This is a genomic window from Comamonas aquatilis, from assembly GCF_965139575.1.
GTDB lineage: Bacteria > Pseudomonadota > Gammaproteobacteria > Burkholderiales > Burkholderiaceae_C > Comamonas > Comamonas aquatilis.
The window spans coordinates 57,672-115,342 of record NZ_CBCSIW010000001.1 but is presented as its reverse complement, the minus strand read 5'-3'; the positions used below and the strand labels follow the sequence as shown (position 1 = coordinate 115,342).

49 protein-coding genes and 1 riboswitch (2 of these 50 cut by a window edge) are annotated in these 57,671 nt (G+C 62.3%); of the genes, 15 read left to right on the top strand and 34 right to left on the bottom strand.

Going from position 1 to position 57,671, the window contains the following annotated elements:
- Both ACNAZA_RS00490 and ACNAZA_RS00485 read left to right on the top strand, forming a co-directional pair.
- Positions 1-54, top strand: partial view of a transporter substrate-binding domain-containing protein gene (locus ACNAZA_RS00490; protein WP_415794439.1) — the final stretch only. The gene continues 849 nt to the left of window position 1, outside the view; only the last 54 of its 903 coding nucleotides appear in the window; its start codon lies off the left edge, out of view; it ends in the stop codon at positions 52-54.
- Between the two features lie 176 nt (positions 55-230).
- Positions 231-1,196, top strand: a complete 966-nt coding sequence (locus tag ACNAZA_RS00485) for a Bug family tripartite tricarboxylate transporter substrate binding protein (protein WP_415794438.1) — start codon at positions 231-233, stop codon at positions 1,194-1,196.
- 89 nt (positions 1,197-1,285) lie between these two features.
- Here ACNAZA_RS00485 and ACNAZA_RS00480 read toward each other — a convergent pair whose 3' ends face one another.
- Complete coding sequence (locus tag ACNAZA_RS00480) at positions 1,286-2,206, bottom strand: LysR family transcriptional regulator (RefSeq protein ID WP_415794434.1); 921 nt, start codon at positions 2,204-2,206, stop codon at positions 1,286-1,288.
- Positions 2,207-2,375: 169 nt separating this feature from the next.
- Between ACNAZA_RS00480 and hglS the strand changes: the two genes are divergently transcribed.
- From hglS to ACNAZA_RS00455, 5 genes are all read left to right on the top strand, one after another.
- Positions 2,376-3,785 carry a 2-oxoadipate dioxygenase/decarboxylase HglS gene (gene hglS / locus ACNAZA_RS00475; RefSeq protein WP_415794431.1) on the top strand — a complete coding sequence of 470 codons (1,410 nt, stop codon included), beginning with the start codon at positions 2,376-2,378 and terminating at the stop codon, positions 3,783-3,785.
- Positions 3,782-5,032 (top strand): aminotransferase-like domain-containing protein, encoded by a 1,251-nt coding sequence (locus ACNAZA_RS00470; RefSeq protein WP_415794429.1) that lies wholly within the window; start codon positions 3,782-3,784, stop codon positions 5,030-5,032. The genes hglS and ACNAZA_RS00470 overlap by 4 nt, the downstream gene beginning before the upstream one ends.
- Positions 5,033-5,130: 98 nt before the next feature.
- On the top strand, positions 5,131-5,310 hold the full coding sequence (locus ACNAZA_RS00465) for a hypothetical protein (RefSeq protein ID WP_415794426.1): 180 nt from the start codon (positions 5,131-5,133) through the stop codon (positions 5,308-5,310).
- Between the two features lie 132 nt (positions 5,311-5,442).
- Positions 5,443-6,318: a hypothetical protein gene (locus tag ACNAZA_RS00460; RefSeq protein WP_415794425.1), complete on the top strand. Its 876-nt coding sequence runs from the start codon at positions 5,443-5,445 to the stop codon at positions 6,316-6,318.
- Positions 6,319-6,413: 95 nt separating this feature from the next.
- Positions 6,414-7,118, top strand: a complete 705-nt coding sequence (locus tag ACNAZA_RS00455) for a riboflavin synthase subunit alpha (protein ID WP_415794423.1) — start codon at positions 6,414-6,416, stop codon at positions 7,116-7,118.
- A gap of 144 nt (positions 7,119-7,262) precedes the next feature.
- Here the strand turns inward: ACNAZA_RS00455 and ACNAZA_RS00450 are convergent, their stop codons facing one another.
- The 4 genes from ACNAZA_RS00450 to ACNAZA_RS00435 form a co-directional block, all read right to left on the bottom strand.
- On the bottom strand, positions 7,263-9,746 hold the full coding sequence (locus tag ACNAZA_RS00450; RefSeq protein ID WP_415794421.1) for a heavy metal translocating P-type ATPase: 2,484 nt from the start codon (positions 9,744-9,746) through the stop codon (positions 7,263-7,265).
- A gap of 104 nt (positions 9,747-9,850) precedes the next feature.
- Positions 9,851-10,789, bottom strand: coding sequence for a 2-hydroxyacid dehydrogenase (locus ACNAZA_RS00445; protein WP_415794419.1), 939 nt, complete (start codon positions 10,787-10,789; stop codon positions 9,851-9,853).
- A 110-nt stretch (positions 10,790-10,899) separates the two neighbouring features.
- Positions 10,900-11,670 (bottom strand): class II aldolase/adducin family protein, encoded by a 771-nt coding sequence (locus tag ACNAZA_RS00440; RefSeq protein ID WP_415794418.1) that lies wholly within the window; start codon positions 11,668-11,670, stop codon positions 10,900-10,902.
- Positions 11,652-12,533 (bottom strand): TauD/TfdA dioxygenase family protein, encoded by an 882-nt coding sequence (locus ACNAZA_RS00435; protein ID WP_415794416.1) that lies wholly within the window; start codon positions 12,531-12,533, stop codon positions 11,652-11,654. Before ACNAZA_RS00435 ends, ACNAZA_RS00440 begins: the two co-directional genes overlap by 19 nt.
- 242 nt (positions 12,534-12,775) lie before the next feature.
- Here ACNAZA_RS00435 and ACNAZA_RS00430 point away from each other — a divergent pair, with 242 nt between their 5' ends.
- A complete protein-coding gene (locus ACNAZA_RS00430; protein ID WP_415794414.1) occupies positions 12,776-13,447 on the top strand; it encodes a TetR/AcrR family transcriptional regulator in 672 nt (223 codons plus the stop codon).
- An 18-nt stretch (positions 13,448-13,465) separates the two neighbouring features.
- On the opposite strand, the gene ACNAZA_RS00425 is transcribed toward ACNAZA_RS00430, so the two are convergent.
- Genes ACNAZA_RS00425 through ACNAZA_RS00400 form a run of 6 tightly spaced genes read right to left on the bottom strand, consistent with a single transcriptional unit; the run spans position 13,466 to position 19,952 of the window.
- Positions 13,466-15,193, bottom strand: a complete 1,728-nt coding sequence (locus ACNAZA_RS00425) for an ATP-binding protein (protein WP_415794412.1) — start codon at positions 15,191-15,193, stop codon at positions 13,466-13,468.
- Between the two features lie 10 nt (positions 15,194-15,203).
- Positions 15,204-16,823, bottom strand: a complete 1,620-nt coding sequence (locus ACNAZA_RS00420) for a 5-oxoprolinase subunit B/C family protein (protein WP_415794410.1) — start codon at positions 16,821-16,823, stop codon at positions 15,204-15,206.
- 5 nt (positions 16,824-16,828) lie between these two features.
- Positions 16,829-17,587, bottom strand: a complete 759-nt coding sequence (locus tag ACNAZA_RS00415; protein ID WP_415794408.1) for a LamB/YcsF family protein — start codon at positions 17,585-17,587, stop codon at positions 16,829-16,831.
- A gap of 19 nt (positions 17,588-17,606) precedes the next feature.
- Positions 17,607-18,272, bottom strand: a complete 666-nt coding sequence (gene pcp, locus ACNAZA_RS00410) for a pyroglutamyl-peptidase I (RefSeq protein ID WP_415794406.1) — start codon at positions 18,270-18,272, stop codon at positions 17,607-17,609.
- Positions 18,273-18,282: 10 nt separating this feature from the next.
- Positions 18,283-19,236: a DUF979 domain-containing protein gene (locus ACNAZA_RS00405; RefSeq protein WP_120966220.1), complete on the bottom strand. Its 954-nt coding sequence runs from the start codon at positions 19,234-19,236 to the stop codon at positions 18,283-18,285.
- On the bottom strand, positions 19,233-19,952 hold the full coding sequence (locus ACNAZA_RS00400) for a DUF969 domain-containing protein (protein ID WP_120966219.1): 720 nt from the start codon (positions 19,950-19,952) through the stop codon (positions 19,233-19,235). The genes ACNAZA_RS00405 and ACNAZA_RS00400 overlap by 4 nt, the downstream gene beginning before the upstream one ends.
- Positions 19,953-20,256: 304 nt before the next feature.
- Between ACNAZA_RS00400 and ACNAZA_RS00395 the strand changes: the two genes are divergently transcribed.
- Positions 20,257-20,934 carry a GntR family transcriptional regulator gene (locus tag ACNAZA_RS00395; protein ID WP_120966218.1) on the top strand — a complete coding sequence of 226 codons (678 nt, stop codon included), beginning with the start codon at positions 20,257-20,259 and terminating at the stop codon, positions 20,932-20,934.
- Positions 20,935-21,148: 214 nt separating this feature from the next.
- Here the strand turns inward: ACNAZA_RS00395 and glmS are convergent, their stop codons facing one another.
- Positions 21,149-23,065 (bottom strand): glutamine--fructose-6-phosphate transaminase (isomerizing), encoded by a 1,917-nt coding sequence (glmS, locus tag ACNAZA_RS00390; protein WP_415794405.1) that lies wholly within the window; start codon positions 23,063-23,065, stop codon positions 21,149-21,151.
- Between the two features lie 135 nt (positions 23,066-23,200).
- On the opposite strand from glmS, the gene ACNAZA_RS00385 reads away from it, so the two are divergent.
- Both ACNAZA_RS00385 and ACNAZA_RS00380 read left to right on the top strand, forming a co-directional pair.
- Positions 23,201-23,692: an Lrp/AsnC family transcriptional regulator gene (locus ACNAZA_RS00385; RefSeq protein ID WP_415794404.1), complete on the top strand. Its 492-nt coding sequence runs from the start codon at positions 23,201-23,203 to the stop codon at positions 23,690-23,692.
- 200 nt (positions 23,693-23,892) lie between these two features.
- Entirely contained in the window at positions 23,893-25,017 is a 1,125-nt protein-coding gene (locus ACNAZA_RS00380) for a sensor domain-containing diguanylate cyclase (RefSeq protein WP_415794402.1), read from the top strand.
- Here the strand turns inward: ACNAZA_RS00380 and ACNAZA_RS00375 are convergent.
- Positions 25,014-25,769 (bottom strand): sensor histidine kinase, encoded by a 756-nt coding sequence (locus tag ACNAZA_RS00375; protein ID WP_415794898.1) that lies wholly within the window; start codon positions 25,767-25,769, stop codon positions 25,014-25,016. The genes ACNAZA_RS00380 and ACNAZA_RS00375 overlap by 4 nt on opposite strands.
- Positions 25,770-25,858: 89 nt before the next feature.
- Entirely contained in the window at positions 25,859-27,289 is a 1,431-nt protein-coding gene (gene glmU / locus ACNAZA_RS00370; protein ID WP_415794400.1) for a bifunctional UDP-N-acetylglucosamine diphosphorylase/glucosamine-1-phosphate N-acetyltransferase GlmU, read from the bottom strand.
- Between the two features lie 106 nt (positions 27,290-27,395).
- On the opposite strand from glmU, the gene ACNAZA_RS00365 reads away from it, so the two are divergent.
- The gene (locus tag ACNAZA_RS00365; RefSeq protein WP_415794896.1) at positions 27,396-28,370 is read left to right on the top strand and encodes a LysR substrate-binding domain-containing protein; all 975 of its coding nucleotides are present in this window, start codon (positions 27,396-27,398) and stop codon (positions 28,368-28,370) included.
- A gap of 56 nt (positions 28,371-28,426) precedes the next feature.
- Here the strand turns inward: ACNAZA_RS00365 and tyrS are convergent, their stop codons facing one another.
- Entirely contained in the window at positions 28,427-29,659 is a 1,233-nt protein-coding gene (gene tyrS / locus ACNAZA_RS00360; protein ID WP_415794399.1) for a tyrosine--tRNA ligase, read from the bottom strand.
- Positions 29,660-29,855: 196 nt separating this feature from the next.
- Between tyrS and ACNAZA_RS00355 the strand changes: the two genes are divergently transcribed.
- Together ACNAZA_RS00355 and ACNAZA_RS00350 are read left to right on the top strand one after the other, a co-directional pair.
- Positions 29,856-31,214 carry a M23 family metallopeptidase gene (locus ACNAZA_RS00355; RefSeq protein ID WP_415794895.1) on the top strand — a complete coding sequence of 453 codons (1,359 nt, stop codon included), beginning with the start codon at positions 29,856-29,858 and terminating at the stop codon, positions 31,212-31,214.
- Positions 31,215-31,351: 137 nt separating this feature from the next.
- On the top strand, positions 31,352-32,491 hold the full coding sequence (locus ACNAZA_RS00350) for an anhydro-N-acetylmuramic acid kinase (protein WP_415794397.1): 1,140 nt from the start codon (positions 31,352-31,354) through the stop codon (positions 32,489-32,491).
- A 74-nt stretch (positions 32,492-32,565) separates the two neighbouring features.
- On the opposite strand, the gene ACNAZA_RS00345 is transcribed toward ACNAZA_RS00350, so the two are convergent.
- From ACNAZA_RS00345 to rplM, 7 genes are all read right to left on the bottom strand, one after another.
- The gene (locus ACNAZA_RS00345; protein WP_415794396.1) at positions 32,566-33,867 is read right to left on the bottom strand and encodes an NCS2 family permease; all 1,302 of its coding nucleotides are present in this window, start codon (positions 33,865-33,867) and stop codon (positions 32,566-32,568) included.
- A gap of 162 nt (positions 33,868-34,029) precedes the next feature.
- The gene (xdhB, locus tag ACNAZA_RS00340; protein ID WP_415794394.1) at positions 34,030-36,465 is read right to left on the bottom strand and encodes a xanthine dehydrogenase molybdopterin binding subunit; all 2,436 of its coding nucleotides are present in this window, start codon (positions 36,463-36,465) and stop codon (positions 34,030-34,032) included.
- 1 nt (position 36,466) lies between these two features.
- Positions 36,467-38,092, bottom strand: coding sequence for a xanthine dehydrogenase small subunit (gene xdhA / locus ACNAZA_RS00335; protein WP_415794393.1), 1,626 nt, complete (start codon positions 38,090-38,092; stop codon positions 36,467-36,469).
- A 362-nt stretch (positions 38,093-38,454) separates the two neighbouring features.
- A complete protein-coding gene (gene mdtD / locus ACNAZA_RS00330) occupies positions 38,455-39,876 on the bottom strand; it encodes a multidrug transporter subunit MdtD (RefSeq protein WP_415794391.1) in 1,422 nt (473 codons plus the stop codon).
- 115 nt (positions 39,877-39,991) lie between these two features.
- Positions 39,992-40,357, bottom strand: a complete 366-nt coding sequence (erpA, locus tag ACNAZA_RS00325) for an iron-sulfur cluster insertion protein ErpA (protein WP_415794389.1) — start codon at positions 40,355-40,357, stop codon at positions 39,992-39,994.
- A gap of 224 nt (positions 40,358-40,581) precedes the next feature.
- Positions 40,582-40,974, bottom strand: coding sequence for a 30S ribosomal protein S9 (rpsI, locus tag ACNAZA_RS00320; RefSeq protein WP_120966205.1), 393 nt, complete (start codon positions 40,972-40,974; stop codon positions 40,582-40,584).
- A gap of 11 nt (positions 40,975-40,985) precedes the next feature.
- Positions 40,986-41,414: a 50S ribosomal protein L13 gene (gene rplM, locus ACNAZA_RS00315; protein ID WP_120966204.1), complete on the bottom strand. Its 429-nt coding sequence runs from the start codon at positions 41,412-41,414 to the stop codon at positions 40,986-40,988.
- A 353-nt stretch (positions 41,415-41,767) separates the two neighbouring features.
- On the opposite strand from rplM, the gene ACNAZA_RS00310 reads away from it, so the two are divergent.
- Entirely contained in the window at positions 41,768-42,634 is an 867-nt protein-coding gene (locus ACNAZA_RS00310) for a 23S rRNA (adenine(2030)-N(6))-methyltransferase RlmJ (RefSeq protein ID WP_415794387.1), read from the top strand.
- 89 nt (positions 42,635-42,723) lie between these two features.
- On the opposite strand, the gene ACNAZA_RS00305 is transcribed toward ACNAZA_RS00310, so the two are convergent.
- From ACNAZA_RS00305 to ACNAZA_RS00250, 12 genes are all read right to left on the bottom strand, one after another.
- Positions 42,724-43,509: a septal ring lytic transglycosylase RlpA family protein gene (locus tag ACNAZA_RS00305; protein ID WP_415794385.1), complete on the bottom strand. Its 786-nt coding sequence runs from the start codon at positions 43,507-43,509 to the stop codon at positions 42,724-42,726.
- A gap of 73 nt (positions 43,510-43,582) precedes the next feature.
- The gene (gene metF / locus ACNAZA_RS00300) at positions 43,583-44,410 is read right to left on the bottom strand and encodes a methylenetetrahydrofolate reductase [NAD(P)H] (RefSeq protein WP_415794383.1); all 828 of its coding nucleotides are present in this window, start codon (positions 44,408-44,410) and stop codon (positions 43,583-43,585) included.
- A 68-nt stretch (positions 44,411-44,478) separates the two neighbouring features.
- The gene (locus ACNAZA_RS00295; protein WP_415794382.1) at positions 44,479-45,663 is read right to left on the bottom strand and encodes a TlyA family RNA methyltransferase; all 1,185 of its coding nucleotides are present in this window, start codon (positions 45,661-45,663) and stop codon (positions 44,479-44,481) included.
- A 212-nt stretch (positions 45,664-45,875) separates the two neighbouring features.
- Positions 45,876-47,306, bottom strand: coding sequence for an adenosylhomocysteinase (ahcY, locus tag ACNAZA_RS00290; protein WP_415794380.1), 1,431 nt, complete (start codon positions 47,304-47,306; stop codon positions 45,876-45,878).
- A 75-nt stretch (positions 47,307-47,381) separates the two neighbouring features.
- A riboswitch (S-adenosyl-L-homocysteine riboswitch) is annotated at positions 47,382-47,490 on the bottom strand.
- Between the two features lie 294 nt (positions 47,491-47,784).
- Positions 47,785-48,486 (bottom strand): two-component system response regulator KdpE, encoded by a 702-nt coding sequence (kdpE, locus tag ACNAZA_RS00285; protein ID WP_415794379.1) that lies wholly within the window; start codon positions 48,484-48,486, stop codon positions 47,785-47,787.
- A gap of 35 nt (positions 48,487-48,521) precedes the next feature.
- Positions 48,522-51,212, bottom strand: coding sequence for a DUF4118 domain-containing protein (locus ACNAZA_RS00280; protein ID WP_415794378.1), 2,691 nt, complete (start codon positions 51,210-51,212; stop codon positions 48,522-48,524).
- Positions 51,213-51,242: 30 nt separating this feature from the next.
- Positions 51,243-52,037 carry a TorF family putative porin gene (locus tag ACNAZA_RS00275; RefSeq protein ID WP_415794376.1) on the bottom strand — a complete coding sequence of 265 codons (795 nt, stop codon included), beginning with the start codon at positions 52,035-52,037 and terminating at the stop codon, positions 51,243-51,245.
- Positions 52,038-52,234: 197 nt separating this feature from the next.
- Positions 52,235-54,325: a potassium-transporting ATPase subunit KdpB gene (gene kdpB, locus ACNAZA_RS00270; protein WP_415794375.1), complete on the bottom strand. Its 2,091-nt coding sequence runs from the start codon at positions 54,323-54,325 to the stop codon at positions 52,235-52,237.
- 3 nt (positions 54,326-54,328) lie between these two features.
- The gene (gene kdpC / locus ACNAZA_RS00265; protein WP_415794374.1) at positions 54,329-55,045 is read right to left on the bottom strand and encodes a K(+)-transporting ATPase subunit C; all 717 of its coding nucleotides are present in this window, start codon (positions 55,043-55,045) and stop codon (positions 54,329-54,331) included.
- A 55-nt stretch (positions 55,046-55,100) separates the two neighbouring features.
- Positions 55,101-56,807 (bottom strand): potassium-transporting ATPase subunit KdpA, encoded by a 1,707-nt coding sequence (gene kdpA / locus ACNAZA_RS00260; protein WP_415794372.1) that lies wholly within the window; start codon positions 56,805-56,807, stop codon positions 55,101-55,103.
- 115 nt (positions 56,808-56,922) lie between these two features.
- A complete protein-coding gene (gene kdpF / locus ACNAZA_RS00255; protein ID WP_415794370.1) occupies positions 56,923-57,018 on the bottom strand; it encodes a K(+)-transporting ATPase subunit F in 96 nt (31 codons plus the stop codon).
- Between the two features lie 108 nt (positions 57,019-57,126).
- A protein-coding gene (locus ACNAZA_RS00250) for an MFS transporter (protein ID WP_415794369.1) crosses the window boundary here: on the bottom strand, positions 57,127-57,671 show its 3' end. It continues 730 nt past the right edge of the window; only the last 545 of its 1,275 coding nucleotides appear in the window; its start codon lies beyond the right edge, outside the window; the stop codon is at positions 57,127-57,129.

The following is a 57,671-nucleotide window of genomic DNA, read 5'->3' as shown; positions in this document are numbered from 1 at the left end:
AAGCAGCTGCTGCAAAACCCCAACGACAAGCCGCTGGAAGCCTACGCATCGTAAGCAGCCCGCAGATGAGCTACCAAAGCACATTGGTGCAAGCCCATCTGTCATCCCCAGACACAAGGGCATAAAAATTGCAGCGTTTGCCTTGAGCGCCCAAGATGCCGTTGCATGCATCGCATGCACCCAGGCATCAGCTCAGCAACACTGCAAGCACAGAGAGGAACTGCACCATCATGCAACGTCGTCATTTCATGCTCACAAGCGCCATAGCGCTGGGCCTGCCAGCCGTCCAGGCACAAAGCCCTTGGCCCCAGAAACCCGTTCGGGTCGTGATTCCGTATGCCGCCGGCGGTGTGACGGACAGTGTGGGCCGCAAGCTCGTGGACAAGATGGGGCAAGTCCTGGGACACAACTTTGTTGTCGAAAACAAAGGCGGAGCAGGCGGCACGCTTGGCATGGCAGAAATGGCCAAGGCTGCTCCCGATGGCTACACGCTGGCGCTCAGCGCCATCAGCCCGTTGACGCTGTCACCGCACCTGATGAAGCTGCCTTACGATCCGTTCAAAGACATTACGGCGGTCGTCCCCATGATGTACTCGCCCGTCTATGTCCTGGCCACCACCGCGTTCAAGGGCAGCAGCTGGCAAGACCTGATTGCGCAAGCCAAAGCCAATCCGGGCAGTGTTCGCATTGCCACCTCGGGGATAGGCTCGGTCGGCCACATCATGGTGGAGCAGATTCAGGCCAAGACCGGCGCGCAGTTCATCCATGTGCCCTACAAAGGCGTGGGGCAGACCGTCACCGATGCGGTAGGCGCGCATTTCGAAATCATGATGGGCAACCCGTTTTCGACCGTCAACAGCCTGATCGAACAAGGCAAGTTGCGCGTGCTGGCAACCACGGGCCCTCAACGTGCGCCCAATCAGCCCAAAGTGGCGACCCTGGCAGAACTGGGCGTGCCAGAGGCCAACCTCACCTCCCTGTTCGGCTTTATGGCTCCGGCGGGCACGCCAGCGAGCATTGTGGAAAAGCTTAATGCCCTGGTGCAGCAGCAGGTGCAAACCAAGGAAATTCAGGACCTGCTGAACGCCACGGACAACATCGCCTTGCGGCAAAGCGCTGCCACATTCACGGACTTGCTGCGCAAGGAAAGTGACAACAACGCGGCCATCATCAAAAAGGCCGGCATCCGGATCTGAGCGTCTGGCGTGCAAGCGTTGACGGCCCTCATCTCAATGCAAAACACGCTCTGAAGCCCATAGGAGCTGCGCAAGCAGCTCTTTTTTTTTTATGGCTTTGAGGCTCCGTCCTTGAAACCTTGGCTGGCCTCTTGCAGCCATCCGCGAAAAGCCAGCAGCGGCGGATAGCTGGAGCGGCTGTTGGGCCAGGCCAGGTAATAGCGCTCGGCACTTTCGACCTCGGGCAGCTGCGGCAAGGCCTGGACCAGGTCGCCGCTCTGCAGCTCGCGCTGGATCAGAAACTTGGGCAGCAAGGCCACACCCACCCCGGCAATCGCCGCCTGGGCCGCCGTGGCGAACTGATCGAACAACATGCCCTGCATATCGCTGACCTGGCAAGCCTGACTGCCGAACCAGCGCCGCCAGGCATCGGGGCGCGAGGCCAGGTGCAGCAGCGGCGCACGCAGCAAGTCCTGCGGCTGGGCAAACCGGTGGCGATCCACCACGTCCGGGCTGCAGGCCGGCACCACGGTCTCGCTCATCAAGAACTCCAGCTCCGCACCCGGCCAGTGAGGCAGGCCGAAATGGATGGCCGCATCCACGGCTTCCAGCTGAAAGTCGAACTGCGACAACCGCGTGGTCAGATTGATAGTGATGCCAGGATGGGCGCTGAAGAATTGCGGCAGCCTTGGCGCCAACCAGCGCGTGCCAAACGTGGGCAGGATGGCCAGATTCAGGCTGCCGCCCTGCGGATTGGTGCGAAAGCCCAGCGTGGCATTGGAGATGCGCACCAGGGCGGCGCGAATCTCCTGCGCATAGGCCTGGCCTGCGGCGCTGAGCCGCACGGTCTGGCGCTCGCGCACAAAAAGCGCCGTGCCCAGGCGTTCCTCCAGCGCACGGATCTGGCGGCTGACGGCGCTTTGCGTCAGATGCAACTCGGACGCCGCCGCAGTAAAGCTCTGCAGCCGCGCCGAAGCCTCGAAAGCGCACAACAGAGACATGGGAGGCAGAAAACGACGGGAAAGCTGCATGGTGGGGGCGAGGGAGAAAGAGAGCTGCTGGCGATCATTCCGTTTGGGTATGACCTACAGGCGGGATTATCGTTTGACCAAAATCAGGCAGCCGCCCAACATCTTGCATATCTCTGCGGCAAAACCCTTGGTTCAGCCGCCCCACGACCCCCAGCCCTTTAGTTCTGTCATGAGCGCCACGCATACCAACTCCAGCCGCTTTGTTTCCAGCAACGACATTCGCACGCGCTTCTCGCGCGCCATGTCCGAGATGTACCGCAAGGAAGTTCCGCAATACGGCACGCTGATCGAGCTGGTGGCCGATGTCAACGCTCTGACCCTGCATGCCGACGCTGAGCTGCGCCAGCGCATGGCCAGGAGCGGCGAGCTGGAGCGCCTGGATGTGGAGCGCCACGGCGCCATCCGCGTGGGCAGCGCACAGGAGCTGGCCACGCTGCGTCGATTGTTTGCCGTGATGGGCATGGAGCCCGTGGGCTATTACGACCTTTCGGTGGCCGGCGTGCCCGTGCATTCCACGGCCTTCCGCCCGGTGGATGAAGACGCACTGCGCGCCAATCCGTTTCGGGTCTTTACCTCGCTGCTGCGCCTGGAGCTGATCGCCGATGCGGCGCTGCGCGCCCAGGCCGCCGAAATCCTGGACCGCCGCCAGATCTTCACACCCCGCGCCCTGGCGCTGATAGAGCAGGCCGAGCGCAGCGGCGGTCTGGACAGCCAGGATGCCGACGCTTTTGTGCAGGAGGCGCTGGAGACTTTCCGCTGGCATAGCGATGCCACCGTGGACGCAACCACCTACGATGCACTGCAAAAATCGCACCGCCTGGTGGCCGATGTGGTCTGTTTCAAAGGCCCGCACATCAACCATCTGACGCCGCGCACGCTGGACATTGATACCGCCCAGGCCGGCATGCCGGAGCGCGGCATGGATGCCAAGGACGTGGTGGAAGGCCCGCCCCAGCGCGCCTGCCCTATCTTGCTGCGCCAGACCAGCTTCAAGGCACTCAAGGAAGCCATACGCTTTACCGATGACGCTGTCGATGCCTCCCGCGCCGGTGCCCACACCGCCCGCTTCGGCGAGATCGAGCAGCGCGGCGTGGCGCTGACGCGCCAGGGACGCGCCCTGTACGACGAACTGCTGGCCCAGGTGCGCAGCATGGACAACGCCGGCAGCGCCTCGGCCGACTATGCGAGCCGCCTGCAGCAGGTCTTCACGCAGTTTCCCGACACGCACGAAGCGCTGCGCCAGCAGGGCCTGGCCTTTTACCGCTACAGCCTGACCGAGCAAGGCCTGGCCCAGGCCGGCCAGACGGCCGACCATGAAGAGCTGGAAGCGCTGATCGCCAAGGGCCTGGTACAGGCCGAACCCATCACCTACGAAGACTTTCTGCCGGTGAGCGCTGCCGGCATCTTCCAGTCCAACCTGGGCGGCGAGGAGCAAAAACAATACCAGGCCCATGCGGCGCAGCAGGTCTTCGAAAACGCCCTGGGCGCCCGCGTCCATGACGAAATCGCCTTGTACGAACGCGCCCAGCAGCAGTCCATGGCGCAGGTGCGCGACAGCCTGAGCGGAGCCCTGGCATGAACCAAAACGTGAACCAGCACACATCGCTGGCCGCTTTTGCCGCACCGTTTGCCGAACCTGCCGGTTCGCCCATACGCGAGCTGTTTCCTTATCTGTCCCGCCCCGGCATGATCTCGCTGGCCGGCGGCTACCCCTCACCCAGCCTGTTTGATGCCGAAGGCCTGGCCCAGGCAGCCCAGCAGGCCATGACACAGGGTTCGGCCACGCTGCAATACAGCGCCACCGAAGGCCTGCCCGAGCTGCGTGAGGCTTTGGCACTGCAGGCGCAGGAGCGCGGCATGCAGGCCACGGCCGCCGACATTCTGGTGACCACGGGCTCGCAGCAAGCTTTCGACCTGCTGGTGCGTGTACTGGTGGAGCCCGGCGACACGGTGCTGGTCGAGGTTCCCGCCTACCCCGCCACGCTGCAGGCCCTGCGCCTGGCCCAGGCCCGCATCCTGCCCATTCCCATGGACGAGCACGGACTGCAGACCGAAGCCCTGGCCGAACTGCTGGCAGCATTGCCCGCAGCGCAACGCCCCAAGCTGCTGTACAGCGTGCCCAACTTCTCCAACCCGCGCGGCACGCTGCTGACGGGCGAGCGCCGCGCAGCCCTGGTGCAACTGGCCCTGCAATACGGCTTCTGGGTGGTAGAAGACGATCCCTATGGCGAGCTGCGCTTTGACGATGTCTCAGGCCTGCCAGAAACCATGCCCGCCACCGTACGCGGCACAGGCCAACGACTGGCAGAGGCCGGCCACAACCCGGTCGTCTATCTGTCCAGCCTGTCCAAGACTGTGGCGCCTGCGCTGCGCGTGGGCTGGATGCTGGCCGACGCCCCGCTGCTGCGCCGCTGCACCGTGGCCAAGCAGACGGCCGATCTGTGCACCTCTGCGCTGACGCAGATGGTGGCGGCCTGCTATCTGCAAAGCGGCCGCTACCCGGCCACGGTGCAACGCGCCCGCCAGGAATACCAGCGCCGCATGCAGGCCCTGGTCCAAGGCCTGAGCACGGGGCCGGACAGCGGCATACGCTGCTCGCGCCCTGCAGGCGGCATGTTTGTCTGGGCCGAGCTGGACCGAAGCATCCATCCGCAAAAGCTTTTCGATGCCGCCGTGGCCCAGGGCGTGATCTATGTGCCGGGCAAGGCCTTCTATCCGGCCGACCCCGATCTGCACACGCTGCGCATGTCGTTTGCCGCTCCCGAGGTGGCGCAGATTGAGCAGGCCGTGGAGCGGCTGCGCACCGCCGTGCAGCAAAGCCGGTAAAGCACACAATCGGCACCGGCGTCAGGGGCTCTGGCGCTGGCGGCTGCGCCCGGCAATGTCACGCGGCATAATTCGGACTCAAGAATCCCCTCCCCTCCATGGCCTGCATCACCCAGTCACCCGCTGCCCGCTTGCACCGCACCTCGCTTGCGACGGTACAGGCTGCGCGTGCCTGCGTGCTGCGCACCCAGCAAGCACTGCGCCATGGAGTTCCCACCGCCTTCGTGAGCCTGAGCGGTGTCACGGCCATGCTTTCCGCCGCCGTGCGGAAGGTCTAAGGCACACCAACCTCCCTCCGCACGGCCCCAAGCACTTGCAAACTGCAGGCGCAAGGGAAAGGCCTATCCACGTCTGCTCAGACAGCCTAGCCACGCGCCCGCTTTCCCGAACCCTATCTCGGAGGCTTGGCCATGGACATGGAACTCTCACAAACTTTTCTGCGCGGCAAAAACCCTTGCGCCATGGGTTACCGCTGGTTTGTTCGCAACAACCTGAGCGGCGGTGATTACCAGGCCGCCATGGACACGCAAGTGGCCGCCGGCCGTGTCGATGATGCACGCTGGCTGCTGGAGAATTTCGGCAGCACCAACACCGTGCTGGAAGTGGAGCACCTGGAGGCCGACAACTTTGTCTATGCCGGCACCTTGATCGTGCGCGGCGATGTGCGCGTCAGCGGCCAGTTGCTGGTGGGCCGCAGCCTGCAGGTGGGTGGCGGCATTCGTGCCGGCAAGCTGGAAGCGGGCGAAGACCTGCAGTGCGAAGGCGCCATTTTTTGCGATGAACTGCTGCAGGCAGGGGGCCATATCAAGGCCGCGTGGAGCGTGGAAGTCCAGGGCAAGATTCGTGCTGCCGATTTGCGTGCGGGCTGGGAGCTGCGCTGCGGCGACGATGTAACGCTCAAAGGCGGCCTGCACGTCGGTCAGGAGATTGAGGTGCAAGGCCGTCTGACCTGCACCAAAGGCCTGCGTGCCGGTGGCCGCGTGGCCGTGCAGGGCCTGCTGGAAGCGGGTGACGGCATTGCATCGAATGACAGCATCGACTGCGGCAACCACATACAGGCGGGCTGGGGTATCAAGGCCCTGGGCGATATCCGCGCAGCCTGCAGCATTCGCGCTGGCGAGACGCTGCAGGCCGACGGCGAAATAGCTGCCGGCTCCGGCTATGGCGTGTTTGCCGGCATGAATGTGCAGATGCAGGCCTGGCCTGACTGCGCCTGGGTACGGGCCCTCAAAAAGCCCCAAGGCCTGATCAGCGGATTTTGGGAAGGCCAGCCCTCCTTGGCCTGAGCGCTGCGGGGCGAAGGCACAAGCAGGCAAAATAAGGGCTTTGAACCATGGCTGCGGCGTCTTGCGCCCGGCCTGTTGAAAAGAGAGACCCATCCGTGTTTACCGGCATCATTCAGGCCGTGGCAAAGATTGCCGCGCTGCGCGACCAGGACGGTCTGCGCACTTTCACCATGGAGTTCCCCGAGGGCTTTTGCCAGGAGCTGGCCATTGGCGCCAGCGTCTCCCACGACGGCGTTTGCCTGACGGTGACGGAAAACCTATCGCCTACCACGGCCAGCTTCGATGTGATGCTGCAAAGCCTGAACATCACCACACTGGGCCGCTACCAGGTGGGCGATGCCATCAATGTGGAGCGCGCGGCCAGGGACGGCGCCGAGATTGGCGGCCATCCGCTGTCCGGCCATGTGGACTTCACCGCGCCGCTGCTGGAAGTGCTGAGCACCGACACCAATCACAAGATCCGCTTCGGCATTCCCGAAGCCTTTCGCGCCTATGTGTTTGCCAAGGGCTATATCGCTGTCAATGGCGCCAGCCTGACCGTCTCCGAAGTCAACCGCAAGGAGGGCTGGTTCGAGGTCTGGCTGATTCCCGAGACCCTGCGCATGACGGTGTTCGGCAACAAGCGCGTGGGCGATCTGGTCAACATCGAGATCGAGCGCAGCACCCAGGTGGTGGTGGATACGGTGCGCGAAACCGTGGAAACCAGCCTGGGCCGCCTCAAGCCCGTGCTCGAAGCCTTGCTCAAGGAAAAAGGCCTGAGCCTGGATGATTTTGTGGACGTGCCGCAGCTACCCCGCTAAGCCTTCTGCCCATCAAAAAAGCGCTGAATTCAGCGCTTTTTTGCATTAAATAGGCATCAACCCCTTTATTCATAAGCGCTTTTCGCTATAAAAAAGGAACTCAACAAGCCACCTGACGGTGCGCTACCGCCGCCAGGCAAGCCATCAGAGCGCAGGCTTGAAACGCTTGAGCCGCAGCGCATTGCTCAGCACGAACACGCTGGACAACGCCATGGCACCCGCGGCAAAAACCGGCGACAGCAGCATGCCGTTGAAGGGGTAGAGCAGGCCGGCAGCCACCGGAATCAAAGCCACGTTATAGGCAAAGGCCCAGAACAGGTTTTGGCCGATATTCTTCATCGTGGCCTTGGACAGCGCAATCGCATTGGGCACGCCGGCAAGGTCGCCGGACATCAGCACCACGTCGGCCGCTTCGATCGCGATATCGGTGCCAGTGCCGATCGCAATGCCCACATCGGCCTCGGCCAGCGCAGGGGCGTCGTTGATGCCGTCGCCCACATAGGCCAGCGTGCCATGTTCGGCCTTGAGGCGCTGCACGGCCTCGACCTTGCCGCCCGGCAACACCTCGGCCACGACTTCATCAATGCCCAGCTGGCGCGCAATGGCGCGGGCCGTGTACTGGTTGTCGCCGGTGATCATTGCCACTTTCAGGCCCAGCGCATGCAGGGCATCAATGGCCGGCTTGGTGCTGGCTTTGATCGGGTCGGCCACGGCAATCATGGCCGCCAGCCGGCCACCTATGGCGGCATACAAAGGCGTCTTGCCTTCATCGCCCAAGCGGGCAGCTTCGGCGGCAAAGTGGGCCACATCCAGACCCAGCTCGCGCATGAAACGGTCGGCACCGATTTCCACCTTGACGCCGCCCACCACAGCGCGCACGCCAAAGCCGGTGACGGATTCAAAAGCCTCAATGCCGGGAGTCGTCAGCCGCTGCGCCTTGGCCGCATCCACAATGGCACGCGCAATCGGGTGCTCGGAGCGATCTTCCACTGCCGCGACCTGGGCCAGCACGGCGCTGTATTCAAAGCCATCGGCCAGCACCAGATCCGTCAGCTCGGGGCGACCCTTGGTCAGAGTGCCGGTCTTGTCCACCGCCACCACCTTGGCATCCTTGAGCTGCTGCAAGGCCTCGCCCTTGCGCAGCAGCACGCCCATTTGCGCAGCCCGGCCCGTGCCCACCATGATGGAAGTCGGCGTGGCCAGACCCATGGCGCAAGGGCAGGCAATGATGAGCACGGCCACGGCATTGACCAGGGCAAAGCTCAGCGCGGGCGACGGGCCCCAGATCAGCCAGACCACAAAGGTCAGCAGCGCAGCCGCCATAACGGCCGGCACAAACCACATGGTGATCTTGTCCACCAGGGCCTGAATCGGCAGCTTGCTGCCCTGGGCCTGCTCCACCATACGGATGATCTGCGCCAGCAGCGTATCGGCACCGACCTTGGTGGCCTTGAACACCAAGGCGCCGTTTTGATTGATCGTGCCGCCCACGACTTCAGCGCCTGCGGTTTTCTCCACCGGCACCGGCTCGCCGCTGATCATGGATTCGTCGACAAAGCTCTGGCCTTCGATGACTTCACCATCGACGGGAATGCGCTCGCCGGGGCGGACCTCGATCACATCGCCGGCATGCACCTGAGCAATGTCGATTTCCTGCACCACACCATCACGACGCACGCGCGCCGTCTTGGCCTGCAACTGCACCAGACGGCGAATCGCTTCGGAGGTATTACCCTTGGCACGCGCCTCCAGAAAGCGGCCCAGCAGGATCAGCACCACGATGACGGCCGCAGCTTCGTAGTACACGTTCACCGTGCCGGCCGGCAACAGCTGCGCGGCAAAGGTCGCCACCACCGAGTAGGCAAAGGCCGCCGCCGTGCCCACGGCCACCAGAGAGTTCATGTCCGGCGCGCCGCGCAACAGGGCGGGAACGCCTTTTTCAAAAAAGCGCCGACCGGGGCCGACCAGCACCAGCGCCGTCAGCACAAACTGAATCAGCCAACTGGTCTGCGTACCGATGGTGCCCGCAATCCAGTGGTGGAAGGCCGGCACCATATGGCCGCCCATTTCCAGAATGAAAACGGGCAGCGCCAGCACCGTAGCAATCGTCAGCGCCCGCTTGAGCGAGGCACGCTCGGCTGCCTGACGCTCGGCGGCGGCGTCTTCGCCTGCGGTTGCGGCGTTCTGCGCCACGGGCTGGGCTTCATAGCCGGCCTTGGCAATGGCTGCAATCAAGGCGCTGACCTCGGTATCGCCCTGCAGCTGCACGCTGGCACGCTCGGTGGCCAAGTTGACGGTGGCGCTTTGCACACCAGGCACTTTCTTCAAGGCCCGCTCCACCCGGCCCACGCAGGAGGCGCAGGTCATGCCATTGACCTGCAAGTCCACGCTTTGCGTTGGCACGACATAGCCGGCCTTTTCAATAGCCGCCACCACCTGCGGCAAGATGACCGAAGCCTGAGCGGGGTCATCAATGGTCAGACTGGCTTTTTCAGTGGCCAGATTGACCACGGCCTGCTGCACGCCCGGCACTTTCTTGAGTGCGCGCTCAACACGGCCCACGCAGGAGGCGCAGGTCATGCCTTCGACCTGCAACTCCACAACGCCATTTTTCGCCAATGCATTCATAGTCTTCTCCATTCACGTTGGATGTGACTTTAAAGATTGACATGATGTGAATGTCAAGCCCTGCGATCTCTCCGCATGCGAATGGCTTAAAAACTTGATCTGACTCAGCCCGCAGTTTCAAGCAAACCGAAATGTTCAAGCAGCTGCGCCTCGGCCTGCACCAGCATGGCCTGCAGACCCTGGACCGTAGAGCTGGCCATATGCGGCGTGAGCACGATATTGGGCAGATTCCGCAAGGCTTCGGGCACTGCCGGCTCATGGGCAAACACATCCAGGGCCGCAGCGGCAATCGTGCGGCTTTGCAGCGCCTGCTGCAGCGCGTCTTCTTCCACGATGGAACCCCGGCCGATATTGACCAGCACGCCTTGCGCTCCCAATGCCTGCAGCACCGCTGCATCGATCAGCCCTTGCGTGGCCACGCCGCCGCTGGCGCAGACCACCAGAAAATCCACCTCGGCGGCCAGCTCCAGCACGCTGTCATACCAGCGATAGGCCACATCGGCCTTGGGTGAGCGCCCGGTATAGCCAATCGACATATCAAAGGCCTGCGCCCGTCGGGCCACGGCACGGCCAATGCGACCCAGGCCCACAATGCCCAGGCGCCGGCCCGAAACGCGCATGCCGGGCGGATGACGACCCTGCAGCCAGCGCCCCTGCTGCACAAAGCGGTGGGCCTGGACAAGCTGCCGTGCGGCCGCCAGCAGCAAGGCCAGTGTGTGATCCGCAATGTCTTCGGTGGACAGATCGGGCGTGTTCCGCACCGCTATGCCTAGCTCTGCAGCGGCAACCAGATCGATGCCATCCATGCCCACGCCGATGACGGAAATCATCTCCAGCGCAGACCATTGCTGCATCTGTGCCCGGCTCACCACCGATTGCGCATTGCACAACATGGCGCGCACCTGGCCGGCAAGCGCCATGCGCTGGCCATGAGCCAGCTCCGCATCGTCGTGCAGCACAAAGTGTCTATGCAAGCACTCGCGCAAGCTCGGTGGAACAGGCGTCACCAACAGCAGATGGGGACGCGGATCTGGGGTAGTCATGAGAGGAGCTTTCAGAGGAGCGAGGACATTCCTCGCTTCCCGCAAGCCAAGCTGCGGGAAGCGACGGAAAGCGAGGAATGCGAGGAATGCGAGGAATACGAGGAAAGGGCTTACTCGAGCACCGAGGGATCGCGACGGATTTCCTCGCGGCACATGGCTTCCCACAGGAAGGGGAAGCCATTGAGGTCCGTGCGCCCCCCTGTGGCCTGCACCACGGACTCACTCAAAGGATGGCCGCCGCCCAGCGCCTGCACCCGCCAGGCCAGGCGGCAGCGCCACTCCAGCGTGATGGCGCGCAAATGGGCCTGACGCACGCCATTGGCAACCACCAGCGCGCCATGGTTGGCCAGCAGCGCCCATTTGTTCTGCCCCAGCGCGTTGGCGACGGCATTGCCCAGTTCGCGCTGCTCCACCGTGCCACGGTATTCGTCATAGACCACGGGGTCGGTATCGACCAGCGCCGAGGTCTGGTCATACACCGGCGGCACCTTGCCCGTGGCCGACCAGACCGAGCTCCACTCGGGGTGGTTGTGAATCACCACCCGCACATCGTGGCGCCGGTTGTGCACATCGATATGCAGCTGAATGGCGGGCGTGATATTCCACTCGCCCTCCATCACATTGCCTTGCGCATCGAGCCGCAGAATGTCGGAAGCGGTCAACTCGCTCCAGGTCAGCTCCCAGGGGTTGGCCAGATAGCTGCCGTCATCAAGGCGCAGCGTGATATGGCCGGCAATATGGTCGTTATAGCCTTCGCGGGACAGCACGCGGCATAGCAGCGCGACTTGCTGGCGCTCATTCAACGCGGGCAGCAAGGGCTTGCGACCCGGGCGCGGCGCGTACTTGGAAAGCAGTTCCTGATTCAAACCGTCGTGGCGCATGCGGCCTCCTTGTTGTCTTGCTGGCTGGTGGCAGTGCCCTGGCGTGCGAACACCGAGGCACGGTGCATGCGGCGCTGATGCGGGGCATAGTCGAGGATGGCGTTGTGCACCACGCTGCGGTTGTCCCAGATCACCATGTCGCCCAGCGTCCAGCGGTGCTTGAACATGAACTCCACCTGCATGCAATGTGCGTGCAGATAGGCCAGGATGGCGCGGCTTTCGGCCGGCGGCAGACCGTCGATATGCGTGACGTAGGTGGGACTGATGTACAGCGCCTTGCGGCCCGTGACCGGATGCACGCGCACCATGGGGTGCAGATGCCGGCGGTTCTGCGTCACCACTTGCACATAGCGCTCGTGGGTGACGACACCCTGCTGCAGCGCGGCCGTCATGGGTGCATTCATGTCATGCCAGGCATGCAGACCCTCGAGGTACTGCTTCATGCGCGCAGACAGCGCGTCATAAGCGCTGGTCATGCTGATCCAGCAGGTATCGCCACCCGTGGGCGGCAGAATGCGCGCATGGGTCATGGTGACCATGGGAGGACTGGGCAGAAAGCTCTCGTCGTGGTGCCACATATCGGCACGGTCGCCCAGCTTGGAGTCAATCACCGTGATCTGCTCATAACCCTGCCCCAGATTGGGATAGAAGGTGTGCACCTCGGGTTCACCAAAATGCAGGGCCATTGCCAGCTGCTGCTCGGGCGTCAACTCAGGCACATGCAACACCAGGGCTTCATGTTGGACCAGGGCCGCTTCCAGCTGCTGCAAGGTCTGTGCCGACAGCTTGCCTGTCAGATCCAGCTTCAGCACTTCGGCACCAATGCGCGGGCCCAGAGCCCGTACCGTCAAGGGGGGTGACATGTTTTTCTCCTCTATGCAATGTCTTGCCTGAGTGCAGCGCTTGGGTCTCCTCCAGCACGCTGCCTCAAGCGCTTCAAGTCGCTCTTTGCCGCTAGGATGGAGAGCTTCCTGGCTGCAAAGTCTAGAGAGCGAAGCGAGGCTTTTCCACTCGCATTCAGCTACCCACAGAGAAACCGCAAGCCATTGATACAACAGGAAAAAACACGCACAACCCCAGCCACCGAAAATGGCACTTGCATTTCATGGACGCCACATCGCCACCTCTTCCCAAAGATCAGTTGCCCCAGCCGCGCAAGCTACCTATGCAGGCGCGCTCCAAGGCCCTGGTCGATGCGGTTGCCGAGGCCTGCCTGCGCATTCTGGAAAAGGAAGGCGAAGATGCGCTGACCGTGAACCGGATTGCCGAGGTATCGGGAGCCACCGTGGGCTCGATCTACCAGTACTTCCCGAACAAGGAATCCATGATTGCGGCGGTCTATGAGCGCCTGCTCGATCAGGAGTCCCAACAGCTTTTTCAGATGCGCGAGCAGCTGCACGGGCTGCCGCTGCAAGCCGTGCTGCGCCAGGTGTTTGCCAACATGATCCGGGTGGAGCTGCGCCTGAACCGACTCAGTCATGGGTTTCATGCCCGCTATCGCAGCGCCCTGCACCTGGGGCTGTGGCACGCGCCGCAAGCCAGCCGGCAGGAATTCATCAACACCACCTGGCTGCCGCTGCTGCAAATGCATGCGAGCGAGGTACAGACCGACAATCTGCAGCTGGCGGCCTACCTCATGGGTCAGGGCCTACGCGAAATCATTCACAGCGCCGTGCAGGACATGCCAGAGCAAGCGCAATCCAGCGACTTGCTCGATGCCCTGGTCGCCATGGCCCTGAGCTGCATAAAAAAACGCGGCCCTGAGGCCGCGCCTTGAGAGACTGAGCTTAGAACTTCAGCGGATATGTGCCAGCACGGCGCCCAGCGCCTGTGCGGTTCCGGCCTGCGCGGCCAGCGTGATGCGGCCGCTTTGGTGTGCAGCCACCTGCATCTCCATCTTCATGGCTTCCATCACGGCAATCACATCGCCTTCCTTGACTTCATCGCCATCGGCCACTTTCCAGGCATGCAGATTGCCGGCAATCGGCGAGGCAACAGCGGATGGATCCAGCGCTTCCTGGGCAGGAGCCGAGGCGGCCACGCCGCCCGAACCCGTGGCCAGGCCTTGCAGCAGCATAGCTGGCAAGCCCAGTTGTACACGACGGCCGTCGATCTCGATCGCGGTACGCACCAGGCTGGTATCAACCATGGGCTCGGCACGCACGGCGGCGGCCAGAGGCTCGGCAAAGTCGGATTCGATCCAGCGGGTGTGGACCTTGAAGCCGTCTGCACCCAGAAAGTCCGCATGCTCGATCACGGCCTTGTGGAAAGGCAGCACCGAGGCCACGCCCTCGATCTTGAACTCGCGCAGCGCACGGCGGGCGCGGGCCAGAGCCTGCTCGCGTGTGGCACCAGTCACGATGAGCTTGGCCATCATGGAGTCGAAACTGCCGGGAATCACCGAGCCCGATTCCACACCCGTATCCAGGCGCACACCAGGGCCCGAGGGCGGTGCAAAACGCAGGATGGGGCCGGGCGTGGGCAGGAAGCCGCGACCCACATCCTCGGCATTGATACGGAATTCAATCGAATGAGCGCGGGGCTTGGGTGTCTCGGTAATGGACAGGGGCAGGCCGTCGGCCACGCGCAGCTGCTCGATCACCAGATCCACCCCCGTGGTTTCCTCGGTCACCGTGTGCTCCACCTGCAGGCGGGTATTGACTTCCAGGAAGGAAATCGCGCCATTGCCGCTCAGCAGAAACTCCACCGTGCCGGCGCTGACATAGCCGGCTTCGGCACAGATGGCCTTGGCCGCATCGTGAATGCGGGCGCGCTGCTCTTCGGTGATGAAAGGCGCGGGAGCCTCTTCCACCAGCTTCTGGTTGCGGCGCTGCAGCGAGCAGTCGCGCGTGCCCATCACCACCACATTGCCATGCGTATCGGCCAGCACCTGGGCTTCGATATGGCGGGGCTTGTCGAGGAATTGCTCCACAAAGCATTCGCCGCGGCCGAAAGCCGTCACCGCTTCGCGCACGGCGGATTCGTACAACTCGGCCACCTCATCCATGCGCCACGCGATCTTCATGCCGCGACCGCCGCCGCCAAAGGCAGCCTTAATGATGATGGGCAGGCCATGCTGCTGTGCAAAGGCCAGCACTTCATCGGCGCTTTGCACCGGATCGGGCGTTCCCGCCACCAGCGGAGCACCCACCTTGAGGGCAATCTTGCGCGCCTCCACCTTGTCGCCCAGCTTGGCGATGGTGTCGGGACGCGGACCGATCCAGGCCAGACCGGCATCCGTCACCGCTTGTGCAAAGGCTTCGCTTTCCGACAGAAAACCATAGCCGGGGTGCACAGCATCGGCACCGGACTTCTTGGCAATCGCCATCAGCTTGGCGATGTTCAGATAGGTCTCGGCGGGCTTGTCGCCGTCCAGACCAAAAGCCTCATCGGCCATGCGAGCGTGCAGGGCATCGATATCGGCATTGGCATACACGGCCACGGATTTCACGCCGTAGTCGGCACAGGCGCGGGCAATACGGACGGCGATCTCGCCACGGTTGGCAATCAATACTTTTTTCATAAAACGCTCCTCATTTCGTAGCTGCAGACGTCATCTCTGCAAAGGCTAGAACGGGGTTGAAACGAATCCAGGCGCCGACAGGAATCTGTCCCGCCAGATCAAGGTGATACGGCGCAACACAGCCGATGACGGGGTAGCCCCCGGTCAAGGGGTGGTCGGCCAGAAACAAGACGGGCTGACCGCTGGCGGGCACCTGTATGGCACCCAAAGGCGTGCCTTCGCTGGGCAGCTCGCTGGCGATGGCACGGCTCAAGGCCTGCTCACCGGCCAGGCGCAAGCCCACGCGATTGGACTGGGGTGTGACCTGCCAGCGCTGGCCGCTCAGCAAGGCCACAGCCTCGGGGGTGAACCAGTCGGTGCGCGGGCCCAACTCCACATCCAGCACCACTTCGCCATCCACCGCAGGCAGGTTGTCGGGCGGCAAGGCCTCCTCGCCCACCACGGCATGCTGCACGGCATGAACATTCAGCATCTGCCCGGCCTGCAAGGCCTTGGGACCCACCTGGGCCAGCGTGTCGGTGGCAGCACTACCCAGCACGGGCGCGACCTGATAGCCGCCGCGCACCGCCACATAGCAGCGTGCGCCGGCCGTGGGCTGGCCGATGGTCAGCGTATCGCCGTCGGCCAGGGCAATCGCGGCATAGCGCGCGGCATTCCAGCGACGGCCGTCGGCCGTGGCGATGCTGATCGGTGCATCGGCGCCGGTGACGGCCACCACGTTCTCGCCCACGCTTTGCAGCGACAGGCCTCCGCCCACGGTCTCCAGTGCCGGCAGATTGCTGGCATTGCCCACCAGGCGGTTGGCCGTCTTGAGCGCAGCCTGATCCATGGCTCCGGAGGCCGAAACGCCCTGTCCGGCCTGACCGTGGCGGCCCAGATCCTGGAACACCGTCAGCAGACCCGTGGCTTTCACCTTGAGAGCGCTTTGCCCTGCACCGGCTACAACTATATTTTCGATAGCACCTTGCGCTTTTCCATTCTTGGCTTGAACCTGATTTTCCTCAGATTCATACCCTGAGGCAGCCATATCGACAAAACGCACGCGATAGCCTGGCTGCAGCAGCGCCGGCAGATCACGCGACAAGTCCCACATGGCGCTGTCGGTGACGCCGATGATTTGCCAGCCGCCCGGGCTGGCCTGTGGATAGACGGCGCTGAAAGTGCCGGCCAGGGCCACGGCACCCGCAGGCACCTTGGTGCGCGGCGTGGTGCGACGCGGCACGTTGAAGATGGGATCGCCACCGGTCAGATAGGCAAAGCCGGGGGCAAAGCCGGTAAAGGCCACCGACCACTCGCTTTGCGTGTGGCGGCGCACGACTTCTTCGACGCTGATATTCAGGATCTGCGCCACTTCGGCCAGGTCTTCGCCGTCATAACGCACGGGAATCTCCACCAGCACATCGGAACGCTGCACCGAACCCTGGAGATCATGGGCGGCAATCTCGCCAATCAGCTGCGCCGCCGTGATGATGTGGGGAGCAAACTGCACGAGGATGGTGCGTGCCGCCGGCACCAGCTCCTGCACGCCGGCAATGGGCTTGGCTTGCAGCGCGCCCAGGAGCACCAGGGTCTGCTGCAGATCGGCCAGTTCCACCATGATGGAGTGGCGGTTGACGGGTAGAAAACGCATAGTCATCACCCTGCGAAGGACGTGATCTGCACGCCCTCTTGTTCGAAGCGCTGGCGCAAGGCGCGGGCAATCGCCACGGCGCCAGGGCTGTCGCCGTGCACGCAGATGGAGTCGGCCTGCACATGCACCATGCTGCCGTCCACGGCCTCGATCCGGCCTTCACGCGCCAGGGTCAGCATGCGTTGGGCAATCAGGGCCTCATCATGGAGCACGGCACCAGGTTCGCGGCGCGAGACCAGGGCGCCCTGGGGCGTGTAGCCACGGTCGGCAAAGGCTTCGGCCACCACGGTCAAACCGGCATCGCGCGCCCAGTCGATCAGCGGGGCACCGGCCAGCGCCATCAGCACCAGCGAGGGGTCGATGGCCTTGATGGCATTGATCACATCGGTGGCCTGGCGCTTGTCCTGGGCAATGGTGTTGTACAGCGCGCCATGGGGCTTGACGTATTTCACGCGGGTGCCTGCTGCTGCAGCCAGACCTTGCAGTGCGCCGATCTGATAAATCACATCGGCCACCAGATCGCTGCTGGCCACATCCATGTTGCGGCGGCCGAAACCGGCCAGATCGCGGTAGGCCACATGGGCACCAACGACCACGCCGCGCGCCTTGGCTGCCTTGAGGGTGGACAGAATGCCGGCTGCATCGCCGGCATGAAAGCCGCAGGCCACGTTGGCGCTGCTGACGATGTCCAGCATGGCTGCATCGTCGCCCATGCTCCAGGCGCCAAAGCTCTCGCCCAGGTCGCTGTTCAAATCCATTTTCATCGCTCTCTCCTTGCCGCAATCAATGCAGCTGGCCTGCGTTTTCACGCAGGTCTTGTTGCACGGTCATGGCCGTGCGAATCGCTTCGCGGATGGCGCTGATCTGCGCCTCCAGCACCATGCTGGCCATGCCTGGCTGCTTGACAGCCTGCTGCGGCAGGGCCGGCACATGAATGAAACCGCCGCGCACACCGGCTGCTGCGCGGCGGGACAGGCGGTGCATCAAGGCATAGAACACATGGTTGCAGACAAAAGTGCCGGCGGTGTTGGACACCGAGGCCGGAATGCCGGCCTCGCGCAGATTGCGCACCATGGCCTTGATGGGCAGGGTGGAAAAATAGGCGGCTGGCGCATTGCTGACCACCGCCTCGTCCACCGGTTGCTTGCCGGCGTTGTCCGGGATGCGAGCGTCATCGAGATTGATGGCCACCCGCTCGGGTGTGATGTCGCTGCGGCCGCCGGCCAGGCCCAGGCTGATGACCAGCGCGGGCTGCAGCTGCGTCAGCGCCTCGTCCAGCACCTGCATGGCATTGCCGAACACACAGGGCAGCTGCACGGCATGCACGGTGCCGCCGACAATGACTTCACCATCAAGCGCGCGCGCCACCTCCCATGAGGGGTTGATGCTGTCCTTGTCAAAAGGCTCAAAGCCGGTGAGCAGGATGCGGGAAACGGCGGACGCGGTCATAAACAGTCCTTCAACGGAACATCAGGAAATTGAGCAGGAACACGTTCACGATCAGCAGTGTGATCGCTGTGGGTACCTGTGCTCGGATCACGGCATTCTTGTCAATCTCCAACAGCGCCGCAGGCACCAGGTTGAAGTTGGCCGCCATGGGGGTCAGCAGGGTGCCGCAGTAGCCGGACAACATGCCTACAGCCGCCATCACGGCTGGATCGCCGTGGTACACGCCCACCAGCACGGGCACGCCCACGCCGCCGGTCATGACGGGGAAGGCCGCGAAGCCATTGCCCATGATGATGGTGAACAGTGCCATGCCGATCACATACACGGCCACGGCCACAAAGCGCACGTCCATGTTGATGTAGGTGGTGGTGACATAGGCCACGGCCTTGCCCACACCGGCATCGGAGAACACCAGGCCCAGCATGCCCAGCATCTGCGGCAGCACCAGAGCCCAGCCCAGCGCATCAATCAGGCGGTGCGATTCGCGCAGGCCTTGCATGGGCGTCTCGCGGGTCAGCTTGCAGGCCAGACCCAGGGCGACCACGCAACCAATGCCCAGGCTGACCAGCGTGGTGTTCTTGGGATCGATCAGCGGCACGCCGCCAAACACCAGGTGCTTGGCAGACAGCGTGCCCACCATGGTGATCAAGGGAATGGCCAGTGCGGGAATGAACAGCTTGTTGCCCAGACGCTTGGCGCTTTCCATGTACTGCGCATCGGTACGCGGCTGGTGCTTGCCGCCCAGCACGCCGCCAAAGCCGGCAATCAAAGCCATGAGCACGGCCACGACGCCCACCCAGACGGGTGGCAACTGCTCACCGATCAGGAAGACCACGGCATACAGGGCCCAGAAAATACCGGCGGAATAACGACGGGGGTTGCTGGCATCGCGCAGCGTCATCACGGCCGTGATGGCCAAGATGATGCCGACGAGGTAGTACAGATACTGGATGGGGATGATCATGCTTGCTCTCCCTTGGCGTTCTTTTTCTCTTCAGCGATTTCACGCGCCAGCGTCTTGTCCAGACGGTGCAGGCGGAAGGCATGAATCACAAAAGCGCTGATGGCCGTAGGAATGCCCCACAGTGCCACGTGGATGGGTTCGACTTCGATGCCCGCTTCCTTGAGGAAGGTGGTCATCAGCACGATGGCGCCAAAGGCCACAAAGATGTCTTCACCAAAGAACAGGCCCACGTTGTCCGTGGCAGCCGACATGGCGCGCAGCTTTTCGCGCACTTTTTGCGACAGCTTGCCGTAGCGCGATTCGGTGGCACCTTCGGCCATTGGAGCCAGCAAGGGGCGAACCATTTGCGGGTGACCGCCCAGGCTGGTCAGGCCGATGGCAGCGGTCAGCTGACGAGCGCCCAGATAGACGATCAGCAAACGGCCGGCCGTGGCCGATTTGATGGAGCTGATCCAGTTTTGCGCGTGTTGGCGCAAACCGTGGCGCTCCAGCAAACCGATCACCGCCAGCGGCAGCAGGATGATCAGCGGCAGGTTGCGCGTCTTGATGAAGCCCGCGCCAATGGTGGCCAGCACCTTGTCTATGGGAAAGCCCGCCGCCAGTGCCGTGCCTATGGCCGTCACGATCACGACCAGCATGGGGTTAAAGCGCAGCGCAAAGCCGGCAATGATGATGAGCACGCCAATCAGCGGCCACAAGTTGACTTCAGCAGGCATGTCGACCTCCGAGATCCCGGTTGGGCCCAGGCCCTCAAGTGACCTGGAAAACTACAAAAGCAGTCAACGCCACACCAGCCGCTGCCTGCACCTTGAACTGCTGAGCCCCAGGTCGGCCGTGTAAACAGCCACTTGCGACACCTCAGATTGTTGAACAATCAAAATAAGATGAAAGTACAAATTAGATTTTTTGCAGAACAAGTTAAATTCCGTAATAGAGAAAACCCTAGGAAATCATCCCAAACGTCAGGAATTTTGCTCAACGCCAGCCGATACACTGGGCCGCATTGATTGCAGGTTGGATATGAAAGTAGTCGCAGACCCCCAGAATCTGACGGAACGCATCGCCCACGAAATTCGCGGCAAGCTGGTGCATGGCGAGTTCGCGCCGGGACAGCGCCTATCCGAAGCCGCGCTCAGCGAAACGCTGGCCATCTCGCGCAACACCTTGCGCGAGGTGTTCCGTGTCCTGACCAAGGAAGGCTTGCTGGTCCATGAGCCCAACAAGGGCGTGTCGGTCGCCGTGCCCAGCATGGCGTCCATCATCGACATCTACCGCGTGCGCCGCATGATCGAGTGCCAGGCGCTAGCCCAGGCCTATCCCATGCATCCCGCGCGCGAATTGATGCGCAAGGCCGTGGACAGCGCCATGTTGCAGCGCGAAGCCGAGGACTGGCCGGGCGTGGGCACCTCCAATATGGAATTTCACAAGGCCGTGGTGGAGCTGGCCGACAGCGAGCGTCTGAACGAAATGTTCTCGCATCTGCTGGCCGAACTGAGACTGGCTTTCGGCCTGCTGCGCGACCCGCATTTTCTGCATGCCCCGTATGTGGACATGAATCTGCACATCCTCAAGCTGTTTGACGATGGCAAACCGGCCGAAGCGGCCACCGCGCTCAACAACTATCTGGTGCACTCGGAGCGCATCATCCTGGCGGCCTATGCCAGAAGGCTGGTAGAAACCGGCAACAAGCTGGGCTGAGTAAACCCAGATCCGCTGCACGGCCAGGCCCGGAGCAGCAAAAGCGTTGTTGAGTTCGATGACGCCCATCGGCGCCTTGGGTGTCAAAAGGAAAAGCGCTTCATCGAAGCGCTTTTCTTAACGATGACAGTTATCTAGAAGAATTTCCTGGCTTCGAGCAACTTTATTCTGACCAGACGGACGCTATCCGCCCTGGTCAGTTCTCCAGACAGACTTACTCCACCGTCACCGATTTGGCCAGATTGCGCGGTTTGTCCACATCTGTTCCGCGCGCCACGGCCGTGTGATAGGCCAGCAGCTGCAGCGGCACCACATGCAAAATGGGGCTCAAGGCGCCGTAGTTCTCCGGCATGCGAATCACATGCATGCCTTCGCTGCTTTCGATATCGGTTTTTGCATCGGCCAGCACATACAGCACGCCACCGCGCGCACGTACTTCCTGCATATTGCTCTTGAGCTTTTCCAGCAACTCGTCATTGGGAGCCACGGTCACCACGGGCATGGAGCTGTCTACCAGCGCCAGCGGGCCGTGCTTGAGTTCACCCGCCGGATAGGCCTCGGCGTGGATATAGCTGATTTCCTTGAGCTTGAGTGCACCTTCCAGAGCAATCGGATAGTGAATGCCGCGCCCCAGGAACAGCGCATTTTCCTTTTTCGCAAAGTCTTCGGCCCAGCTGATGACCTGCGGCTCCAGTGCCAGCACGGACTGCAGTGCCACCGGCAAATGGCGCATGGCCGTCAGATACTGCTGCTCTTTCTCTTCCGTCAGTCGGCCCTTGGACTGGGCAAGCGCCAGCGTCAGCAGGAACAGACCCGCCAGTTGGGTCGTAAACGCCTTGGTGGATGCCACACCGATTTCCACACCGGCCCGCGTGATATAGGCTAGCTCGCACTCGCGCACCATGGCGCTGGTGGAGACATTGCACACGGTCAGCGTGTGCTTCATGCCCAGGCTTTGGGCATGGCGCAACGCCGCCAGCGTATCAGCCGTCTCGCCCGACTGGCTGATGGTGACGATCAGCGTCCTGGGATCCGGCACGCTGGTGCGATAGCGATATTCGCTGGCCACTTCCACGTTGCAGGGAATGCCTGCCAGCGCTTCGAACCAGTACTTGGCGGCGCAGCCGCTGTAGTAGCTGGTACCGCAGGCCAGGATCAGAACGCGATCGATTTCCTTGAACACACGCCAAGCCGACGCACCGGTCTTGCCTTCTGGCGTGACGCCATCGAACAGCTCGGGCACGATGCTCTGCAAACCTTCCAGTGTGTCGCCCAGAGCACGTGGTTGCTCGAAAATTTCCTTTTGCATGTAGTGACGATACGGACCCAGCTCGGCCGCACCGCTGTGAGCATGCACGGTCTTGACAGGGCGCTGCTCAGCACTCATGCGGGCACCACCCTTGGCAACCACCCAATAGCGGCCTGGTTGCAGATCAATCAGATCGCCCTCTTCCAGATAGACGATCTGATTGGTCACACCGGCCAGAGCCATCGCATCGCTGGCCAGAAAATGTTCAGCGCCCTCCTGGCCCACGCCCAGGATCAGCGGCGATCCAGCGCGAGCACCCACCACGCGGTGCGGCTCGTCCTTGTGCATCACCGCAATGGCGAAAGCACCATGCAGACGGCTTGTGGCCGCTTGAACGGCTTCAAAGAGGTCGCCGCTATAGAGACTGTCTACCAGGTGCGCGATGACTTCCGTATCTGTCTGGCTGGCAAACACATAGCCCTTGCCCTGCAGCTCGCGGCGCAGTGCTTCATAGTTTTCAATGATGCCGTTGTGCACCAGAGCTATGCGAGCCGGAGCGTCTGCATCGGCCACGGCACTGACGCCTGGGCCATGACTGAAATGAGGGTGGGCATTGCGCACGGCAGGCTCACCATGGGTCGCCCAGCGCGTGTGGGCAATACCGGTGAGACCGCCCACATGCTCGGTCTTGACCTGCTCCATCAACTCCGCCACGCGCGCAGTGGATCGGGCACGTTGCAGGCCAACGCTGAGACCTTTGGCATCCAAGGCCTGCACGGCCACGCCGCAAGAGTCATAGCCCCGGTATTCCAGGCGCTGCAAGCCCTGGACCAGAACCGGAACGATATCGCGGTGAGAAACCGCTGCGACGATGCCACACATAGATTACTGCCCTTCATTGAATTGCAGGCATGCTACGCGGATCACAATAATTTTTTATTCCGTTTTTTGAATTCAAATGAAATAAAAAATCATCACATCACGTAGTTGATTTTTTATTTCATTAAACTAAAAAATATGGATAAAAATTCAATTGCATTGGATGCCACGGATCTGGAGTTGCTGCAAGCATTGCAGCAAGATGCGGGCCGGAGCAATCAAGCGCTTGCACAGGCCTTGCATTTGACTCCTCCCACCTGTTTGCGCCGGGTCAAACGACTGCAAAGTCTGGGCTTGATCGAACGCCAGGTCGCCATTCTGAACAGCGAACGCCTGGCCGTCGCCCTGGGTCACGGTCTGCAGGCGGTGGTGGAAGTGTCTCTGGACAGGCAAGACAGCGCTGCGCTGCTGCAATTTGAGATCAAGGCGATAGCCGAGAGTGCTGTACAGCAGTGCTGGCGCGTTTCCCCCGGGCCAGATTTCATACTGATCGTGGCGACCCAGGACATGCCAGCCTATCTGAGCTTGAGTCAAAAATTATTCACTCAAGATTCCAACGTGAGAAACGTCAAAACGTTTTTTTGCGTCAAACGCGCAAAATTCACCACAGACATACCTATTTCTAGGTAGGAACTGTAATAAATCCCGGCCTGTTCGCGGGTACAACCTTGGCTCATTTACTTTGAGTCAATTAATCCTGATGGGAGAGTTGCACTTTTGCATCACCCGTTGATACGAATTGATGCAATTCAATTATTCTTGACGGTTTCAAGCCCAACCCATCACTCCAGATGCCCGTGTCCAAGCGCATTCATCGCCGGACTTACCCTTTGCGCACCTCCAATATGGCGCTGGGTGGTCTGGTTGTGTCTGTCAGTCTGGCGCAGCAACCATCACCGAGCATGGCGCTGTGGGCCTTTGTGATTGTCAGCGCCCTGGCCTGGCCACATATTGCGTTTTTTCACGCCAATCGCAAGCGCGATCACTTCCAGGCCGAATACGTCAACCGCGTGATCGATGCCCTGATCCTGGGCTGCTGGATTCCCATCATGCAATGGAGCATTCTGCCCAGCCTCAGCATCGTGGCCATTTGCGCGGCAGACCGCCATTACATAGGGCTCAAGAAACGCTGGCTCCAATCGCTGCTCGCCTTGCTGATAGGCATGATTGGCGCGCATTGGTGGGTGCAACCGACATTGAACTGGGCTGCCAGCTTCTGGGTGCAACTGAGTTTGCTGCCGCTGATCCTCATGCACAGCGTGTATGCCAGCTGGTCCTCCAAACGCATGATTCGCACGCTGGCCAAGCAAAATCTTCAGCTGCAGGTGCTGGGCAGAATTGACCCGTTGACCACGGTCTACAGCCGCGACTATTGGTGGCAAAAAGCCCGCACGGCCCTGCGCAACCACAGAGCCGCCCATGAGGCCACCAGTCTGCTGATCATCGATATCGACCACTTCAAGCAGATCAATGATTTCTACGGCCATATCGTCGGGGACTCCGTGTTGCAGGCCGTGGGCCTGAACATCCGCCAATGCCTGCGCAGCCACGATGCGGCCGGACGTTATGGCGGCGACGAGTTCACGGTGCTGTGCAAGAACGCCGGTGTCGAGGTGGCTTATGCGGTGGCGCTTCGCATCCGTGATCAGGTGGCCCGCATCCGTATCCGCGAACATCCCGAGCTACGTGTCAGTGCCAGCATAGGCGTGGCTGCCGCCGAAGCGCGCTTTACCTCGGTCAAGGACTGGATAGAGGCTGCGGACGGCGCGCTGTACAAGGCCAAACAGGCTGGCCGCGATCAGGTCATCCATTCCAGAGACATGCACACGTCGGCGTCCGCCACCCTGCCCCAGGCACATGCGGCGGTGGAGCAGCGCACGTCGACTCCGGCCATACCCTTCATCTCCAAGAAGGACGACGTCAACGATCTGTTCTCCCAAACCGAGATGCGCTAAGACAGGCCACGCACCAGGCCGCCGGGCCAGTGCAGTCTCACGACGCAGCCTTCGCCTGGTCGGGCCTCAATGACGGCCTCGCCCCCATGACGCCGGCAAATAGCTCGCACCAGCGCCAGCCCCGTCCCCACGCCTTCGAATTCGCTGTCCTTGTGCATGCGTTGAAAGATGCCAAACAGCTTGCCAGCCCGCAAAGAATCAAATCCGCTGCCGTTATCCGCAATGCTTAGCGTCCAGCCTTGATCGGCATGGAGTTCAACGGTCACGGCGATTCGGGCTGTCGCCACTTGGCGGGTGAATTTGACGGCATTGCAAAGCACGGCCTGCAAAGCCTGTTCCAGCAGCTGGGCATCCGCTCTGACAGGCGGATACTGCGCAGGCCATTGCCATTCGATGGTCCGGCCCTGCACATCGGCTCGGCTGCTCAAGTTGCTATGAAGGCGCTGCAGCATGCCGCCAATATCCACCGGCTGCCATTGCATGACATGGCGGTTGGCGCGCGATAGTTGCAGCAAGCCATCGAGCATGCCGCCCATGCGGCGGGCCGACTGGCTCATGATCTGCAGAAATTCCCGCGCATCCGCCAGCTCCTCGGCAGCCACTGGCTGTGCCTGCAGCAACTCGGCAATCATGGGACCGAAAGAAAGCACATGCCGCAGCGGTGCACGCAAATCATGCGATATCGCATGCACCCATTCATCCTGGGCACAGCGCAAGGTCTGCAGTTCCTGCTCGCGCTGCTGCAGCAGCATGAGCGCCTGCTCCAGCGTTTGCGGCAGAGCGCTGCCCTCCTGCTCCGTCTGGGCTCCCGACCGCTGTGTCGCGCGCTGCACCCCGGTCATCACAGCTTGGGTTGTTTGACGGGTCGCTTCCACGAGGCCAGGCTGACCTGCTTGCCACGTGCCACGGTCAGCGCATTTTCCGGCGTGCTCTTGGTTACCGTGGAACCTCCACCCACCGTGCCGCCAGCGCCAATCGTCACCGGTGCCACCAGCACGCAATTGCTGCCTATGTGCACATCGGCTTCAATCACGGTGCGGTGCTTGTTCACACCGTCGTAGTTGGCGGTGATGGAGCCTGCGCCGTAGTTCACACGCTCGCCCACCGTGGCGTCGCCCAGATAGGCCAGGTGATTGGCCTTGGCCCCATCGGCCAGCGTGGAGTTCTTCACTTCCACAAAGTTGCCGATATGAACCTCCTTGCCCAGCGTGGCACCCGGACGCAGACGGGCAAAGGGGCCAATCAGCGCGCCCTGCCCCACCTGCACACCGGCTTTCTCGCCATCAATATGGGTGAAGGGGTGAATGACGGCGTCCTCCGCAATCATCACATTGCTGATGTGGCAGTTGGCACCAATTCTTGCGCCGGCTCCGATGCTCACCTTGCCGGTGAAGATGCAGTTCGCATCAATTTCCACATCCTGGCCGCAATTCAGGCTGGCCTTGGTGCCGCGCGCATCATCCCTCAGGTCGAAACGTGCAGGATCCGCCAGACGCACACCTTGCTCCATCAGCACCTGGGCCTGACCCAACTGGTGAGCCCGCTCCAGCTGCGCCAGCTGCAGCGGGCTGTTGATGCCCGCCACCTGCAGCACATCGCTGATACGGTGACCCACCACCGGCACGCCATCGGCCACGGCCATGGCGACGATGTCGGTCAGGTAGTACTCGCTTTGGGCATTGTGATTGTTGAGCTTGGCCAGCCAGGCCGTCAGATGCTTGGCAGGCACGGCCATGATGCCGCTGTACACCTCGGTAATCGCCTGTTCGGCCTGGCTCGCATCCTTTTGCTCCACGATGCGCTGCACCGTACCCGCTTCGTTGCGCACAATGCGGCCGTAGCCGGTGGGGTCGGGCATGCTCACGGTGAGCAAAGCCATCTTGTCGCTGCCTGCGGCATCCAGCATTGCCTGCAGCGTGTCGGCCCGGGTCAGCGGCACATCGCCCGAAAGCACGACCACCATGCCATCGGTCTTGAGCACGGGCACGGCCTGCTGCACGGCATGGCCTGTGCCCAACTGGGGCTCCTGGCGCACGAATAACAGATCAAAACCGGCCTCTGCGCTGTTGGCGCCTGCGATAGCTGCTTCCACTTCTGCAGCGCCATGACCGGTGATCACCACGGCCGAACGCGCCTTGAGCGAGGTGGCCGTGTCCAGCACATGCTGCAGCAGGGCACGACCGGCCAGCTTTTGCAAGACCTTGGGATGGCGGCTTTTCATGCGGGTGCCTTTGCCGGCGGCCATGATGACGATGTCCAGAGGTGCAGTCATAGTTGTTGCGAGATCAAAAAACTTTTCGATTATCGGCCCAGACACAGGCCGCATCGATGCAAGAGAGTGCAAACAGAGCATCAAAACCCGTATGCTTGCCCGCACCATGCCGCACGCTACCACCCGTTCCGCACCGCTGCTTCGCACCCGAGCCATTGGCGCCGGCCATTTGCGCGCCTTTCTGGCCGTGGCCAAACATCTGAATTTTCGCGTTGCCGCCGATGAGCTGGCCCTGACGCAGTCGGCCATGAGTCGCCAGATTCAGTCGCTGGAAGATGAGGTGGGCGTACCGCTGTTCTTGCGCCATTCCCGCGCCGTGGAACTGACAGGCGCTGGCGCTCAGCTGCTGCATGCCGTGCAACCTGCGCTGGACTCCATTGATGCCACCGTGCGCCAGATTCGCCAGACCGTAGGACGCAAAAGCGTGGCCATTACCACCTGGGCCAGTTTTGCCGCCATGTGGCTGATCCCGCGCCTGGAAGCCTTTCAGCGCGCCTGGCCCGACATCGACATCCGCATCGACACCGGCGACGCCGTGGTCGATCTGGAAACCACCGATGTGGATCTGGCCATACGCTACAGCCGCGATGTCACCGATGCGGCGGCTCAGGCCCTGTTTGGCGAAGAGCTGGTGGTGGTGGCCAGCCCGGCGCTGTTGAAGAACGGCCCGCCGCTGCGCCAGCCCGCCGATGCCGCTCACTACACCTTGATAGAAACCGGCGATGTGCATCGCATGCCCCAGCTGGAGTGGCTGAGCTGGCAGCGCTGGTTTGCCGCCAAGGGCTGCGATCAGCTGCAGCCCCCGCGCTGGCTGTATTTCAACTACGCCCACCAGATTGTTCAGGCCGCCCTGGCCGGCCAAGGGCTGGCCATTGCCCGCTTGCCCCTGGTGGCCGATGCGCTGGCGGCCGGCCATCTGGTGCAGGTCTTGCCCGAGCACCGGCTGGCCTCTCCCCTGGCCTATTGGCTGCTGGTGGGGCCGCGCAGCCAGCAGCGCCCCGAGGTTCAGGCTTTTTGCCGGTGGCTGATGGCCGAGGCCGAGAAGACCAGCGCCTGCATGATGGGCCCTGAAAACACATAAAAAAAGCTACCAGCCCAGTATCTAATTGGGATGGTAGCTCTTAGTTCAGGAGCAATTTAAGCCAGCGTCACGCGAGCGAACTTGCGCTTGCCCACCTGCAGCACAAAAGTACCGGCGTCCAGCTTCAAGCCTTTGTCGCTGACCACCGTGCCGTCAATGCGCACACCGCCGCCGTCGATCAGGCGGCTGGCTTCGCCATTCGACGCGGCAAGGTTGGCTTGCTTGACCAACGCAGCAATGCCCATGGGCGCGCCGCTGAGGCTAACTTCAGGGATGTCATCAGGAATACCACCCTTGGAGCGGTTGATGAAGTCCTGCTCGGCAGCATCGGCAGCCTCGACGCTGTGGAAACGTGCCGTGATTTCCTTGGCCAGCGCCACCTTGGCGTGCTTGGGATTGCCACCGGCTTCGATCTCGGCCTTGAGCTGGGCAATATGCTCCAGGCTCTTGAAGGACAGCAGCGTGTACCAGTCCCACATCAGGGTGTCCGAAATCGACAGCACCTTGGCAAACATGGTGTTGGCGTCTTCGGTGATGCCTATGTAGTTGTTCTTGGACTTGGACATCTTTTCCACGCCGTCCAGGCCCACCAGCAAAGGCATGGTGAGCACGCACTGCGCCTCTTGCCCATATTCCACCTGCAGATGACGACCCATCAGCAAATTGAACTTCTGATCGGTGCCACCCAGCTCCAGATCGGCCTTGAGCGCTACCGAGTCATAGCCTTGCAGCAACGGGTACAGGAACTCGTGCAGGCTGATGGAGCTGCCTTCGGTGAAGCGCGTGTGGAAGTCGTTGCGCTCCATCATGCGGGCCACGGTGTACTTGGCCGACAGCTGAATCATGCCGCGCGCACCCAGCTGATCGCACCATTCGCTGTTGTAACGAACTTCGGTCCGAGCCGGGTCCAGCACCTTGGCGGCCTGGGTGTAATAGGTTTCGGCGTTGAGTTTGATCTGCTCGGCCGTCAGTGGCGGGCGCGTGCTGTTGCGACCCGAGGGATCGCCGATCAGGGTCGTGAAGTCGCCGATCAGGAAAATGACGGTGTGGCCCAGATCCTGCAGCTGGCGCATCTTGTTGAGCACCACGGTATGGCCCAGATGGATGTCAGGAGCCGTGGGGTCCAGACCCAGCTTGATGCGCAAAGGCACGCCGGTGGCTTCGGACTTGGCCAGTTTCTGGACCCATTCGTCCCTGGGCAGCAGTTCATCCACGCCGCGGAGAGTGACTTCCAGCGCCTGGTTCACTCTGTCGGTCACGGGGTAAGGTGTAACAGCAGATTGATTCATAAGGGTTTTTCGGCAGACGCGGTAGGACGCGCTCGATATACTTGGGGGTTTGGCGTTGCGGCCAATTCTAGACTGCTCCCTCATATAGACCTCTTTGGATGGACATATGGCACGGTTGAGCGTGCTGGAGCTCGTGTCAGTCGTAACAAAACGCCAACTCACCAGACACGCCTATCCCCAAGGATCTGAAGTTTTGATTAATGGCCTGAAAAATGCCGGTAGTGCATGGATTGCGCGGCTGACCGTCGCCCTGCAAATGCACCCCAAGCGCGTCACCGCAGCCGTAGCGGCTCTGTTGTTAACCGGTGGCAGCGGCGCATTCGCAGTGGCCAGCCTGGGTCCAGATCCCGCCGACCTCCCGGTGCGCACACTGACCGAGTCCGTTGCCTCCCTGGCAGACGGCCATGAACTGGCAGATCTGACCGATCTGCAGTCGTTCTCGCTCTACCGCTCGGAAACCACCCGTGCCAACGACACGGCAGAGTCCCTGCTGCAGCGCCTGGGCATTGCCGACCCGCAGGCCGCCGCCTATATGCGCGCCAGCGATGCCGTGCGCCAGAACGTGCTGGGACCTGCAGGCCGCCTGGTTTCAGCCGAAACCACCAGCGATCACCAGCTGAGCAAGCTGATCGTGCGCTGGGCACCCGATGAAGACGGTACTTTCCGCCGCCTGACGCTGGAGCGCGTGGACGGCAAGCTGAGCACCAAGATCGATTCCGGCAAGCTGACGGCCTCTCCCCGTCTGGCGGGCGGCGTGATCCGCTCCTCCTTCTTTGCCGCGACGGACGCCGCCGACATCCCGGACAGCGTCTCCATGCAAATGGCCGACATCCTCCAGGGCGAGCTGGACTTTCGCCGTGGCCTGCGCAAGGGCGACCGCTTTGCCGTGGTCTATGAATCCCTGGAAGCCGATGGCGAACCCCTGCGTGCCGGCCGTGTGCTGAGCACCGAATTCCACAACAGCGGCAAGGTGCACCAGGCCCTGTGGTTCCAGGACGAAGGCAAAAAAGGCGCTTACTACTCGCTGGACGGCAAAAGCAAGCGTCAGGCCTATCTGAACTACCCCGTGGAGTTCTCGCGCATCAGCAGCAACTTTGCCATGCGTCTGCACCCTATCCAGAAGACATGGCGCGCCCACCTGGGCACCGACTTTGCAGCACCTACCGGCACCAAGGTGCGCACCGTGGGTGATGGCGTGGTGTCCTTTGCCGGCGTGCAAAACGGCTATGGCAACGTGATCTTTATCGAGCACGCCAACCAGCACACCACCGTCTACGCCCACCTGAGCCGCGTGGACGTCAGGCAAGGCCAGCGCGTGGATCAGGGCGATATCGTGGGCGCCGTGGGCTCCACCGGCTGGGCTACCGGCCCGCATCTGCACTTCGAATTCCGCGTCAAGGGCCAGCAGCAAGACCCGCTGAGCATTGCCCAGGCCGCCGATACCGCCAAGCCCATCTCCAAAGCCAGCCGCCCCACTTTCGAGAAGCTGGCCGCGCAAATGCGCGTGGAACTCAACGCTGGCACCCAGTCGTTTGCCATGGCCAGCACACGCTGAGGCAACCGTACTCCATCACCTAAGGGCTGCACATGCAGCCCTTTTGTTTTATGTAGCAAAAATGGCTGCTGCGCTTACATGACATGCGCCATACGCTACAGCTATGATAGTGCTCACTCCGTCAGCACCCAAACACCATGAGTCACGTCATCGCCTCTGCCGCCCAGCGCACTCTTTTTATCGGCCTGATGTCCGGCACCTCGCTCGACGGCGTGGACGGCGTGCTGGTGGACTTTGCCCACGGCACCCAGGTACTGGCCCACGCCAGCAGCGGCTTTGACGAGGAGCTGCGTACCGAGCTGCTAGCCCTGAACACCCCCGACGGCCACAACGAGCTGCACCGCGCCTTGCTGGCCGCCAATGCCCTGGTACGCTGTTATGCCCGGGTCGTCCGTCAGCTGTTGCAGCAAAGCGGCCTGCCTGCCTCCAAAATCGCCGCCATCGGCGCCCACGGCCAGACGGTGCGCCACCGCCCCCAGCTGTTTGACGGTACAGGTTATACGCTGCAGCTCAATGCTCCGGCCTTGCTGGCCGAGCTGACCGGCATCACCGTGGTGGCAGATTTGCGCAGCCGCGACGTGGCTGCTGGCGGCCAGGGTGCGCCCCTGGTGCCCGCTTTTCACCAGGGCGTGTTCGGCAGAACCGAGCAAACCACGCTGGTGCTCAATATCGGCGGCATTGCCAACCTTAGCGTGCTGGGCGCGGACGGCAGCGTGCTCGGTTTTGACAGCGGCCCCGGCAATGCGCTCATGGATGGCTGGTGTCTGGAACACACCCGCAAGCCCTATGACGAAGGCGGGCGCTGGGCCGCCTACGGCCAGCTCATTCCCGAGCTGCTGGACAGCATGCTGGCCGAGCCCTTTCTGAACCTGCCTCCCCCAAAAAGCACGGGACGCGATCTATTCCACGCCCAATGGCTGACACAGCAGTTGCAGGCGCTGCACAACACTCCGGCCCCGGCCGATGTGCAGACCACGCTGACCGAATTCACGGCGGCCAGCTGCGCCGATGCCGTCAAGCGCTTTGGCCGCGACGGCAAGGAGTTGCTGGTTTGCGGTGGCGGCGCGCTCAACAGCTATCTGATGCAACGCATGGCCGCCTTGTTGCCGGGCGTACATGTCACCACCACGGCCGCACGCGGCCTGCCGCCGCTGGAGGTGGAGGCCGCCGCCTTTGCCTGGCTGGCGCACCAATGTCTGCAGGGCCTGCCCGGCAATCTGGCCAGCGTGACGGGCGCCAGCGGGCCGCGCATTCTGGGCGCCATCTATCCCGCATAGTCCCAAGAGGCACATAGAGCGACCATAAAAAAGGCGGCTTAAAAGCCGCCTTTTTTGCTGGAATCAGCGATTGATCAATGTCCGCCCAAGTAAATGAACTTGAACAGGAACACCACGGCGATCAGCCACACAATCCAGTGCACCTCCCTGACCTTGCCGGTAAACAGCTTGAGCACGGCATAGGTGATGAAACCAAACGCCAGACCGTTGGCGATGGAGTAGGTGAAAGGCATCATCAGCGCGGTGATGACGGCAGGCACGGCCTCCGTGGTTTCCTCCCACTGCACTTCCGTCAGATCCTTGAGCATCAGGCAGGCCACGAACAGCAGAGCTGGTGCCGTCGCATAGCCGGGCACCACGCTTGCCAGCGGAGCGATGAACAGGCAGGCCAGGAACAGAACTGCCACTGTGAGCGCCGTCAGTCCGGTGCGGCCGCCGGCCTGCACACCGGCTGCGCTTTCCACATAGGCCGTGGTACTGGAGGTACCCAGCAGCGAACCCACAAAAATTGCACCGGAATCGGCCAACAGCGAGCGGTTGAAACGTCCCATGCGCTCGGGCACCAGCAGGCCGGCACGGCGGGCCACGCCCATCAGCGTGCCGGTGGCGTCAAACAACTCCACCAGGAAGAACACCAGCACCACGTTCAGGATGCCGCTGGTCAGCGCAGTCTTGATATCGAGCTTGAGGAAGGTGGGCTCAATCGACGGTGGAGCCGAGAAAATGCCGTTGAACTTGTTGCCGCCAAAGAAGAAGGATGCTACGGTCACTGCCAGAATGCCGATCAGCAAGGCACCCGGCACCTTGAGTCTGTCCAGCACCACGATGAGCAAAAAGCCCAGGGCCGCCATGATGAGTTCGGGCTTGTGCAGATCGCCCAGCGTGACCAGAGTGGCCTTGTCACCCACCACGACGCCAGCGGATTTGAGAGCGATCAAGGCCAGGAACAGGCCGATACCCACGGTGATCGCCACACGAATGGAATGTGGGATGCCCTTGATGATCAGCTCACGCAGGCCGAACAAGGTGGCCAGCAGGAACAGACAGCCCGACACAAACACGGCCCCCAGTGCGGCCTCCCAGGTGTAGCCCATCTTGAGCACCACCACATAGGCGAAATAGGCGTTCAGACCCATGCCCGGCGCCAGCGCAATCGGGTAATTGGCATACAGCGCCATGATGATGGAGCCCAGGGCCGCAATCAGGCAGGTGGCCACAAAGACCGAATCCTTGGGCATGCCCGCATCACCCAGAATGGTGGGATTGACGAACATGATGTAGGCCATGGTGAGAAAGGTCGTGAGGCCCGCCACCAATTCGGTGCGCACGTTGGTGCCGTGCTCGTTGAGTTTAAATATTCGCTCTGTCCAGTTCATTACTAAGTCTCCGTGTTGTTTTTGCATGCATGGCGCAACGATGAGGAACGCGCCTTCCTGCACACCGGCCCCGAGGACGGCGCGCAACATAGCCTCCGCCTCTTTGGGCGAACAGCAATGACTTTTTTCGATAGCTGCAGGCCCTAGGGCCTACAACACCCTTCAGGAAAACCCGGCAGTGTGCGCCTGAACGGCTTCCAGTGCACGAAGGATGGCTTCTGGCGTGGCCGGCGCACGCAGCGCCGGGTTGCAACCCGGCGTGCCCGTGGCGGCAATCGCATCGCGTATGGCGAAGAAGACGGAGAACGGCAGCAGCAGCGGCGGCTCGCCCACGGCCTTGCTGCGGTGGATGGAATCCTCGTGGTTCTCGCCCTCGAACAACCTCACGTTGAACACCGGCGGGCAGTCATTGGCCGTGGGAATCTTGTAAGTGCTGGGAGCATGGGTGGTGAGCTTGCCGCTTTGCGGATGCCAGACCAGCTCCTCCGATGTCAGCCAGCCCATGCCCTGAACAAAAGCCCCTTCCACCTGGCCCACATCGACTGCGGGGTTCAGCGAGCGTCCCACGTCATGCAGCACATCGGCCCGCAGCAGCTTGTGCTCGCCTGTCAGCGTATCGATCACCACCTCGCTCACGGCCGCGCCGTAGGCAAAGTAATAGAACGGATGGCCCTTCATGGCCTTGCCGTCCCAGTGCAGACCGGGCGTGGCGTAAAAGCCGTCAGACCACAGCTGCACGCGCTGCAGATAGGCGCTGCGCACCAGCTCCGCAAACGGCAGGCTGTGACCGTTCACCTGCACGCAGTCATTGGCAAAGCGCACGCTGGCAGCATCGCCGCCATGCAGCTTTGCCGCGCATTCGGCCAGACGCTCGCGCAGCTGGCGCGCTGCATCCTGGGCCGCCTTGCCGTTCAGATCGGCACCGGTCGACGCCGCCGTGGCCGAGGTATTGGCCACCTTGCTGGTATCCGTGGCCGTGACGCGCACGCTGTCAAAAGCCACGCCCAACTCGTGGGCCACCACCTGCGCCACCTTGGTGTTCAGGCCCTGGCCCATTTCGGTGCCGCCGTGGTTCACCAGGATGGAGCCATCGGTGTAGATATGCACCAGCGCCCCGGCCTGGTTGAAATGGGCCACGTTGAAGGAGATACCGAACTTGAGCGGCGTCAGCGACAGGCCGCGCTTGAGCACGGGGCTGCTGGCGTTGAAGGCATCCACGGCCGCACGGCGGGCACGGTAGTCGCTGGACGCCTCCAGCTGCTGCACCAGCTCATGGATGACGTTGTCTGCCACGGGCTGCTCATACGGAGTGACGTTGTTGTCGTCCTTGCCGTAGAAGTTGACGCGGCGTACGTCCAGGGCATCGCGTCCCAGCTTGCAGGCAATGGCCTCCATGATGTTCTCGATGGCAATTGCGCCTTGCGGGCCACCAAAACCACGGAAAGCCGTGTTGCTCTGCGTATTGGTCTTGCCCGTGAAACCATGCATGCTCACATCGGGCAACCAGTAGGTATTGTCGAAATGGCATAGCGCCCGCGTCATCACCGGGCCGGACAGATCGGCCGAGTGGCCTGCGCGCGAGACCATGGTGATTTCCACGCCCAGAATCCGGCCCTCGTCGTCATGGCCGACCTCGTACTCATACCAGAAGCAGTGACGGCGACCCGTGATCATGAAGTCGTCATCCCGGTCCAGGCGCAGCTTGACCGGCTTTTTCAGACGCGTGGCCGCCACGGCCGCCACGCAGGCAAACAGACCGGACTGCGACTCCTTGCCGCCAAAACCGCCACCCATGCGGCGGCACTCCACCTGCACGGCGTGCGAAGCAATGCCCAGCGCATGGGCCACCAGATGCTGCATCTCGCTGGGGTGCTGGGTGGAGCAGTGCAGATGCACGGCTCCGTCTTCCTTGGGAATGGCGTAGCTGATCTGCCCTTCCAGATAGAACTGTTCCTGACCGCCCACATCCAGCGAGCCTTTGAGCTGATGCGCAGCGCCGTCGATAGCGGCACGGGCACCACCGTCGCGGGTGCTGCGGTTCAGGTGCATGGGCGGCAGCACATACTGGCCCAGCTCATGGGCTTTTTGCGGCGTCAGCACCGGCGCTTCTTCGATGATGCTGGCCACGCTCTTGGCTATGGCCGCCGCACGCCGTGCCGCATCGCGGCTGCGCGCAATCACGGCAAACAGGGGCTGGCCCACGTAGCGGATCTGACCGTCGCACAGAATGGGGTCGTCGTGAATGATGGAGCCGCAATCGTTGACGCCGGGGATATCGGCGGCAGTGATCACATCCACCACGCCGGGCATGGCGCGCACGGACTCCAGTGCCAGCGCCGTGAGTCTGCCGTTGGCCACGGGCGACAGGCCGAGTGCGCAATGCAGCGTGCCTTCCAGCTCGGGCAGGTCGTCGATATAGGCGGCTTCACCCGCCACATGCAGATGGGCCGATTCATGTTTGCGGCTGATACCCACACGGGCGCCGCCGTTCAAGGCCTGGGCCTCGGTGGGTTCGTCCAGGCGATAGGCCGTGTTCTTGCGGTAGTCGGCAAAAACTTCGGCAATCTGGGCCTTGCTCAATTCACGTGGATTGTTCATTTCAGTCTCCTTGCTCCACGGTGGCAGTCATGGCGGCATGCGGCATCACGCTCCACACGCTGGTGGCTTGCGTATCCATGGGCTGGTCGGCACGCGTTTCCAGCCATAGGCGTTGAATCAGGTTTTGAGCGACCTTCAGGCGATAGTCGGCGCTGGCGCGCATATCGCTCATGGGTTTGAAATCCTGGGCCAGAGCCAGCTGGGCGGCTTTGGCATTCTCCTGACTCCAGGGCTTGCCAAGCAGCATGGACTCTGCACCAGCAGCTCTTCTTACCGTAGCGGCCATGCCGCCGAAAGCTAGGCGCACGGTCTTGACCACATCGCCATCGAGCTCGATGGAAAAACCTGCGCACAGGGCCGAAATATCACAGTCAAAGCGCTTGCTGATCTTGTAGGCACGCACCTGACGGCTGCTGACATGCAGAGGAATGGCCAAGCCTTGCACAAACTCGCCGGGCTCCAGCTGGCTCTTCATATAGTCCAGATAAAAGTCCTGCAGCGGCATGCGGCGCACGCGCTCGCCCTTGCGTAGTTCAATCTGTGCATCCAGCGACATCAGCACCGGCGGCGAATCCCCGATGGGCGAGCCATTGGCCACATTGCCGCCCATGGTGCCGGCGTGGCGTATGGGAGTGGAGGCAAAGCGCAGCCAGACATCGGTCAGGCTTTCAAAGCGCTGGGCCAGCGCGCTCCAGGCGGCTTCCAGCGAAGCTGCGGCACCGATATAGAGTTCGCCACCTTCGGCATCCTCACGTACCTCGATGCGCTTCATCTCGCTCACATCGCCCACGTAGAGGATGTCGCCCAGATCGCGGAACTGCTTGTTCACCCACAGGCCTACATCGGTGCAACCGGCCACGATGCGCGCCTGGGGCTTGGCTTCGCACAGGCTGGCCAGCGCATCCAGCGTGCGCGGTGCGTGAAAATGGTCGGTGCGCAAGCCGCTGGCAACGGCATAGTCGAAGCTGGCATCGCCATGCTGCAGGCCTTGCAAGGCCGCCACGACCGGTGCGGCATCCAGGCGCACGGCCGGCAGATCGAACATGCGCTGGCCAGCATCCAGAATCGGGCGGTAGCCTGTGCAGCGGCACAGATTGCCCGAAAGCTCGTCGGCCAGTTGCTGGCGCGTGGGCTGGCTGCCCTGCTGCTGGTGGTGCTCATAGCTGGACCACAGCGACATGGCAAAGCCGGGAGTGCAGAAGCCGCATTGCGAGCCATGGCAGTCCACCAGCGCCTGCTGCACCGGGTGCAGGCTTTGCGCTTCTGAATGGCCGGACTTTCCCGCACAACCCTGGGCGCCGGCTGCGGAGCACTGGGCCATGGGCTTGAGGTCTTCGACCGTGAACAAGGCCTTGCCATTGAGGCTGGGCAGGAACTGGATGCAGGCATTCACCGTCTGCAGGCGCAGGCCGCCGATGGCATCCTTGGCGCCGTCTTCGGCCAGCTCGGCAATCACCACGGTGCAAGCACCGCAATCGCCTTCGTTGCAGCCTTCTTTGGTGCCGGTGCAGTGCGCGTCTTCGCGCAACCATTCCAGCACCGAACGGGTGGGATGCGGGCCTTGGATCTGAACCACCTCGCCTCTATGGAAAAAGCGGATGGGCTGTGGACTGTTGCTGGTGCTCATATTCGTGGGGCAAGGGCTTTGCCAGGTATTTGCGGGCCTGCACGCAAGCGGCGTGCCACTTGGAACGCGGGCAGTGCAGGCTATGGTGCAAGACTACGGCCTGCACTGCCACCTTCACATATTGCAGCCCCCATATTGCCTATGTGGGGCGACTTATATCCCTGGCAAAAACTGGTGAGAACCCGCACAAAATCCGGCATACCAAGGGTAAACACTGGAGTTCCGTAAAGCTGATCCGCGCCCACGTTTTGCTCGACGCCTATTTTTGATAGCAGCTAGCGCTTGATATATCAGAACTTCATGCCTGATAAGGCATGAAGTCCTTCAATCGCAAACGCTACCCGCTATGAAATTGATAAGACTCAAGCATCTCCGCCATCGGGCGCGGGCCGTACGGGTTCATCCGTCTCCAGCTGGCTGAACACCAGCGTGGCGGCCAGCGTCATCAGCGCCACTGTGGCAAAAGTGGCACGAATGGCCAGCATGCGGTCGTCCACATCACCGGGCCACATTTCGGCATAGCCCGTCAGCAGCGCGCCGGCAATGGCCACCCCCATGCTCATGGCCAGCATCTGCACCATGGACAGCAGGCTGTTGCCGCTGCTGGCGAACTCGCCCTCCATGTCCTTGAGCGTGACCGAGTTCATGGCGGAAAACTGCATGGAGTTGAAGCCGCCAAAGATGAACAGCTGCAGCAGAATCAGCCAGGTCGGCGTGCCCACCGTCACCAGACTGAACGAAGCCAGCATCACCGCCAGCATCACGGAGTTGACCTGCAGCACCCGCTTGTAACCAAAATGCTGCACGGTACGCACCGCCACCCGTTTGACCAGCATGCTGCCGGTCACGGTGGCCAGCATCATCATGCCCGCGTTCATGGGCGACATCTTCAGTCCGATCTGCAGCAGCAGCGGAATCAGAAACGGCGCAGCACCGCTGCCAAAGCGGGTGAACAGATTGCCCAGCAGACCCACGCGCAGCGAACGCACGCTGAACAGCGCCGGAGGAAACAAGGGCGTTTCGGTACGCAGGGCGTGCATCCAGTAGCTAGCCAGGCTGGCCAGGCCAAACACCATGAGCACGACCACCAGGGCCATGCCCAGCCCCATGCCGGACATGCCATCCAGCGCAATCGAGATCGCCACCATGCCAAAAGCCAGCAAGGCATAGCCTGCGCCGTCAAACTTGCGCACCTGCACCGGCGGGGCCTTGGGGAACCAGCGCCAGGTGGCCCACAGGCCGAGCATGCCCACGGGGACATTGATCCAGAAAATCCAGTGCCAGGAGGCGTACTCCACCATCCAGCCCCCTAGCGTAGGGCCCAGCAGCGGCCCGACCTGACCCGGGATGGCAATAAAGCTCATGGCCCGGATGAACTCGCCGCGCGGATAGGTGCGCAGCACGGCCAGCCGCCCCACGGGCAGCATCATGGCCCCGCCCACGCCCTGCACCACCCGGGCCGCGACCAGAAACGGCAGACTGGGCGAGAGCGCGCACAGCACCGAGCCGATGACAAACAAGGCAATTGCCCAGCCGTATATGCGGCGCGTGCCAAAGCGATCCGCCACCCAGCCCGTGGCCGGAATCAGCATGGCGGTGGTCAGCGCATAGGCCACAATGACGGACTGCATCTTCAAAGGGCTCTCGCCCAGCGCCTCGGCCATGGACGGCAGGGCGGTGTTGAGAATGGTCGCATCCAGCGACTGCATGAAAAAGCCTATGGCGACCAGCCACAGCAAGCGTTCTTTATGCGGCGCACTGCCGGGCGCAGTCATCTCTCCCATCAGCCTTCTCCAGAAAATTCCTATGCATCAGACGCAAAAAAGCCGCTGTCAGGCAGCGGCTTTCAAGTGTGCGTTCACCAGCGCAGCAGCAGCTGGTGCGCCGGCCTCCATGGGCTTAAACCGAGAAGCTGGAACCACAGCCACAGGTAGTGGTGGCATTGGGGTTCTTGATCACGAACTGGGCACCTTGCAGGTCTTCCTTGTAATCGATCTCGGCGCCCAGCAGGTACTGGTAGCTCATGGCATCGATCAGCAGGGACACACCGTTCTTGGTCATGGTGGTGTCGTCTTCGTTGGTGATTTCATCAAAAGTGAAACCATATTGAAAACCCGAGCAGCCGCCACCCTGCACAAACACGCGCAGTTTCAGATCGGGGTTACCCTCTTCGGCGATCAGATCGGCCACCTTGGCGGCAGCGCTGTCCGTAAAGACGATGGGGGTGGGCATTTCTGTGGTGGGGGATTCGGCAACGGCGCTCATGGCAACACTCCGTAGTTTTCTTGATTAGTCGAAATGGTACAGCAACAGGCTCGGGAATTCAGACCCTGCCACTTTGTCGACAGGCCCTGTAAGGGCATTTGCAGCCGCCACCAAGAGCTTTGAGACGCCCACAAAAAAGCCGCCGGAAACTTGCGTTCGAGGCGGCTTTTTTGTGGGAAGGCCCAGCTGGCAAGCCAGACAGACCTTCCTGCAGTGGAGGCGAATTAACGCTTCGAGAACTGCTTGGCGCGGCGTGCGGAGCGCAGACCGACCTTCTTACGTTCGACTTCACGAGCATCGCGAGTCACAAAGCCGGCTTGGCTCAGGACGGGCTTCAGAGCTGCGTCATAGTCGATCAGGGCACGGGTGATGCCGTGGCGGGCTGCGCCAGCCTGACCAGATTCACCGCCACCGTGGACGTTGATCTGGATGTCGAAAGTTTCCAGGTTCTCGGTCAGAGCCAGAGGCTGCTTCGCGATCATGATGGAAGTTTCGCGGCCGAAGTACTGTTGAATGTCTTTGCCATTCACAGAGATCTTGCCGGAGCCCTTCTTCAGAAATACACGTGCGACGCTGGACTTGCGACGGCCGGTACCATTGTTCCAATCACCAATCATCTCTAGTCTCCTTAGATTTCCAGAGCCTTGGGCTGCTGAGCGGTATGGGGGTGTTCAGCACCGCCGTACACCTTCAGCTTCTTGATCATGGCGTAGCCCAGAGGACCCTTGGGCAGCATGCCCTTGACGGCCTTTTCCAGAGCACGGCCAGGGAACTTCGTCTGCAGATCGCGGAAGTTGGTGGCAGTGATGCCGCCTGGGTAACCGGAGTGACGGTAGTACACCTTGTCCAGATTCTTGGTACCAGTGACCTTGATCTTGGATGCATTGATGATGACGATGTAGTCACCGGTATCAACGTGAGGTGTGTAAATGGCTTTGTGCTTGCCGCGCAGACGGAGTGCCACTTCGCTGGCGACACGTCCGAGCACCTTATCGGTGGCGTCAATCACAAACCACTCGTGTTGCACCTCAGCGGGCTTTGCGCTGAATGTAGACATGAGTTTTCTCTTTCAAGAGGGTTTGGCGAGTCCTTTTCCGCGGTCGGTGCTTCTTCTCAAAAAGGAAAACCTTTAAAGGAAGCCTCTTAGGCGGTATTTCTAGGGCTATAGCAAGTACAGCCCAAGACTTCGCCGCGGGACTCATAAAATCGCTGCGAAGCCCGCAATTATACAAAAACACCGCAGCACGTGTCGTTTCCGTCCAAAGGCTGTGGCAAATAAGGCCATTTGCCACTTCACAGCAACGGTTTGGCCGCGGTTTTTCGGCCCCCATACAACCTTCAGCCGCCAAGGGCATCGCCCTTCACCACACGCCTTCACGAGCGTCGCGCGGCTGGTTACCATCAGCACCTATGTTCAGTTATCGCCACGCCTTCCATGCCGGCAACCATGCCGATGTGCTCAAGCACACCGTCCTGATTGCCACCGTGCAATACCTCACGCAAAAGGAGGCAGCGCTGACGGTGCTCGACACCCACGCCGGCGCAGGCCTGTACCGCCTGGACGGCGACTACGCCAACAAGAGCGGCGAGGCCGAAGAAGGCGTGCTGCGCCTGGCCGCAGCCAACGAAGCCGAGCTGGCCCCCGTGCTGCAGGACTATATGCAGATGGTGCGCTCCTTCAACCAGGGCGAAAAGCTGCGCAACTACCCTGGCTCGCCCTTCATCGCCCAGGCGCTGCTGCGCCCGCACGACCGCCTGAAGGCCTTTGAGCTGCACCCTACCGACATGCGCTCCCTGGCGGGCAATCTGGGTCAGCTGGAAAGACACCGACAAGTGACCGTGCTGCCCGAGGACGGATTCGAGGGCGTGAAGAAGTTTCTGCCCCCGCCATCGCGCCGCGCACTGCTGCTGTGCGATCCAAGCTATGAAATGAAGAGCGACTACGGCCGGGTGCTGGACATGGTGACGGACAGCATGAAGCGCTTCCCCACCGGCACCTATGCCGTCTGGTATCCCATCATTCCGCGCCCCGACGCCCATGATCTGCCCAAGCGTCTCAAGACCATGGCCACCAAGGCCGGCAAGAGCTGGCTGCACGCCACGCTCACCGTCAAGAGCAACAAGACTTCCGAACGCGGCGGCCTGCCCGCCAGCGGCATGTTCCTGATCAACCCGCCCTTCAATCTGAAGGAGCAACTCAAGCCTGCCATGCCGCAGATGGTCAAGCTGCTGGGCCAGGACGGCAACGCGGCCTTCACGCTGGAGTCCGGCGGCTGAAGCCGGGCGGCATCTAACCGAAGGTCAAAAACAGAAAAAGGGGCTGCGAGCCCCTTTTTTGATGCTGTCTTGATGGCGCGCCAGCCGGCTTATTTGCGGCGCGTATTGCCCGCCACCACTTTGGACGCTGCGGCCTTGGTCGTGGTTTTCTGGCGTGCAACGGTTCGCGGCTTGCTTTTGGCCACACTGCTCGCCTTGGCACTGGCCGTGCTGCTGCGCGGCTTCTTCTTGGCCGACGCATTGAGCTGAGCCGGACACTCGTCCTCATCCGCATCGAGCTGCCAAAGCTCCACGGGTTTGATACCCAGGCCCAGCATGCCCAGCTCCTGCGCCGCAGCCTTGCTCAAATCAATAACGCGCCCGGGCGCAAACGGCCCGCGGTCATTGATGCGAACCACCACGCTTTTGCCGGTCACAGCGCTGCGCACGCACACGCGGGTGCCGAATGGCAGCGTCTTGTGGGCTGCCGTCAATTCATTGAGATCGAAGCGCTCGCCGCTGGCGGTTTTGCGGCCATGGAACTGTTCGCCATACCAGGAGGCCTGGCCTTGCTGATCACTCTCGCGCGGAGGATTCAGCTCATATTTGTTGGCGTCTTCCGGCGTTTCGGAATGGTCTGCATCCGTAGGCTTGTTGGCCTTGATGCCCAAGCCTTTGTCGCGATACTGGCTGCGCGCATAAGCATCGGGCAGGGACTCGGAGACTCCGGCAGCTCCTGCGCGCTTGCCTCCCTTGATCGCGGCACGCGCGGAGGTTTGAGTCTGGCCGCTATCGACACCGGACTCGGGCGTGGGCGCACAACCGGCCAAAATGGCCGTGGCAGCACCCAAAACCCACCACTGACAACAACGCCATCGCGACAACAGAATGTGCATGGACGGGATCTCCTTGACTAGCTCAAGTGAGTGCCGCCCAAGACTGCACCGCCGGGCGTGTTGCGTTGTGCGCTTACAGCCCCAGTCGGTCGCAGATCTCCAGAGTGGCGACGCTCTGGTTCATCGTATAAAAGTGCAGCCCGGGAGCCCCCTGGCTGCGCAGTTGTTCGCAGAGATGGGTCACCACGTCCAGTCCGAAGGAACGGATGGAGGCAGTGTCATCTCCGAAGGCCTGCAGACGCAGGCGTATCCAGCGCGGGATCTCGGCGCCGCAGGCGTCCGAGAAGCGCATCAGCTGTGTGGAGCTGGTGATAGGCATGATGCCGGGTACGACCGGAACATCGACTCCCATGCCATTCACGGACTCTACAAACCGGAAATATGCGTCGGCATTGTAGAAGTATTGCGTGATGGCGGAATCTGAGCCAGCCCGTACTTTAGCGACAAATGCGTCCAGATCGGCGCGTGGGGACTTTGATTGCGGGTGAAACTCAGGGTAAGCGGCCACTTCTATATGAAACCAGTCACCGAATTCCTGTCGCACGAAAGCCACAAGATCGCTGGCGTAGTGGAACTCGCCACCCAGGCCGTAGCCGCTGGGCAGATCGCCGCGCAAGGCCACGATGCGCTTGACGCCCATGGCCTTGAGAGCGCTCAACTCATTGCGCACCGACTCATGCGTGGCACCGATACAGGAAAAGTGCGAAGCCGCGCTCACGCCTTCATTCTGGATATCCCCCACCATGGTGAAAGTGCCGGACTGAGTAGAGCCGCCGGCACCATAGGTGACGGAGCAAAACTGCGGCTTGCGCGCATACAGCGCCTGGCGCACGCCCACATGCTTGGCCGCGCCCTCGGGCGTCTTGGTGGGGAAAAACTCGAAGCTGATCGGAAAACTCATGGCGGTCTTGGTCTCTGAATCAAATCACGGGGTCAAATCACGAGTGCAATGCGCTGGGCTAAGAACGTTCAGCGTTCGTTGCGCTTTTTTTGCTTGGGGCGTGCAGGTCCTGGCTGGCCGAAGCTGTCGGCTTCAGGGTCCAGATTGATCACGCGCTCGTTGCGCTGCTCGCGCAGCGTGGTGCGCGATACGCGCTTGACTGCCGGCTTGGCGGGCGCCGCATCGGCAGGCACTTCAGGCGACGCTTGCACCTGGGCACCTTGCTGGGCATGGATAAAGAACTCATGGTTGCCGTCGCCACCTTCGATGGGCGAATCCAGCCACTTGAGCACCTTCAGGCCCAGGCCGTCCAGGCATTCGCGAATGCGCTGCTCGACTTCGGCGAACAGCGCCGCATCGCGCACAATGCCACCCTTGCCCACCTGGCCGGGTTGCAGCTCGAACTGGGGCTTGACCAGCATCAACAGATGGCCGTGAGGCTTGAGCAGGCGCACGACGGCCGGCAGCACCAGGGTCAGCGAGATGAAGGAGACATCGCCGGTCACGAAATCGAACTCGGGCGTCACATTCACATCGGCAAACTCGGCCTTGCGGCGGCGCTCGGTGGCAATCGTACCCTCCTCGCGGGCCTTGGTCTTGTTGGCGCGTTCGAGCTTGAACTTTTCAATGTCCTGCTCTTTGGCGTCTTCGCTGTCGTCGTACTCTTCGTCGATCAGACCGCCGTTGCGCATCCAGGCATAGGGCGCCACGGGCTGGGTGTCGTTGTCGTCTGCATCTTCTTCCCAACGCTCGGACAGTACTTCCTCGCAGGCATCGATCAGGCTCTCGGCCGTCATGGCGCGGGCGTTCAGCCCTTCCACGCAGATCACGCGCTCGTCGGCGCGCAGGCGATCATGCAACTGGCCGTGGCCCACATCCACGCCTATGACCTGGGTTGCACCTTGCTGCAGCAGACAGTCGGTAAAACCGCCGGTGCTCTGACCCACATCCAGGCAGCGCAGACCGGCCACCTTCAGGCCCGTGGCCAGCAAAGCGCCTTCCAGCTTGAGACCGCCGCGCGAGATGTATTTCGCCTCGGCCGCGTCCAGCAGCTGCAGCTCGGCACCCGCAGGAATCTCGTCACCGTTCTTGGCAACCTTCTTCCACGGCGCCAGAGGCGTCAAACGCCATTCCACACCCGAAGCAATCAGGCGCTGGGCCTGGGAGCGTGTGGAGGCATGACCGGCTTCCACCAAAAAAACATCTGCGCGCATAGCGTCGCTTCCTTTGAAACATCCAGCGCCGGGCACTGCGCAACAACACGCAGCGGGGCTTTGAGTAATGTATTTTTTGCAGCAGCTAACGCTTGACTGCATTGACTATCAGCATTGAACCTATCTGAAATTCAGACAAACCCAGCGCTGACAGCTATCAAATAAATGAGCCTGCACCGACTTCCGACAGCCGGTGCAGCAGCTACCGCGAATTAATAGCGGTAGGTTTCAGGCTTGTAAGGGCCTTCCTTCTTCACACCGATGTAGGCAGCTTGGGCATCGGTCAGCTCGGTCAGCATGGCGCCGACCTTCTTCAGGTGCAGACGGGCCACTTTTTCGTCCAGCAGCTTGGGCAGCACATAGACCTTGCCCACTTCGTAGGCGTCAGGGCGTGTGAACAGCTCGATCTGGGCGATGGTCTGGTTGGCAAACGAAGCGCTCATCACAAAGCTGGGGTGGCCGGTGGCGCAACCCAGGTTCACCAGACGGCCCTTGGCCAGCAGGGTGATCTTCTTGCCGTCCGGGAACTTGATCTGATCCACCTGAGGCTTGACTTCTTCCCACTCGTACTTCTCGATCGAAGCCACGTCGATTTCATTGTCGAAGTGACCGATGTTGCAGACGATGGCCTGGTCCTTCATGGCCACCATGTGCTCGTGGCGAATGATGTCCTTGTTGCCGGTGGTGGTCACGAAGATGTCGCACTTGTCGGCGGCATATTCCATGGTCACGACCTTGTAGCCTTCCATGGCGGCTTGCAGGGCGTTGATGGGATCAACTTCCGTCACCCACACCTGGGCGCTCAAAGCGCGCAGAGCCTGGGCGCAGCCCTTGCCCACGTCGCCGTAGCCGGCCACGCAAGCGACCTTGCCGGCGATCATCACGTCGGTGGCGCGCTTGATGCCGTCCACCAGCGATTCGCGGCAGCCGTACAGGTTGTCGAACTTGGACTTGGTCACCGAGTCGTTCACGTTGATGGCGCGGAACAGCAGGCTGCCGTTGGCCGACATCTCGTTGAGGCGGTGCACGCCGGTGGTGGTCTCTTCGGTCACGCCCAGGATCTGGGCCGACTTGCGGGTGTACCAGGTGGCGTCCACGGCCAGCTTGGCCTTGATGGCGGCAAAGACGATTTTTTCTTCTTCGCTGCCGGGGTTGGCCAGCACGGACAGATCCTTCTCGGCCTTCTGACCCAGGTGCAACAGCATGGTGGCATCGCCGCCGTCGTCCAGGATCATGTTGGGGCCTTCGTTTTCGGTGCCGGCGGCGCCGAATTCAAAGATGCTGTGAGTGTAGTTCCAGTAATCTTCCAGCGACTCGCCCTTGATGGCGTACACAGGAGTGCCGGTGGCAGCGATGGCGGCGGCAGCGTGGTCCTGGGTGGAGAAGATGTTGCACGAAGCCCAGCGCACGTCGGCGCCCAGGTCCTTCAGAGTCTCGATCAGCACGGCCGTCTGAATGGTCATGTGCAGCGAGCCGGTGATGCGCGCGCCCTTCAAGGGCTGGGCAGCAGCGAATTCTTCGCGGATGGCCATCAGGCCGGGCATTTCGGTTTCCGCGATGCGGATTTCCTTGCGACCCCAGTCGGCCAAGGTGATGTCGGTGATGGCCGAATCGGCAGGGTTGAAGCGAACAGCAGCGTTCATGGTTTTCTCCAAAAAATGAATGAAAAACCACGTTCAGCGGAAGAAGAGGGATAAGCCATCTCACCGCACAGAAAGCGTGGGTGAGCGTCGTTGCGGAATCGATAAATCGAAGGATCCGAGCCTCACGCCCCGCTGATGCCTAGCTCTTGGCCGGCTGGGGAACGCTGCAACGCTCCTCGGATGGACGGCAATTATAAGGGTATAGGCACAGAGAGTGTGTTGACGATCTCTACGCAGCCGCGTTGAGGCGCAATCGGGATGAGTTCGATGCGGTGTGGAGTAGATTGCACCGGGGTGCAAGCCAGCCGCAGCGCGAAGAAATCGCCCGATTTCGCCTCAACCCTTCGGGCCAGGGCCTTTGCGGGCGCTCTGCGGTGTTGCGGTCGCTTGCAAGGCAATAGCCTTGCTGCGCACCCGCGCCTAGCATCTCATCCCGCAAAGACACTGGCGCGGTGCCGAGGAGACCGTCAACACACTCTCATAACCCCACAATCCGGTAGCCCACTTGCAGTTCGGTCAACAGATGGCGGGGCTGGGCGGCGTCCACTTCCAGCTTCTGGCGCAGATTGGCCATGTGCACGCGCAGATAGTGGGGTCGGTCCAGGTATTCCGGCCCCCAGACCTGCAGCAGCAATTGCCTATGGGTCAGCACTCGGCCGTGTCCGGCAATCAAGGCTGCCAACAGGCGAAATTCAATCGGCGTCAGGTGAATGGAGGCATCGCCGCGCCGCACTTCATGGCTTGCCAGGTCCACGGTCACATCGCCAAAGCGCGCCAGGCTGCCGCTCCTGTCTCCGGCCGTGGATTGCTGGCGGCGGCGCAGCATCACGCGCAGGCGGGCCAGCAGCTCGGGAATGCCGAAAGGCTTGCTCAGATAGTCGTCGGCCCCGGCATCAAGGGCCGCCACTTTTTCTTCCTCACGCTCGCGCGCCGAAAGCACCAGAATCGGCAGCTGGCTCCAGCCGCGCAGCTCGCTGATCACGCTTTTGCCATCGGCATCGGGCAGACCCAGATCCAGCACCACGGCATCGGGCTGGCGGCTGGCGGCTTCGATCAGGCCGCGCTTGGCGGTGTCGGCCTCGAACACCTGCCAGCCTTCGTCTTCCAGTGCCAGGCGCACAAAGCGGCGGATGCTGGCATCGTCTTCAATCAGCAAAATACGGGGGGCAGCGTGGTTCATGTCTCAAAGCTCAATCTGGCAAAGCATTGTCGGCGCTATTCATCAATGGCCGGCTGATCCGGCACGGGCAGACGAATGGTGAACACGGTTCCAGGCCCCGGCTCCAGCGTTTCGGCCAGCAGGCTGCCGCCATGCACTTTCACAATGCGCTGCGCCAGCGTCAGTCCCAACCCCATGCCGGAGACGGCAGATTCGGTTTCGCCGCGTGTAAACGGCTCGAACAGCTGCACCGGCTCCACATGGGCGGGCAAGCCGGGGCCGGCATCCTCCACGGTGACCAGGCAGTCCGCGCCATCCAGCCGCGCAGCCACGGTAATCGGCGTACCCGGCGGCGTGTATTTGGCTGCGTTATCCAGCAGGTTCACCAGCACGCGCTCCATCAGCACGGCATCGATATGCAGCAGCGGCAAATCCACGGGCACATCGGTGCGCAGCACATGGGCCGCCAGGCGCTCGCGCATCTGCTGCAGGGCGCTGCCCACCAGCTCGTCCACCGGCAGCCATTCGCGCTTCAGATGCACGCCGCCTTGCTGCAGGCGTGCCATGGCCAGCAGGTTGTCCACCAGCTGCTGCATGGCCTGGGCCTGATTGCGTATCTGCACCAGCATATCGGCCGCAGGGCCGGCAGGCACATGGGGCAAGGCAGCCTGCGCCGCCCCCAGAATACCGGTCAGCGGCGTGCGCAAGTCATGCGACACGGCAGACAGCAAGGTGTTGCGCATGCGCTCCCCCTCCATGGCCACCTGGGTCTGCTGCGCCACCTGCACAAAGTGCACGCGCTCCAGCGCCAGAGATATCTGGCTGGCACAGGCGTCCAGCAGGCGGCGCTCCTCGGGTACGCGCAGGCGCTCGGGCTGACGCAGCTGCAGCGCCAGCACGCCGCGGGAGCGCACGGGCGCCATCAGCGGCACATACAGCGCAGCGGTGGCGGCCAAGGTGTCGGTTCCGTGGCCGGCCATCTGGCCATGCTCCATGCTCCAGCGGGCCACGCTGGTGTCGATCACGCCTTCGCTGCCACTGACAATATGCAGCTGTTCTTCGCTGTCCGGCAGCAACAGACCGGCCTGGGCATCGAAAACGCCGGCGATGGTGGACAAGGCAATCTGCGTGACCTGCTCCTGCGTGAGCGCACCCGACAGATCCCGCGCCAGTCGCGCCAGCGCACCGGCACGCCGCTCGCGCTCGGCCGCCACCCTGGCCTCGCGGCGCAGCCGCGCCATCAGTTGGCCGCAGACCAGGGCCACGCCCAGCATCAGGCAGAAAGTGAAGATGTATTGCGTGTCATTGACGCTGAAGGAATTGCGCGGCGGCACAAAGTAAAAATCGAACAGCAGCACCGACAGCAGCGCCGCCCAGGCCCCCGGCCCGCGCCCCCAGCGCAGCGAAGAGAGCACTACCACCAGCAGGAACAACATGACCACATTGGCCGGGTCAAACACCTCCAGCAACAGTGCGGCCAGGCCGGCAGCGGCAAAGCAGGCCAGCGTGACGCCCACATACCCCTTCCAGGAAAAACCACGGCTTGAACTGACAGGTTCCGGCGGAACGCTCTCGTTTCTGGAGCTATTGACCGACAACACCAGCACGTCCAGGCCCGGGTTGAGCAGAGCAATCTGCTCAGGCAGGCTGGGCCGCCGCCATGGCAGCCAGCGATTGAGGCGCTGCTGCACCCGTGCCAGCACCAGATGGCTGGCGTTGCGCTCACGCGCAAAGTCCACCAGCGCCTGCGCCACATCGGCACCGGGAATGGTGGCGGTATCCGCACCCAGGCGTGCCGCCAGCGCCAGCGTCTTGAGCACCGCTTCCTGCACGGGGCGCGGGCGGTGCTGGCGCTCGGGCGCATCCACATAGACCACCACCCACTCGGCCTCCAGCCGGCGCGCCAACCGCGCCACCTGTCGTACCAATGCGCCATCGCCGGCACGGCCACCAATGCCTACCAGCAGCCGCTCGCGTGCGGGCCAGACTTCGCCAATCGCGCGCTCGCGCCGGTAGTCGCGCATGTCTTCGTCCACGCGATCGGCCGTGCGGCGCAGCGCCAGCTCGCGCAAAGCCAGAAGATTGCCCAGGCGAAAGAAGTTGCGCGAAGCACGCTCGGCCTGCTCCAGCGGATAGACCTTGCCGGACTTGAGCCGCTTGAGCAGCTCTTCCGGCGGGATATCTACGACGATGACCTCATCGGCTTCATCGAAAATCTGATCCGGAACGGTCTCGTGCACCTGTATGCCCACGATGCCACCGACCACATCATTGAGGCTCTCCAGGTGCTGGACGTTCAGCGTGGTCCAGACATCGATGCCCGCATCCAGCAGCTCCTGCACATCCTGCCAGCGCTTGGGGTGGCGCGAACCGGCCACATTGCTATGGGCCAGCTCGTCCAGCAGCAACACGCCGGGGCGGCGCAGCAGTGCTGCATCCAGATCGAACTCCGGCAGCTGCTTGCCTTGGTAGTTGAGCATGCGCCGCGGCAGCAGCTCCAGCGTGTGCAGCTGCTGCTCGGTCTCGGCCCGGCCATGGGTTTCAACCAGGCCCACCAGCACCTCCCGGCCCGCCTGGCGCTCGCGCTGCGCGGCCGCCAACATGGCATAGGTTTTGCCTACACCGGCGTTGGAGCCAAAGTAAATGCGCAGCTTGCCCCGTTGCGCCTGCTGCTGCTCGGCTTGCAACTGAGCGACCAGCGCATCGGGGTCGGGACGCGGGGCCATGGAGGTGTTGTTGCTTGGCATGGGGATATCAGCGTATCACTCTCGCCCGCATCAGAACGCCGCACTCAGGCCCAGGACCAGACCGCTGCGACCCAGGCTGCGCATACGCCCCTGGCTGTTGACCGCGCTGTAATAGCTGTCATCAGCCGATGTGCCCACCCAGGCGGCAGAAGCCGTCCATGCGCCCCATGTCCTGGCCAGCGAAACCCGCCAGTCCGCATACGAAACCTCGCTGTAATTGCGCACATGGGTGTAGCCCGCATGCAGGCCCAGCGTGGCCCAGTCGCCCAGCGGATGCTGATAGTTCAGGTCCAGATACTGGCTGCCGCGGGTGCTGCCCGCTGGCGTGAGTGCCGTCGCAAAGGCGGAGGCTGCCGTGCTTTCCCGCAAGCCGAAGTAAGGCGTCAGCGCCAGCGACCATTTGACATTGAAGCCGCCATGCGTGGCCCCCAGATAGGCCTCGGTGGTATCAAAGCGCTGGCTGCGGCCATCCGCGGCATTCAGACGCGCGCCGGGGTAACGGTAGTGCAGCAGACCTGCATCCAGTTTCCAGTCTGGCAGCACATCACCACGCCAGCCACCATAGAGATCGTGCTCCAGACCCTGGCCTTGACCGTAGCTGTGGGTGGAGACATTGGACAGCCAGGTTCCCAGATACCAGCCCCGGGGCAAGGCCAGCTCCACGCCGGCTTGCACGGCGGCACCACGCCAGGTCTGCGAAATGCCGCGAAAGCGGTAGTCGGACTGCAAGCCCAGGCTGCCGCTGATCGCAGGCGGGGACTGCGGCACATCTTGCGCTACAGAAGGCGTAGCTTCTTGCGCAATCACCTCCTGGGCTTGAGCCATATTTGGCATTGAAAACATACAGGCTAGCGCGCCGAAAACCACAGTCACGGAACGCAGCAACACCAGAGATTTTTTGAAAGAGGGGCACATGATGAAGAAATAGCAGAGCCAGCCGCCTCCAGCCCTGGCGCATGAGCGCTGGGCATGGAAAGCAGGCAAGACAAGAGACAGAGAAAAGCGAACCTGCAGGCCGGCGCTTAGACCAGGCCCAGCGCGGCCAGCAGCATGTCGATGAGCTTGATACCGACAAAGGGCACGATCAGCCCGCCCAGGCCATAGATCAGCAGATTGCGGCGCAGCAGCACAGCGGCACCCACGGCGCGATAGGACACGCCGCGCAAGGCCAGCGGCACCAGGGCGATGATGATCAGCGCGTTGAAGATCACCGCACTCAGAATGGCCGAGTCCGCGCTGTGCAGCTGCATCACGTTGAGCGAGGCCAGCTGTGGATAAGTCCCCACGAAGGCGGCAGGAATGATGGCGAAATACTTGGCCACGTCGTTGGCAATGCTGAAAGTGGTCAGCGCGCCGCGCGTCATCAGCATCTGCTTGCCGGTTTCCACCACCTCGATCAGCTTGGTCGGGTTGCTGTCCAGATCCACCATATTGCCGGCCTCTTTGGCGGCCTGGGTGCCGCTGTTCATGGCCACGGCCACATCGGCCTGGGCCAGAGCTGGCGCATCGTTGGTGCCGTCGCCCGTCATGGCCACCAGCCGGCCTGCAGCCTGGTGGCTGCGAATCAGCTGCAGCTTGTCTTCGGGCCGGGCTTCGGCCAGGTAGTCGTCCACGCCGGCTTCGGCAGCAATGGCGGCGGCCGTGAGCGGGTTGTCCCCCGTCACCATCACCGTCTGAATGCCCATGCGGCGCAGCTCGGCAAAGCGATCGCGCATGCCGGGTTTGACGATGTCCTTGAGTTCGATCACTCCCAGTATCTTGGCGCCATCGGCCACCACCAGCGGCGTGCTGCCCTTGCGCGAGACATTGTCCACCGCCTGCTGCACGGCAGCAGGCAGGCTGCCGCCCAGGGCTTCGACATGGCGACGCACGGCATCGGCCGCACCTTTGCGCAAGCTGCGCAGGCCTTGGGGTGTGGACAGATCCACGCCACTCATGCGCGTCTGGGCGGTAAACGGCACGAATTCAGCCTGCAGATCCGCCGTGCTGCGTTCGGGCAGGCCGTGGCGCTCTCTGGCCAGAGTCACCACGCTGCGGCCTTCAGGGGTTTCATCGGCCAGAGATGACAGCTGGGCCGCCTCGGCCAGTTGCTGGGCGCCCACGCCGGGGGCAGGAAAGAACTCGCTGGCCTGGCGATTGCCCAGGGTGATGGTGCCGGTCTTGTCCAGCAGCAGCACATCCACGTCGCCTGCGGCCTCCACGGCACGGCCCGACGTGGCAATCACATTGGCCTGCATCATGCGACTCATGCCGGCCACGCCAATGGCAGACAGCAAGCCGCCAATCGTGGTCGGGATCAGGCACACCAGCAGCGCCACCAGCACCGCAATGCCGACCACCGAGCCGCTGCCGGCCTGAGCCACAGCAAAGGCCGAGAAGGGCCACAACGTGACGATGACCAACAAGAACACCAGGGTCAGCCCCACCAGCAAGATGGACAGTGCCAGCTCGTTCGGCGTTTTCTGGCGCTTGGCCGATTCGACCATGGAGATCATGCGGTCCAGAAACGATTCGCCGGGATTGACGGTGACTTCCATTACCAGCCAGTCGGACAGCACGCGCGTGCCGCCGGTGACCGATGAAAAATCACCACCGGCTTCCCGGATCACCGGAGCCGATTCGCCGGTAATAGCGCTTTCGTCCACCGAGGCCACGCCTGCGATGACCGTGCCGTCCAGCGCAATCACATCGCCGGCTTCCACCAGCAAGGTTACGCCCTTGCGCAGCTCGCTGGCACGCATGGGAATCCAGGAACTGTCATAGCGCGGCTGCTGCAGCACCTTGGCCACGGTGTCGCGTTTCATGCCGCGCAGGCTGGCGGCCTGGGCGCGGCTGCGGCCCTCGGCCAGCGCTTCGGCAAAGTTGGCAAACAGCACGGTAAACCACAGCCACAGCGCAATTGCCAGCGTAAAGCTCAGGTTCTCGCTGCCCGGCTCCATCAGGCCCTGCACCCACAGCAAGCTGGTCAGCATGGCGCCCAGATAGACCACGAACATCACCGGATTGGCCCACTGCGTGCGTGGGGACAGCTTGCATACCGCACCCCACAAGGCAGAGCGCACCAGCTTGGCATCGAACAGGCTGCTGCCAGCCTTCATATTTTTGTTGCTCATGGCTTACTCCTTGGCCGCAGCAGAGGTGACGACTGGTTTGCTCAAGGCATCCAGCGCCAGATTCAGCTGCAGCACATTCACCCGTGGCTCACCCAGAAAAAACAGGCTGCGTTGCTCGGTGCTCTGTCTCACCAGCTGCTGCAGCTGCGCCAGCGTCAAGCCACGCTCCCTGGCTACGCGCGGCAGCTGCAACGCAGCATTGGCCGGCGAGATATGGGGATCGAGGCCCGAGGCCGAAGCCGTCACCGCATCCACAGGCACGGAGACCCCGGTGGCCAGACCGTTGTCGGCGCGGTACTGCGCCACGCGGGCGGCCACGGTCTCAGCCAGATCCTTGTGGGTTACGCCCTGATTGCTGGCACCGGATGCACCGGCGTTGTAGGGCGTGGCGATGCTGGCACCTTCCTTGGCGGAGTCAGGCCCCAGGGTGGCACTGGGTCGGCCATGGAAATAGGCCGCAGCATCGAATTGCTGGCCAATCAGGGCCGAACCCACGATCTGGCCATCGCGCATCACCAGACTGCCGTTGGCCGCCTGTGGAAACACGGCCTGGGCCACGCCCGTGGTCAACAGCGGGTAGGCAATGCCGGTGACCAGCATCACCAGCACTGCGGCGCGCACGCTGCTGCCCAGGAGTTGCCCCCAGGAACCGGGCTGCGACTCAACATCAGCCACCACGGCAAGCGGTGCGGACAGGGAAAAAGAAGAAGAGGATTTCATAGCTTGCTCCTTGGCGCGGGGCGCACAGGCCCCGCTCCTTTGGCAAAAGTTCTCGTTATGCGTACAACTGAGCGACCAACATCTGCAGATGCTCAATCACCGGGCCCAGTGCCAAGCTGGGCAGGAAGGTGAGCCCACCGACCACCAGCACCACAAACACCAGCAGCCCCATGAACAGCGGCGTGGCCGTGGGAAACGTGCCAGGGCCGGCGGGCACCGTGGCCTTGGCGGCCATGCTGCCGGCCACGGCCAGCAGGGGCAGCAACGTCAGAAAGCGTCCGGCGATCATGGCCAGGCCAATCGTGGTGTTGAAGAATGGCGTGTTGGCGTTCAGCCCCGCAAAAGCCGAGCCGTTATTGGCCGTGGCCGAAGCATAGGCGTACAGAATTTCCGAAAAGCCATGCGGGCCGCGATTGTTCAGGCTGGCTGCCGCATCGGGCCACAGCGCGGCCAGCGCGGTGAAGCCCAGGATGGCTGCCGGATGGGCCAACACCGAGAGCATGACCAGCTTGATCTCGCGCACCTCGATCTTCTTGCCCAGGAACTCGGGCGTGCGGCCAATCATCATGCCGGCCAGAAACACCGTGAGGATGGCGTACTGAATCAGGTTGATCAGGCCCACGCCGTCGCCGCCGAACACACAGTTGAGCATCATCAGCGCCAGCGGCGTGATGCTGCCCAGCGGCGTCAGCGAATCGTGCATGGCATTGACCGAGCCCGTGGTCGCGGCCGTGGTGGTGGTCACAAACAAGGCGGTATCGGCAATGCCGAAACGCAGCTCCTTGCCTTCCATATTGCCGCCGGACTGGGTCTGGCTCCATTGCTGGTCGGCCCCTGCACGTGTCAGCAAGTCGCTGCCACCCTGCTCTGCCACAAACACCAGGCTCAAGAAGCCGATGAACATCACCATGCAGGCACCAAACAGCACCCAGCCCTGGCGGCGGCGCAGCAGCATGGAGCCGAAGGCATAGGTCATGGCGGCAGGAATCAGCAGCATCGAGAGGATGTGCAGCACATTGGTCAGCGGCGTGGGATTTTCGAACGGGTGCGCCGCGTTCATGCTGAAGAAGCCGCCACCGTTGGTGCCCAGGTGCTTGATGCTCTCCAGGCTGGCCACGGGGCCCATCAACAGCTGCTGACGTGCGCCTTCCAGCGTGGTGGCCACGGTCTCGGTACCCAGGGTTTGCGGAATGCCCTGCCACACATAGACCAGGGCCATCACCAGGGACAGCGGCAGCAGCACGCGCCACAGCACGCGCACATAGTCCACCCAGTAATTGCCCACGTCCTTGCTGCTCGAGCGGGCCAGGCCGCGCACAAAGCCGGCGCCCGCTGCGACACCGGTAGTCGCACCGGCAAACATCAAAAAGGTGATTGCAGCCATCTGCGTGGCATTGCTGAGGCTGCTCTCGCCTGCATAGGCCTGCCAGTTGGTGTTGGTGATGAAGGACGCTGCCGTGTTGAAGGCCAGGTGCGGCTCTTGCGCAGCAATCTCCAGCGGGTTCAGCGGCAACCAGCCCTGCAGCCGCAAGATCAGATAGCCCAGCAACATCATCGCCGCATTGCTCAGCAGCAGGGCCACGGCATAACGCTGCCAGCCCATGCGCTCTTGCGGATTGACGCCCAGGGCGCCATACGTCAGCCGTTCCAGCCAGGTGTGATGCTCGCTGGTAAAACAGCGTGCCAGCCATTGGCCCATGGCCACGGCGAGCACTGTCATGACCGTGAGGACCACGGCAAATTCCATCCAGGGTAACCACATGATGACGCCCCTTCAGATACGCACCAAGGCGCGTACAAAGCCCAGCAGGGCCACGAAGCAGACAACCGTGAGGCTGACAAAGATCAGGTCTTGTAGTGCATGCATGACAGCCCCTTCAGAATTTTTCGGGGCGCAGCAGCGCATAGCCCAAATAGGCAAACAGCCCCAGCGCCACAATGGCTGCCAGGGCTTCAATCCAGCTAGTCGTCATTTATTTCCTCCCGCAAGCCCTTGCTTGGGCTGAGTTGCGATGGAGAAAATGTAGAAATTAACTCGTCAAGAGCGAATAGAGATTGCCGGGCGCGATATCAAGACGGCATCAAGATGCGGGGGTTGCCGGGGCGGCCTGCTTGCCCAGCCATTGCACACGTAGCACCAGAACGACCACCAGGGCCAGCACCAGCAGTGCCACCTGCCCCACGCCAGTCCAGCCCCAGCGCGACCAGAACCAGCCCGCGCCAGCCCCCAGCACGCTGGAGCCCATGTAATAGCCCCAGAGATACAGCGAGGAAGCATGGCCTTTGGCCTGGGTGGCAAGACGCCCTACCCAGCTGCTGGCCACGGAGTGCGAGACAAAAAAGCCGGCGGTGAGCAGCACAATGCCCAGCACGATGACGGCCAGAGGCTGGAACATGGTCAGCACCACACCGGCGGCCATGATCAGGGTGCCGGCAATCAGCACCGGGCCGCGCCCCAGCTTGTCGGCCAGACCGCCGGCAATCGGCGATGCCACCATGCCAAACAGATAGGCATAGAACACATAGCTGATCTGAAGCTGGTTCAGGCCATAGGGTGGAGCACTGAGAAAAAAGCCGGCGTAGTTGTAGATGCTGACAAACACCCCCATCAGGCCAAACGCTATCA

Bases quoted from the DNA above. Each gene is read 5' to 3' on its own strand.
- ACNAZA_RS00485 (WP_415794438.1), top strand. From the start codon at position 231: ATGCAACGTCGTCATTTCATGCTCACAAGCGCCATAGCGCTGGGCCTG.
- ACNAZA_RS00480 (WP_415794434.1), bottom strand. From the start codon at position 2,206: ATGCAGCTTTCCCGTCGTTTTCTGCCTCCCATGTCTCTGTTGTGCGCT.
- hglS (WP_415794431.1), top strand. From the start codon at position 2,376: ATGAGCGCCACGCATACCAACTCCAGCCGCTTTGTTTCCAGCAACGAC.
- ACNAZA_RS00470 (WP_415794429.1), top strand. From the start codon at position 3,782: ATGAACCAAAACGTGAACCAGCACACATCGCTGGCCGCTTTTGCCGCA.
- ACNAZA_RS00465 (WP_415794426.1), top strand. From the start codon at position 5,131: ATGGCCTGCATCACCCAGTCACCCGCTGCCCGCTTGCACCGCACCTCG.
- ACNAZA_RS00460 (WP_415794425.1), top strand. From the start codon at position 5,443: ATGGACATGGAACTCTCACAAACTTTTCTGCGCGGCAAAAACCCTTGC.
- ACNAZA_RS00450 (WP_415794421.1), bottom strand. From the start codon at position 9,746: ATGAATGCATTGGCGAAAAATGGCGTTGTGGAGTTGCAGGTCGAAGGC.
- ACNAZA_RS00445 (WP_415794419.1), bottom strand. From the start codon at position 10,789: ATGACTACCCCAGATCCGCGTCCCCATCTGCTGTTGGTGACGCCTGTT.
- ACNAZA_RS00440 (WP_415794418.1), bottom strand. From the start codon at position 11,670: ATGCGCCACGACGGTTTGAATCAGGAACTGCTTTCCAAGTACGCGCCG.
- ACNAZA_RS00435 (WP_415794416.1), bottom strand. From the start codon at position 12,533: ATGTCACCCCCCTTGACGGTACGGGCTCTGGGCCCGCGCATTGGTGCC.
- ACNAZA_RS00430 (WP_415794414.1), top strand. From the start codon at position 12,776: ATGGACGCCACATCGCCACCTCTTCCCAAAGATCAGTTGCCCCAGCCG.
- ACNAZA_RS00425 (WP_415794412.1), bottom strand. From the start codon at position 15,193: ATGAAAAAAGTATTGATTGCCAACCGTGGCGAGATCGCCGTCCGTATT.
- ACNAZA_RS00420 (WP_415794410.1), bottom strand. From the start codon at position 16,823: ATGCGTTTTCTACCCGTCAACCGCCACTCCATCATGGTGGAACTGGCC.
- ACNAZA_RS00415 (WP_415794408.1), bottom strand. From the start codon at position 17,587: ATGAAAATGGATTTGAACAGCGACCTGGGCGAGAGCTTTGGCGCCTGG.
- pcp (WP_415794406.1), bottom strand. From the start codon at position 18,272: ATGACCGCGTCCGCCGTTTCCCGCATCCTGCTCACCGGCTTTGAGCCT.
- ACNAZA_RS00405 (WP_120966220.1), bottom strand. From the start codon at position 19,236: ATGATCATCCCCATCCAGTATCTGTACTACCTCGTCGGCATCATCTTG.
- ACNAZA_RS00400 (WP_120966219.1), bottom strand. From the start codon at position 19,952: ATGCCTGCTGAAGTCAACTTGTGGCCGCTGATTGGCGTGCTCATCATC.
- ACNAZA_RS00395 (WP_120966218.1), top strand. From the start codon at position 20,257: ATGAAAGTAGTCGCAGACCCCCAGAATCTGACGGAACGCATCGCCCAC.
- glmS (WP_415794405.1), bottom strand. From the start codon at position 23,065: ATGTGTGGCATCGTCGCAGCGGTTTCTCACCGCGATATCGTTCCGGTT.
- ACNAZA_RS00385 (WP_415794404.1), top strand. From the start codon at position 23,201: ATGGATAAAAATTCAATTGCATTGGATGCCACGGATCTGGAGTTGCTG.
- ACNAZA_RS00375 (WP_415794898.1), bottom strand. From the start codon at position 25,769: ATGCTGCTGCAGCAGCGCGAGCAGGAACTGCAGACCTTGCGCTGTGCC.
- glmU (WP_415794400.1), bottom strand. From the start codon at position 27,289: ATGACTGCACCTCTGGACATCGTCATCATGGCCGCCGGCAAAGGCACC.
- ACNAZA_RS00365 (WP_415794896.1), top strand. From the start codon at position 27,396: ATGCCGCACGCTACCACCCGTTCCGCACCGCTGCTTCGCACCCGAGCC.
- tyrS (WP_415794399.1), bottom strand. From the start codon at position 29,659: ATGAATCAATCTGCTGTTACACCTTACCCCGTGACCGACAGAGTGAAC.
- ACNAZA_RS00350 (WP_415794397.1), top strand. From the start codon at position 31,352: ATGAGTCACGTCATCGCCTCTGCCGCCCAGCGCACTCTTTTTATCGGC.
- ACNAZA_RS00345 (WP_415794396.1), bottom strand. From the start codon at position 33,867: ATGAACTGGACAGAGCGAATATTTAAACTCAACGAGCACGGCACCAAC.
- xdhB (WP_415794394.1), bottom strand. From the start codon at position 36,465: ATGAACAATCCACGTGAATTGAGCAAGGCCCAGATTGCCGAAGTTTTT.
- xdhA (WP_415794393.1), bottom strand. From the start codon at position 38,092: ATGAGCACCAGCAACAGTCCACAGCCCATCCGCTTTTTCCATAGAGGC.
- mdtD (WP_415794391.1), bottom strand. From the start codon at position 39,876: ATGGGAGAGATGACTGCGCCCGGCAGTGCGCCGCATAAAGAACGCTTG.
- erpA (WP_415794389.1), bottom strand. From the start codon at position 40,357: ATGAGCGCCGTTGCCGAATCCCCCACCACAGAAATGCCCACCCCCATC.
- rpsI (WP_120966205.1), bottom strand. From the start codon at position 40,974: ATGATTGGTGATTGGAACAATGGTACCGGCCGTCGCAAGTCCAGCGTC.
- rplM (WP_120966204.1), bottom strand. From the start codon at position 41,414: ATGTCTACATTCAGCGCAAAGCCCGCTGAGGTGCAACACGAGTGGTTT.
- ACNAZA_RS00310 (WP_415794387.1), top strand. From the start codon at position 41,768: ATGTTCAGTTATCGCCACGCCTTCCATGCCGGCAACCATGCCGATGTG.
- ACNAZA_RS00305 (WP_415794385.1), bottom strand. From the start codon at position 43,509: ATGCACATTCTGTTGTCGCGATGGCGTTGTTGTCAGTGGTGGGTTTTG.
- metF (WP_415794383.1), bottom strand. From the start codon at position 44,410: ATGAGTTTTCCGATCAGCTTCGAGTTTTTCCCCACCAAGACGCCCGAG.
- ACNAZA_RS00295 (WP_415794382.1), bottom strand. From the start codon at position 45,663: ATGCGCGCAGATGTTTTTTTGGTGGAAGCCGGTCATGCCTCCACACGC.
- ahcY (WP_415794380.1), bottom strand. From the start codon at position 47,306: ATGAACGCTGCTGTTCGCTTCAACCCTGCCGATTCGGCCATCACCGAC.
- kdpE (WP_415794379.1), bottom strand. From the start codon at position 48,486: ATGAACCACGCTGCCCCCCGTATTTTGCTGATTGAAGACGATGCCAGC.
- ACNAZA_RS00280 (WP_415794378.1), bottom strand. From the start codon at position 51,212: ATGCCAAGCAACAACACCTCCATGGCCCCGCGTCCCGACCCCGATGCG.
- ACNAZA_RS00275 (WP_415794376.1), bottom strand. From the start codon at position 52,037: ATGGCTCAAGCCCAGGAGGTGATTGCGCAAGAAGCTACGCCTTCTGTA.
- kdpB (WP_415794375.1), bottom strand. From the start codon at position 54,325: ATGAGCAACAAAAATATGAAGGCTGGCAGCAGCCTGTTCGATGCCAAG.
- kdpC (WP_415794374.1), bottom strand. From the start codon at position 55,045: ATGAAATCCTCTTCTTCTTTTTCCCTGTCCGCACCGCTTGCCGTGGTG.
- kdpA (WP_415794372.1), bottom strand. From the start codon at position 56,807: ATGTGGTTACCCTGGATGGAATTTGCCGTGGTCCTCACGGTCATGACA.
- kdpF (WP_415794370.1), bottom strand. From the start codon at position 57,018: ATGACGACTAGCTGGATTGAAGCCCTGGCAGCCATTGTGGCGCTGGGG.